Origin of the sequence: Tardiphaga robiniae, assembly GCF_013359755.1 — a bacterium.
Lineage (GTDB): Bacteria > Pseudomonadota > Alphaproteobacteria > Rhizobiales > Xanthobacteraceae > Tardiphaga > Tardiphaga robiniae.
The window spans coordinates 230,687-285,224 of sequence record NZ_JABMCJ010000077.1 but is presented as its reverse complement, the minus strand read 5'-3'; the positions used below and the strand labels follow the sequence as shown (position 1 = coordinate 285,224).

At 62.8% G+C, this 54,538-nt stretch carries 65 protein-coding genes and 1 tRNA gene (2 of these 66 cut by a window edge); 53 read left to right on the top strand and 13 right to left on the bottom strand.

The genetic code is table 11. The annotated features are described in order from the left end of the window. Window positions 1–291 carry the end of a sulfatase-like hydrolase/transferase gene (locus tag HP556_RS09910; RefSeq protein WP_175366865.1) on the top strand. The gene continues 1,416 nt to the left of window position 1, outside the view, so 291 of the gene's 1,707 nt are visible here — the last part of the coding sequence; the start codon falls outside the window, past its left edge; the stop codon is at window positions 289–291. Between the two features lie 91 nt (window positions 292–382). Here HP556_RS09910 and HP556_RS09905 read toward each other — a convergent pair whose 3' ends face one another. Both HP556_RS09905 and HP556_RS09900 read right to left on the bottom strand, forming a co-directional pair. Next, window positions 383–1,939 (bottom strand): ABC transporter permease/substrate-binding protein, encoded by a 1,557-nt coding sequence (locus HP556_RS09905; RefSeq protein ID WP_175366849.1) that lies wholly within the window; start codon window positions 1,937–1,939, stop codon window positions 383–385. Beyond that, window positions 1,936–2,739: an ATP-binding cassette domain-containing protein gene (locus tag HP556_RS09900; RefSeq protein ID WP_175366848.1), complete on the bottom strand. Its 804-nt coding sequence runs from the start codon at window positions 2,737–2,739 to the stop codon at window positions 1,936–1,938. Before HP556_RS09900 ends, HP556_RS09905 begins: the two co-directional genes overlap by 4 nt. A gap of 277 nt (window positions 2,740–3,016) precedes the next feature. On the opposite strand from HP556_RS09900, the gene HP556_RS09895 reads away from it, so the two are divergent. Together HP556_RS09895 and HP556_RS09890 are read left to right on the top strand one after the other, a co-directional pair. Further along, window positions 3,017–3,823: an ABC transporter ATP-binding protein gene (locus HP556_RS09895; protein ID WP_175366864.1), complete on the top strand. Its 807-nt coding sequence runs from the start codon at window positions 3,017–3,019 to the stop codon at window positions 3,821–3,823. After that, a complete protein-coding gene (locus HP556_RS09890) occupies window positions 3,820–4,608 on the top strand; it encodes an ABC transporter permease (RefSeq protein WP_175366847.1) in 789 nt (262 codons plus the stop codon). The genes HP556_RS09895 and HP556_RS09890 overlap by 4 nt, the downstream gene beginning before the upstream one ends. Before the next feature lie 119 nt (window positions 4,609–4,727). Here the strand turns inward: HP556_RS09890 and HP556_RS09885 are convergent, their stop codons facing one another. Next, a complete protein-coding gene (locus HP556_RS09885; RefSeq protein WP_175366846.1) occupies window positions 4,728–5,189 on the bottom strand; it encodes a cupin domain-containing protein in 462 nt (153 codons plus the stop codon). 130 nt (window positions 5,190–5,319) lie between these two features. On the opposite strand from HP556_RS09885, the gene HP556_RS09880 reads away from it, so the two are divergent. From HP556_RS09880 to HP556_RS09870, 3 genes are all read left to right on the top strand, one after another. Next, the gene (locus HP556_RS09880) at window positions 5,320–6,375 is read left to right on the top strand and encodes an ABC transporter substrate-binding protein (protein ID WP_175366845.1); all 1,056 of its coding nucleotides are present in this window, start codon (window positions 5,320–5,322) and stop codon (window positions 6,373–6,375) included. Between the two features lie 9 nt (window positions 6,376–6,384). Further along, window positions 6,385–7,092: an NUDIX hydrolase gene (locus HP556_RS09875; RefSeq protein WP_175366844.1), complete on the top strand. Its 708-nt coding sequence runs from the start codon at window positions 6,385–6,387 to the stop codon at window positions 7,090–7,092. A 66-nt stretch (window positions 7,093–7,158) separates the two neighbouring features. Further along, window positions 7,159–8,133: a polyphosphate kinase 2 family protein gene (locus tag HP556_RS09870; RefSeq protein ID WP_175366843.1), complete on the top strand. Its 975-nt coding sequence runs from the start codon at window positions 7,159–7,161 to the stop codon at window positions 8,131–8,133. 151 nt (window positions 8,134–8,284) lie between these two features. On the opposite strand, the gene HP556_RS09865 is transcribed toward HP556_RS09870, so the two are convergent. Continuing rightward, on the bottom strand, window positions 8,285–9,178 hold the full coding sequence (locus tag HP556_RS09865; RefSeq protein WP_175366842.1) for a dihydrodipicolinate synthase family protein: 894 nt from the start codon (window positions 9,176–9,178) through the stop codon (window positions 8,285–8,287). A gap of 500 nt (window positions 9,179–9,678) precedes the next feature. On the opposite strand from HP556_RS09865, the gene HP556_RS09860 reads away from it, so the two are divergent. The 7 genes from HP556_RS09860 to HP556_RS09830 all read left to right on the top strand — a co-directional run bounded on the left by HP556_RS09860 (window position 9,679) and on the right by HP556_RS09830 (window position 15,941). Further along, complete coding sequence (locus HP556_RS09860) at window positions 9,679–11,247, top strand: 2-isopropylmalate synthase (protein ID WP_175366841.1); 1,569 nt, start codon at window positions 9,679–9,681, stop codon at window positions 11,245–11,247. 187 nt (window positions 11,248–11,434) lie between these two features. Beyond that, entirely contained in the window at window positions 11,435–12,436 is a 1,002-nt protein-coding gene (locus tag HP556_RS09855; protein WP_068738418.1) for a TRAP transporter substrate-binding protein, read from the top strand. A gap of 144 nt (window positions 12,437–12,580) precedes the next feature. Beyond that, entirely contained in the window at window positions 12,581–13,156 is a 576-nt protein-coding gene (locus HP556_RS09850) for a TRAP transporter small permease (RefSeq protein WP_068738416.1), read from the top strand. Further along, the gene (locus HP556_RS09845) at window positions 13,153–14,478 is read left to right on the top strand and encodes a TRAP transporter large permease (RefSeq protein ID WP_175366840.1); all 1,326 of its coding nucleotides are present in this window, start codon (window positions 13,153–13,155) and stop codon (window positions 14,476–14,478) included. The genes HP556_RS09850 and HP556_RS09845 overlap by 4 nt, the downstream gene beginning before the upstream one ends. 138 nt (window positions 14,479–14,616) lie before the next feature. Further along, window positions 14,617–15,270: a Spy/CpxP family protein refolding chaperone gene (locus HP556_RS09840; protein ID WP_175366839.1), complete on the top strand. Its 654-nt coding sequence runs from the start codon at window positions 14,617–14,619 to the stop codon at window positions 15,268–15,270. Between the two features lie 173 nt (window positions 15,271–15,443). Next, window positions 15,444–15,519: transfer RNA gene (locus HP556_RS09835), tRNA-Lys, on the top strand. A 158-nt stretch (window positions 15,520–15,677) separates the two neighbouring features. Beyond that, entirely contained in the window at window positions 15,678–15,941 is a 264-nt protein-coding gene (locus HP556_RS09830) for a hypothetical protein (RefSeq protein WP_175366838.1), read from the top strand. An 18-nt stretch (window positions 15,942–15,959) separates the two neighbouring features. On the opposite strand, the gene HP556_RS09825 is transcribed toward HP556_RS09830, so the two are convergent. The 8 genes from HP556_RS09825 to HP556_RS09790 all read right to left on the bottom strand — a co-directional run bounded on the left by HP556_RS09825 (window position 15,960) and on the right by HP556_RS09790 (window position 19,520). Next, the gene (locus HP556_RS09825) at window positions 15,960–16,172 is read right to left on the bottom strand and encodes a hyaluronate lyase N-terminal domain-containing protein (RefSeq protein WP_175366837.1); all 213 of its coding nucleotides are present in this window, start codon (window positions 16,170–16,172) and stop codon (window positions 15,960–15,962) included. Continuing rightward, window positions 16,169–17,491 (bottom strand): site-specific integrase, encoded by a 1,323-nt coding sequence (locus HP556_RS09820; RefSeq protein WP_175366836.1) that lies wholly within the window; start codon window positions 17,489–17,491, stop codon window positions 16,169–16,171. The genes HP556_RS09825 and HP556_RS09820 overlap by 4 nt, the downstream gene beginning before the upstream one ends. A gap of 35 nt (window positions 17,492–17,526) precedes the next feature. Further along, complete coding sequence (locus HP556_RS09815) at window positions 17,527–17,856, bottom strand: hypothetical protein (RefSeq protein WP_175366835.1); 330 nt, start codon at window positions 17,854–17,856, stop codon at window positions 17,527–17,529. A gap of 4 nt (window positions 17,857–17,860) precedes the next feature. Then, entirely contained in the window at window positions 17,861–17,950 is a 90-nt protein-coding gene (locus HP556_RS09810; RefSeq protein ID WP_175366834.1) for an LPXTG cell wall anchor domain-containing protein, read from the bottom strand. 4 nt (window positions 17,951–17,954) lie between these two features. Continuing rightward, complete coding sequence (locus tag HP556_RS09805; protein WP_175366833.1) at window positions 17,955–18,185, bottom strand: hypothetical protein; 231 nt, start codon at window positions 18,183–18,185, stop codon at window positions 17,955–17,957. Continuing rightward, window positions 18,185–18,502, bottom strand: a complete 318-nt coding sequence (locus HP556_RS09800; RefSeq protein WP_175366832.1) for a DUF6874 family protein — start codon at window positions 18,500–18,502, stop codon at window positions 18,185–18,187. Before HP556_RS09800 ends, HP556_RS09805 begins: the two co-directional genes overlap by 1 nt. Continuing rightward, a complete protein-coding gene (locus HP556_RS09795) occupies window positions 18,499–18,780 on the bottom strand; it encodes a hypothetical protein (protein ID WP_175366831.1) in 282 nt (93 codons plus the stop codon). The genes HP556_RS09800 and HP556_RS09795 overlap by 4 nt, the downstream gene beginning before the upstream one ends. An 86-nt stretch (window positions 18,781–18,866) precedes the next feature. Continuing rightward, window positions 18,867–19,520, bottom strand: coding sequence for a helix-turn-helix domain-containing protein (locus HP556_RS09790; RefSeq protein WP_175366830.1), 654 nt, complete (start codon window positions 19,518–19,520; stop codon window positions 18,867–18,869). 85 nt (window positions 19,521–19,605) lie between these two features. Here HP556_RS09790 and HP556_RS09785 point away from each other — a divergent pair, with 85 nt between their 5' ends. The 20 genes from HP556_RS09785 to HP556_RS09690 all read left to right on the top strand — a co-directional run bounded on the left by HP556_RS09785 (window position 19,606) and on the right by HP556_RS09690 (window position 29,767). Beyond that, on the top strand, window positions 19,606–19,857 hold the full coding sequence (locus HP556_RS09785; protein ID WP_175366829.1) for a transcriptional regulator: 252 nt from the start codon (window positions 19,606–19,608) through the stop codon (window positions 19,855–19,857). 218 nt (window positions 19,858–20,075) lie between these two features. Then, entirely contained in the window at window positions 20,076–20,261 is a 186-nt protein-coding gene (locus tag HP556_RS09780) for a hypothetical protein (RefSeq protein ID WP_175366828.1), read from the top strand. Further along, window positions 20,251–20,403, top strand: a complete 153-nt coding sequence (locus HP556_RS09775) for a hypothetical protein (protein ID WP_175366827.1) — start codon at window positions 20,251–20,253, stop codon at window positions 20,401–20,403. The genes HP556_RS09780 and HP556_RS09775 overlap by 11 nt, the downstream gene beginning before the upstream one ends. Further along, window positions 20,400–20,747, top strand: a complete 348-nt coding sequence (locus HP556_RS09770; protein WP_175366826.1) for a hypothetical protein — start codon at window positions 20,400–20,402, stop codon at window positions 20,745–20,747. The genes HP556_RS09775 and HP556_RS09770 overlap by 4 nt, the downstream gene beginning before the upstream one ends. Continuing rightward, window positions 20,744–20,911, top strand: a complete 168-nt coding sequence (locus tag HP556_RS09765) for a hypothetical protein (RefSeq protein WP_175366825.1) — start codon at window positions 20,744–20,746, stop codon at window positions 20,909–20,911. Before HP556_RS09770 ends, HP556_RS09765 begins: the two co-directional genes overlap by 4 nt. Beyond that, complete coding sequence (locus HP556_RS09760) at window positions 20,908–21,237, top strand: hypothetical protein (protein WP_175366824.1); 330 nt, start codon at window positions 20,908–20,910, stop codon at window positions 21,235–21,237. Before HP556_RS09765 ends, HP556_RS09760 begins: the two co-directional genes overlap by 4 nt. Continuing rightward, a complete protein-coding gene (locus HP556_RS09755) occupies window positions 21,234–21,536 on the top strand; it encodes a hypothetical protein (protein WP_175366823.1) in 303 nt (100 codons plus the stop codon). Before HP556_RS09760 ends, HP556_RS09755 begins: the two co-directional genes overlap by 4 nt. Then, window positions 21,533–21,811: a hypothetical protein gene (locus HP556_RS09750; protein ID WP_175366822.1), complete on the top strand. Its 279-nt coding sequence runs from the start codon at window positions 21,533–21,535 to the stop codon at window positions 21,809–21,811. Before HP556_RS09755 ends, HP556_RS09750 begins: the two co-directional genes overlap by 4 nt. Further along, entirely contained in the window at window positions 21,808–22,677 is an 870-nt protein-coding gene (locus tag HP556_RS09745; protein WP_175366821.1) for an HNH endonuclease family protein, read from the top strand. Before HP556_RS09750 ends, HP556_RS09745 begins: the two co-directional genes overlap by 4 nt. Then, window positions 22,667–23,044, top strand: a complete 378-nt coding sequence (locus tag HP556_RS09740) for a hypothetical protein (protein ID WP_175366820.1) — start codon at window positions 22,667–22,669, stop codon at window positions 23,042–23,044. The genes HP556_RS09745 and HP556_RS09740 overlap by 11 nt, the downstream gene beginning before the upstream one ends. Further along, window positions 23,044–23,328: a hypothetical protein gene (locus HP556_RS09735; protein WP_175366819.1), complete on the top strand. Its 285-nt coding sequence runs from the start codon at window positions 23,044–23,046 to the stop codon at window positions 23,326–23,328. The genes HP556_RS09740 and HP556_RS09735 overlap by 1 nt, the downstream gene beginning before the upstream one ends. Window positions 23,329–23,337: 9 nt before the next feature. Further along, window positions 23,338–23,862, top strand: coding sequence for a hypothetical protein (locus tag HP556_RS09730; RefSeq protein WP_210269133.1), 525 nt, complete (start codon window positions 23,338–23,340; stop codon window positions 23,860–23,862). Then, entirely contained in the window at window positions 23,862–24,146 is a 285-nt protein-coding gene (locus tag HP556_RS09725) for a hypothetical protein (protein WP_175366818.1), read from the top strand. The genes HP556_RS09730 and HP556_RS09725 overlap by 1 nt, the downstream gene beginning before the upstream one ends. 12 nt (window positions 24,147–24,158) lie before the next feature. Beyond that, window positions 24,159–24,569, top strand: a complete 411-nt coding sequence (locus HP556_RS09720; RefSeq protein WP_175366817.1) for a hypothetical protein — start codon at window positions 24,159–24,161, stop codon at window positions 24,567–24,569. Further along, entirely contained in the window at window positions 24,542–25,039 is a 498-nt protein-coding gene (locus HP556_RS09715; protein ID WP_175366816.1) for an HNH endonuclease, read from the top strand. The genes HP556_RS09720 and HP556_RS09715 overlap by 28 nt, the downstream gene beginning before the upstream one ends. Window positions 25,040–25,071: 32 nt before the next feature. After that, on the top strand, window positions 25,072–25,506 hold the full coding sequence (locus tag HP556_RS09710; RefSeq protein ID WP_175366815.1) for a hypothetical protein: 435 nt from the start codon (window positions 25,072–25,074) through the stop codon (window positions 25,504–25,506). Next, entirely contained in the window at window positions 25,506–26,177 is a 672-nt protein-coding gene (locus tag HP556_RS09705) for a helix-turn-helix domain-containing protein (protein ID WP_175366814.1), read from the top strand. Before HP556_RS09710 ends, HP556_RS09705 begins: the two co-directional genes overlap by 1 nt. After that, the gene (locus HP556_RS09700; protein ID WP_175366813.1) at window positions 26,174–27,349 is read left to right on the top strand and encodes a DUF7146 domain-containing protein; all 1,176 of its coding nucleotides are present in this window, start codon (window positions 26,174–26,176) and stop codon (window positions 27,347–27,349) included. The genes HP556_RS09705 and HP556_RS09700 overlap by 4 nt, the downstream gene beginning before the upstream one ends. Next, entirely contained in the window at window positions 27,349–27,624 is a 276-nt protein-coding gene (locus HP556_RS09695) for a DUF2312 domain-containing protein (RefSeq protein WP_175366812.1), read from the top strand. The genes HP556_RS09700 and HP556_RS09695 overlap by 1 nt, the downstream gene beginning before the upstream one ends. A 145-nt stretch (window positions 27,625–27,769) precedes the next feature. Continuing rightward, window positions 27,770–29,767, top strand: a complete 1,998-nt coding sequence (locus HP556_RS09690; RefSeq protein WP_175366811.1) for a hypothetical protein — start codon at window positions 27,770–27,772, stop codon at window positions 29,765–29,767. Window positions 29,768–29,770: 3 nt separating this feature from the next. Here HP556_RS09690 and HP556_RS09685 read toward each other — a convergent pair whose 3' ends face one another. After that, window positions 29,771–30,103 (bottom strand): hypothetical protein, encoded by a 333-nt coding sequence (locus HP556_RS09685; protein ID WP_175366810.1) that lies wholly within the window; start codon window positions 30,101–30,103, stop codon window positions 29,771–29,773. Between the two features lie 683 nt (window positions 30,104–30,786). Between HP556_RS09685 and HP556_RS09680 the strand changes: the two genes are divergently transcribed. The 20 genes from HP556_RS09680 to HP556_RS09585 form a co-directional block, all read left to right on the top strand. Then, window positions 30,787–31,347, top strand: a complete 561-nt coding sequence (locus HP556_RS09680) for a hypothetical protein (RefSeq protein WP_175366809.1) — start codon at window positions 30,787–30,789, stop codon at window positions 31,345–31,347. 60 nt (window positions 31,348–31,407) lie between these two features. Continuing rightward, complete coding sequence (locus tag HP556_RS09675) at window positions 31,408–33,312, top strand: hypothetical protein (protein ID WP_175366808.1); 1,905 nt, start codon at window positions 31,408–31,410, stop codon at window positions 33,310–33,312. Window positions 33,313–33,372: 60 nt separating this feature from the next. Further along, window positions 33,373–33,744: a hypothetical protein gene (locus tag HP556_RS09670; protein ID WP_175366807.1), complete on the top strand. Its 372-nt coding sequence runs from the start codon at window positions 33,373–33,375 to the stop codon at window positions 33,742–33,744. Between the two features lie 3 nt (window positions 33,745–33,747). Continuing rightward, the gene (locus HP556_RS09665; protein WP_175366806.1) at window positions 33,748–35,361 is read left to right on the top strand and encodes a portal protein; all 1,614 of its coding nucleotides are present in this window, start codon (window positions 33,748–33,750) and stop codon (window positions 35,359–35,361) included. Then, on the top strand, window positions 35,361–35,660 hold the full coding sequence (locus HP556_RS09660) for a hypothetical protein (RefSeq protein ID WP_175366805.1): 300 nt from the start codon (window positions 35,361–35,363) through the stop codon (window positions 35,658–35,660). Before HP556_RS09665 ends, HP556_RS09660 begins: the two co-directional genes overlap by 1 nt. Continuing rightward, window positions 35,660–36,637, top strand: a complete 978-nt coding sequence (locus HP556_RS09655) for a hypothetical protein (protein WP_175366804.1) — start codon at window positions 35,660–35,662, stop codon at window positions 36,635–36,637. The genes HP556_RS09660 and HP556_RS09655 overlap by 1 nt, the downstream gene beginning before the upstream one ends. Window positions 36,638–36,681: 44 nt before the next feature. Then, window positions 36,682–37,341 (top strand): hypothetical protein, encoded by a 660-nt coding sequence (locus tag HP556_RS09650; RefSeq protein WP_175366803.1) that lies wholly within the window; start codon window positions 36,682–36,684, stop codon window positions 37,339–37,341. 277 nt (window positions 37,342–37,618) lie between these two features. Continuing rightward, window positions 37,619–38,509, top strand: a complete 891-nt coding sequence (locus HP556_RS09645; protein ID WP_175366802.1) for a phage capsid protein — start codon at window positions 37,619–37,621, stop codon at window positions 38,507–38,509. Between the two features lie 84 nt (window positions 38,510–38,593). After that, a complete protein-coding gene (locus HP556_RS09640; RefSeq protein WP_175366801.1) occupies window positions 38,594–39,076 on the top strand; it encodes a hypothetical protein in 483 nt (160 codons plus the stop codon). Between the two features lie 18 nt (window positions 39,077–39,094). Continuing rightward, window positions 39,095–39,727: a phage connector family protein gene (locus tag HP556_RS09635; RefSeq protein ID WP_175366800.1), complete on the top strand. Its 633-nt coding sequence runs from the start codon at window positions 39,095–39,097 to the stop codon at window positions 39,725–39,727. Window positions 39,728–39,736: 9 nt separating this feature from the next. Next, entirely contained in the window at window positions 39,737–41,974 is a 2,238-nt protein-coding gene (locus HP556_RS09630; protein WP_175366799.1) for a phage tail protein, read from the top strand. Then, window positions 41,974–42,654, top strand: a complete 681-nt coding sequence (locus HP556_RS09625) for a hypothetical protein (RefSeq protein ID WP_175366798.1) — start codon at window positions 41,974–41,976, stop codon at window positions 42,652–42,654. The genes HP556_RS09630 and HP556_RS09625 overlap by 1 nt, the downstream gene beginning before the upstream one ends. A 2-nt stretch (window positions 42,655–42,656) precedes the next feature. After that, complete coding sequence (locus tag HP556_RS09620; RefSeq protein ID WP_175366797.1) at window positions 42,657–45,407, top strand: transglycosylase SLT domain-containing protein; 2,751 nt, start codon at window positions 42,657–42,659, stop codon at window positions 45,405–45,407. Then, window positions 45,404–47,935 carry a hypothetical protein gene (locus HP556_RS09615; RefSeq protein WP_175366796.1) on the top strand — a complete coding sequence of 844 codons (2,532 nt, stop codon included), beginning with the start codon at window positions 45,404–45,406 and terminating at the stop codon, window positions 47,933–47,935. Before HP556_RS09620 ends, HP556_RS09615 begins: the two co-directional genes overlap by 4 nt. After that, entirely contained in the window at window positions 47,932–50,535 is a 2,604-nt protein-coding gene (locus tag HP556_RS09610; protein ID WP_175366795.1) for a hypothetical protein, read from the top strand. Before HP556_RS09615 ends, HP556_RS09610 begins: the two co-directional genes overlap by 4 nt. A 55-nt stretch (window positions 50,536–50,590) precedes the next feature. Beyond that, on the top strand, window positions 50,591–51,376 hold the full coding sequence (locus HP556_RS09605) for a hypothetical protein (protein ID WP_175366794.1): 786 nt from the start codon (window positions 50,591–50,593) through the stop codon (window positions 51,374–51,376). Beyond that, entirely contained in the window at window positions 51,373–53,184 is a 1,812-nt protein-coding gene (locus HP556_RS09600; protein ID WP_175366793.1) for a hypothetical protein, read from the top strand. The genes HP556_RS09605 and HP556_RS09600 overlap by 4 nt, the downstream gene beginning before the upstream one ends. Further along, window positions 53,181–53,423: a hypothetical protein gene (locus tag HP556_RS09595; protein WP_175366792.1), complete on the top strand. Its 243-nt coding sequence runs from the start codon at window positions 53,181–53,183 to the stop codon at window positions 53,421–53,423. Before HP556_RS09600 ends, HP556_RS09595 begins: the two co-directional genes overlap by 4 nt. A gap of 62 nt (window positions 53,424–53,485) precedes the next feature. After that, window positions 53,486–53,848: a septal ring lytic transglycosylase RlpA family protein gene (locus HP556_RS09590; protein WP_175366791.1), complete on the top strand. Its 363-nt coding sequence runs from the start codon at window positions 53,486–53,488 to the stop codon at window positions 53,846–53,848. Further along, a protein-coding gene (locus tag HP556_RS09585) for an N-acetylmuramoyl-L-alanine amidase (protein ID WP_175366790.1) crosses the window boundary here: on the top strand, window positions 53,845–54,538 show its 5' portion. Its footprint extends 257 nt past the window's final position; 694 of the gene's 951 nt are visible here — the first part of the coding sequence; its start codon is at window positions 53,845–53,847; its stop codon lies beyond the right edge, outside the window. The genes HP556_RS09590 and HP556_RS09585 overlap by 4 nt, the downstream gene beginning before the upstream one ends.

Genomic DNA, 54,538 nt, shown 5'->3' with positions numbered 1-54,538 from the left:
CTCGGCAAGAAGCTGCAGAGTTACGACCCGCGCTACTACGCGACCTATTACGCCATCGACGCGATCAATTTCGAACCGGTGAAGAGCGCGACGGTGATGGACACGATCGACGGGCCGTATCTGCCGCTGGTCATCCAGGAAGCTGCAGGCATTCCGCTGGACCCGTCCTTCGAGGAGCAGAAGAAGATCATGCTTCGCTGCAAGGGACTGTTTTACGCCTGCAAGGACGGCGCGGAAGCGCGACGATTCAATCGCCTGTTGATCGATGCGGGGATGATCAAGAATTTGTAACGCCGGAGTTCGTAGGATGGGTAGAGCGCAGCGAAACCCATCGCTTTCGTGGCTCGCCATTGATGGGTTTCGCGAAGACGCTCTACCCATCCTACTTTTTCATCCTGTCCCACATCCACCAGGCCACACTCTCCGGCGAGCTCGTCGCATCATTCCCTGCGGCGCGGAGATTAGCTTCGCGCATCAGCGGCAGATCGATCTTGCCGAGCAGCGGCTGCAACGCACTGCGTAGCCTCTCGTCATCCGCGCGTTTCGGCGCCAGCAGCATGATCGCGTCATAGGGCGGGATCGCGTGTTTGGGATCATCCAGCACCATGAGATCGTATTTCGCGATCAGCCCATCGCTGGTGTAGCCGGCGATGACATCGACCTCGCCGGAGGCGACGGCGGCATACATGAAATCCGGCTGCATGGTGCGCTGGGTCTTGAATGACAGGCCGTAGGCTGCCTTCAGCCCCGCCCATTCCGGCCGCGAAAAGAATTCGTAATCGCCGGCGATGGTCATATTGCCGCTCAGCGCCGCGAGATCGGTGGCGGTCCTGATGCCCAGCGCTTGGGCCTTCATGCGCGGCATCACCAGCGCATAGGCATTGGCGAAACCGAGCTCGCCGAATAGCGTGATGCCCTGCTTGGCAAGCGCCGTCTTCAGCTCGGTGAGTAGTTGTTCGCGAGGCAGGATCTCGCTGCGGTGAAACTGGTTGGCCCAGAGCGTTCCGGAATAATCGATATAGACGTCGATATCGCCGGAGGTCAGTGCATCGTAGATCACGCTGGAGCCGAGACCCTGCCGCGTCGTGGCGGGCAGGCTGGCCGCCTGCAGACGCTGCGACATCAGCGCGGCCAGCACATATTGTTCGGTGAAGGTCTTGGCGCCGACCACGATGCGCGTGCCGGAACGGGCGAATGACGGTGCGAGTGTGACGATCACCAGCGCCGCGATACCGAGCGCACCGATGGTCGTGTGGATGCGGCTGCGCAGGCGGATGCCCGTTTCGATCAGCGCCAGCAATTGATCGACTGCCAGCGCAAGAATTGCCGCGGCGACGCAGCCGAAGATCACCAGCACCCAGTTCTGCGTCTGCAGTCCCGCGAAGATGTAGTTGCCGAGTGAGGTCTGGCCGATCGGCGTCGACAGCGTCGCGGTGCCGATGACCCACACCGCGGAGGTGCGGATGCCGGCCATGATGACGGGCAATGCCAGCGGCAGTTCGACCATGGCGAGCGATTGCCGCGGCGTCATGCCGACGCCTTGCGCGGCCTCGGTCAATGCGGGATCGACGCCGTTCAATCCGGTGATGGTGTTGCGCAGCACCGGCAGCATCGAATACAGGGCCAACGCCAGCACGGCCGGCAGGAATCCGAAGGCCGAGAAGCTGACGCCGAGATATTGCAGCGACAGCGCCGCAAGCGCGAGCAATAGGGGATAGAACAAAGCCAGCAGTGCCAGGCCCGGCACTGTCTGCACGATGCTGGCCACACCGAGCAGCGCGCTGCGCATCACCGGCCGGTGCCGCGCGATGATGGCCAGCGGCAGGCTGATGACGAGGCCAAGCGCCAGCGCGGCGAGACTGACGCGCACGTGGCTGCCGAGATAATCCGGCAGATGCCCGAGCGCGTCGCTCCAGCGCGGATCGGTGAACAGGCTCATGTCGCGCCGCCTTGGGGCGCCGCGCCATCCTTCGGCAGCAGCATCTGAAGTCGTTCCGCTTGCCGGCGCGGTGTGCCCAGCAACTCACCGACATAGGGATCGGTGCTTTCGGATAACTGAGTGGGCGTGCCTTCCGCGAGCAGTTTGCCTGAGCGCATCACCGCAACACGATCGGCGAGCAGGATCGCTTCCGTCATGTCGTGGGTGATCATGATGGTGGTGAGGCCGAGCTTGTGATGCAGCGCGCGGTAGTCGTCGCCCAGCGCATCGCGGGTCAGCGGATCGAGCGCGCCGAACGGTTCATCCATCAGCACGATGCGTGGTTTTGCGGCGAGGGCGCGTGCAACGCCGACGCGCTGGCGCTGGCCGCCGGAGAGTTCGTGCGGGAAGCGGTCGCGATGCTGTGTGCGGTCGAGGCGCACGAGATCGAGCAATTCATCGACGCGCCCGGCGATCTCCTTAGGGGGGGTGCCAAGCAACTTGGGCGTGATGCCGATATTGTCTTTGATGCTCATATGCGGAAACAACCCGCCGCTCTGGAACACATAGCCGATGCGCCGGCGCAGTTCGATGGGATCAACCTGCGCCACGTCCTCGCCGGCGATGGTGATGTGTCCCGCGTCCGGCGCGATCAACCGGTTGGCCAGCCGCATCAGCGTGGTCTTGCCAGAGCCGGAGCCGCCGACCACCGCGAGGAACTCACCCTCCGCGACAGCGAGCGAAACGTCATCGACGGCTTTGATGGCCTCGCCGTCGAAGCTCTTGCTGACATGGGAGAAGCGGATGAGGGGCTGCGTCATACTTAATTGTCATCCCCGCGAAGGCGGGGATCCATAACCTCCAGAGAAGAAGGCAAGGCCCGGTCGATCCCACAGCGCAAACTTAGGTCTCCTGAGGCTATGGGTCCCCGCCTTCGCGGGGACGACAAATGATGGGGCGCCGATGAAAGCTATCATGCAGCATCTGCATCACCAACCCGCCCCAGACGTTGAATTCCCAGCCCTGCGGCGCTAAGCCAGTCCCGGAACAAAAACACTCTGGGGAACGCGCGTGCAGGCAGGTGGGGCCGCGGCATCGATGGCGGTGGCGCTTGATGACGCGACAGTGGCGTTCGGTATTGCCGATAATCGCATCTATACGGCGGTGGAGAAGGCGACACTCCGGGTCGCGGATGGCGAGTTCGTTGCCATCGTCGGGCCGACCGGCTGTGGCAAATCTACACTGCTCAATGTCGCTGCCGGGCTGCTGGCGCCAGCCTCCGGTGCGGTCCGGATCTTCGGTCAGCCGCTGGGCGGACTGAACGCGCAGGCGGGCTACCTGTTTCAGGCCGACGCGCTGTTTCCCTGGAAGACCGCGCTCGATAATGTTGCCATTGGGCTGGAGATCGCGGGCATAGCGCGCGACGCGGCGCTGGCGCGGGCGCAGGACTGGTTGACCTCGGTGGGTCTCGGCGCCTTCGCTGGGCGCTATCCGCATATGCTGTCGGGCGGCCAGCGCAAGCGCGTCGGTCTTGCGCAGGTGCTGATCCGTAATCCGAAAATCCTGCTGATGGATGAGCCGTTCGGGCCGCTTGACGCACAGACCCGGCAGGTGATGGGCAACCTGCTGCTGGATTTGTGGAGCAGGGATCGCAAAGCGGTGCTGTTCGTCACGCACGATCTCGAAGAGGCAATCGCGCTGGCCGACCGTGTCGTCATCATGTCGGCGGGGCCTGGCTCGCGCATCATCGGCGACTGGAAAGTGCCGTTGCCGCGGCCGCGCGATATTTTCGAAGTGCGGCTCGACAAGGAATTTCACGCGCTTCACCGCGAGATCTGGAGCGTGCTGAAGGACGAAGTGATGAAGGGCTATGCGCAGTCCGCTGGTATGGGAGCCGCGTCATGACGCGTCCTGTATTGCTGCTGTGTCAGGTACTCGTCGCCGTGGTCGTCATCGGGCTGTGGCACCTGCTCACCACCGTGCCGGTGTTCGGCCGCATCCTGCTGCCGCCGTTCTTCTTCTCTAACCCCTGGGATGTCGGCAGCCAGATCTATAGCTGGTTTGCCAGTGGCATTATCTGGAAGCATCTCGGCATCACACTGCTGGAATCCGTGCTGGCCTTCGTGATCGGCTCGACACTGGGCGTGCTGATCGGCTTCTGGTTCGCGCGTCAGCCGCGCCTCGCCGCGATCTTCGATCCCTATGTGAAGATGGCCAATGCGCTGCCGCGCGTGGTGCTGGCGCCGATCTTCGCGCTGTGGCTCGGGCTCGGCATCTGGTCGAAAGTGGCGCTCGGCGTCACGCTGGTGTTCTTCATCGTGTTCTTCAACGTCTATCAGGGCGTCAAGGAAGTCTCACCGACAGTGCTCGCCAATGGTCGCATGCTGGGCATGAGCGAGCGGCAGCTGATGCGCCATGTGTTCTGGCCATCGGCTCTGTCATGGATGTTCTCGTCGCTGCACACCGCGGTGGGCTTTGCCGTCGTCGGCGCCGTGGTCGGCGAATATCTGGGATCGGCGGCCGGGCTCGGTTACGTCATCCAGCAGGCGGAAGGCACGTTCGACGTCGCCGGCGTCTTTGCAGGGATGTTCGTGCTGTCGGCCTTCGTAATCGCGATCGATATTCTCGTGACGATGGTCGAGAAGCGGTTGCTGGTGTGGAAGCCGGTGGCGAGCGAAGGGCGGAGCTGAGACGGGTGAGGGGGGAGCTAGCGAGTGAAACACTGGCTCCCCCTCACCCGGATCACACGCTGTCGCTTGTGATCCGACCTCTCCCCGCAAGCGGGGCGAGGTTAAGCAGAGCCCGTGGCTTACGGCAGCGGCTTGGTGTCGTCCGGCGCCTGCGGCGGGGTCTTGATGGCGATGGCGCGGAACGGCTTGCCGTCGGGCTTGGTGCCGCCATGGGGCGTGCCCTTCGGGATGATGATGAGGTCGCCGGCCTTGACCTGAACTTCCTTGTCGCCGAGCCACACAGTGCCGGTGCCTTCGAGGATGTACTGGATCTCGTTGGTGTTGGGATGCATGTGCTTCACCACATTGCCGTCCTGCACCGAGATGGTCGCGCCGTCGGCCTGCATGAACATCTTGGAGCGGAAGCCGGTGGGTGAGGCCGGGCCGAGTGCGTCGCCGACGAGTTCGGGAACGTGGATGACCTGCGCGGTGATGTTTTCCGCGGCATGTGCCGGCGTGATGCCCTCGGGCACGAGATGCGTGATGAGACAACCGGCGGCGAAGGCTGCGGTGATCGAGAGTGTCGCAGTGATGCGCTTCATGAACGTTCCCCCTGGATGACAATGATTTGCCGCGCGGATGCTATGTCGCGGGACGTGGGTTGACCAGTGCCGGCTTTCCAACCGGCGGAGGCTCCTCTATCCTCCGCGCCTGATAGCAGCGGAGGAAACAATGACAACAAACATAAAAACCGGCTTGAGCCGTTTATTCCCCACACGTCTTTTCCTTGCGAGCCTTTTGTCGCTGTTTCTCGTTCATCCCGCTGCAGCGCAAACCAACGTGACCATCGCCATCGGCGGCGGGGCGTGCCTGTGCTATCTGCCGACCGTGCTGGCCAAGCAGCTCGGCGAATACGAGAAGGCGGGTCTCGCCGTCGAGCTGGTCGATCTCAAGGGCGGCTCCGATGCGTTGAAAGCCGTGCTCGGCGGCAGCGCCGATGTGGTTTCCGGCTATTTCGATCATTGCGTCAATCTCGCCGCCAAGAAGCAGGAGCTGCAGAGCTTCGTGGTCTATGACCGCTATCCCGGTCTCGTGCTGGTGGTGTCGCCGAAGCACACCGGCAAGATCACGTCGATCAAGGATCTCGCCGGCAAGAAAGTCGGCGTCAGCGCGCCGGGCTCGTCGACGGACTTCTTCCTGAAGTATCAGCTCAAGAAGAACGGTCTCGATCCGGCCGGTACTGCTGTGATCGGCGTCGGCCTCGGCGCGACCGCGGTGGCGGCGATGGAGCAGGGGCAGATCGAAGCCGCGGTGATGCTCGATCCTGCCGTCACCGTGCTGCAGGGCAGCCACAAAGACCTCACGATTCTCAGCGATACCCGCACACAGAAGGACACGCTGGCGGTGTTCTCCGGCGAATATCCCGGTGGCGCGCTGTATTCGACGACGGCCTGGGTCAAGGGACACGAGAAAGAAGTGCAGGGTCTGACCAACGCGATCATGAACACGCTGAAATGGATCCACAGTCATACGCCGGAAGAGATCATGGCGAAGATGCCCGAAGGCATTGTCGGCAAGGACAAGGAGCTCTATCTCGCCGCGCTCAAGAACACGCTCCCGATGTATTCGGAGACCGGCTTGATGGATCCGAAGGGCGCCGCTGCCGTGCTCGCCGTGTTCAGTGAAGGCTCGCCTGAGGTGGCCAAGGCCAATATCGACGTCAGCAAGACCTACACCAATAAATATGTCGAGCAGTTCGCAAAGACGACGGGGACGAATGCGAAGTAGGTTCTGCGTATGATGACGCCGGTCATTCACCGCGTCACGCAACTCGACCTCACACGCAGCGATTGGCTGTGGCCGTTCGCGCGTGAGCGGCGGGAGGAGATCGACGCTCACTTCGCAAGCAAGCGCGCCGAGAAGCCGCAACTGTTCAATGGGCGCGTGTTGCTGGCGCGCAATGCGCAGTTCACCGGCGAGCGGTTTCGCGCGGACTATTTCGAGACCGATTTTGCGAGCTTTCTGGCGTGGCGGGATTGGCGCTGTCCCGATCCGGATGTGTTCAACGGATTTGGCATGGGCGCGCTGCGTGCCAGCGACGGCGCCTTCGTGCTCGGCGAGATGGGGCAGCATACATCCAATGCCGGACGCATCTATTTTGCGGCGGGCACGCCCGATCTGGACGACCTGCGCGGCGATGTGGTCGATATCGCGGGCAGTGTGACGCGTGAAGTCGAGGAAGAGCTCGGTCTGACGGAAGCCGATTACCGGGCCGACGCTGCCTGGTCATGCGTCGTGACGGATTTCTCGGTAGCGATGATGCGTCTTCTCGATGCGGATCAGCCGGGTGAGACGCTGCGCAGCACCATCGAAGCCAATCTTGCCGGTCAGGCGTCGCCTGAGCTGAGCGGAATTCATCTGGTGCGCAGCGAAGCCGACTTCACCCCGACGATGCCGCTGTTTGTGACAGCGTTTATGACAGCGCAACTGACGCCAGCGGCGTGATCTGCTGGTATTGCCGGGATCGGCGCGCTACGCTTGCAATCCCCGTGTCCCGGAGTTGCCGATCTCATGTCTGCCAAGCCAGTTGTGTCCGCGTTGAAGTCCTATATCGAACCGTATCGGGTCGACGGTTCGAAAGCTTTCCACCTCAAGGCGCATGACACCAATGGCAGCGGCGGGCTGCACAAGGAAACCGGCAAGAAGATCATCGAGGCCAACCGTCGCCGGCTGCAGGAGCTGCAGGAGAAGCTCTATGCGCAGGATCGCTGGTCGCTGCTGCTGATCTTCCAGGGCATGGACGCCGCCGGCAAGGACAGCGCCATCGAGAGCGTGTTCGACGGCATCAATCCGCAGGGCTGCGAGGTGCATTCGTTCAAGACGCCGTCGTCGAACGAGCTCGATCATGATTTCATGTGGCGCCATACCATAGCGCTGCCGCAGCGCGGACGTATCGGCATCTTCAATCGCTCTTATTACGAGGAATGTCTTGTCGTCCGTGTGCATCCGGAGATTCTCGCCAAGCAGAAAATTCCGGCGGAGCTGGTGACAAAAGATATCTGGCGCGAGCGCTTCGAGGACATCACCGCCTTCGAGAAATATCTCGCGCGCAACGGCACCGTGGTGCTGAAATTCTTTCTCAACGTCTCCAAGGAAGAGCAGCGCGAGCGCTTCCTCGATCGTCTCGAGCAGCCGGCGAAGAACTGGAAGTTCTCATCGGCCGATATCGCCGAGCGCGCGTTGTGGGACAAGTATCAGGAGGCCTATGAGGACCTGATCAAGCGTACCTCCTGCGAGGAAGCGCCATGGCACGTGGTGCCGGCGGATCGCAAATGGTTCTCACGCGTGGTGATCGGCTCGGCCATCGTCAACGCGCTGGAGAAGCTGGACCTGCACTTCCCCACCGTGGACGGCGAGGCGAAGAAGGACTTTACGCTGATCCGCGAGGCGCTGGAGAAAGAAGGGCCGCCAAGGGAAGGCAAGCCTGTGGTGAAGAAGGTCGCGAAGAAGAAGGTGGCCAAGAAGAAAGCGGCGAAGAAAACGTGATATTTTCTGGCTGTCATCCCCGCGAAGGCGGGGATCCATACACGCCGAAGAGGCCGTTCGTACGTTGTCGTTGCGACTTTGCCGTTTTGATTAGTTCGACCGTGGCTATGGGTCCCCGCCTTCGCGGGGACGACAGCTACGGCGGGCTAGTTTAATTCAACTTCAATTCCTTCAACACCGCGGCGACCTTGTCCTGCGCCGCGTCATTCAATGGCAGCACCGGGCGCGGTGGCTTCGCATCCGTCAGCCCCATCTGCTCCGCAGCCGCATACATCACGCGCAGGCTGGAAAATTGCTTGAACAGATCCCACAGCGGCTGCATCGCGCCGTTGAGGCGGCGCGCTTCGTCGGCATTTCCGGCTTGCGCTGCGCGGGTGATGGCCAGGCAACTCTTTGGAAACAGGCCCGCCGCCACGCAATACCAGGCGTCGCCGCCGGCCAGCAGCGTCTCCATGGAATTCCAGTCCCCGGCATAGCCGACCGAAAAGCCTGATGGCACGGCGGCACGCATCTGCTTCAGGTGATCTGCCGCGAGGCTGGCTTCGGGGGAGGTGCCTTTCACGGCGACGACGCCGGGAATACGTGCGATTCGGCCGACCAGGTCGGGCGTGAACTTGAAATGCGTGGTGGCGAAATTGTCGTAGATCACGATCGGCAGTTTGCTCTCGCCGGCAACCACCTTGAAGTGCTCGAACACTTCATCCTCGGTCAGCGGTGTGTAGGACACCGGCGCCAGCAGGCCGGCGGCGGCGCCGGCCGCCTTGGCATCGCGGGCGAGTTCGATCGTCTCGTCGGTGCGCAGCGCGCCGATCCCGACCAGCACGGGGACGCGGCCGTTGACCTCCGCAATGGCGGCTTCAGTGGCGCGCCGGCGCTCATCACGGCTGAGAAACGGATACGATCCGGTGCTGCCCAGGAGGCCAATGGAATCGACCTTGGCCGCCGCCAGCGGTGCCACCAGCCGCCGCAGCGCGGGCGTATCGACCCTGCCATTCGTATTCATCGGCGTGATCGGGAAAGCGGATAATCCCTTGGCGAAAGTCATCGTCCTGTCCTCGCAATTGCCGTTCGGTCTTAGGGCAAAAGGATTGCTGCGAAAACGTCCAGTTGGCGATGTTCTGGCTAGGCCAGTCGGCCACGCACCTCAGCTTCTCCCAGGAGGATTTAGGTCAGCATTCCTGACCCTCTTAGCCGTTGCAGCCTCCCGCAATTGTCGTCTAGAACGACCGCAGGCCCTCGTCGGCAACGAACCATCAAGGGTTTTCCTTGAGACTGGTTTTGGCCGAGGATGTGGGCCTGAAGGTGTGGCAATGCTGATTCGCAGCGACATGGTTGGAGTTTCCGGGGGAGTGGCTGTTGCCGCTGGTTCCGACGCGATTCCGGCTGCGCTGCGCTCCAACCTCCTTCTCGGCGGGCTGCTTCTGCTTATCTGCCCCTGAGCGCCGTCTGGGCCGTTTGGCCTGGGTACTCAGGGGATCATGACATCCAGAACCATCAGCTCCCTCTGGCGCCCAGACATTAGCGCCTCGACCTAAGGAATATTCCATGACCACGACTCAGAAGTCCGACAAGGACCGCGTCTTCATTTTCGACACCACCTTGCGTGATGGCGAGCAGTGCCCCGGCGCCACCATGACCTTCGAGGAGAAGCTCGAAATCGCCGAGATGCTCGACGATATGGGCGTCGATATCATCGAGGCCGGTTTCCCAATCTCGTCGGAAGGTGATTTCGAGGCGGTGCACGAGATTGCCAAGCGCTCGAAGAACTCGGTTATCGCCGGTCTCGGCCGCGTCAATCCGAAGGACATCGACCGCTGCGCTGAAGCGGTGAAGCCCGCCGGTGATCGTGCTCGCGTTCACATGGTGATCGCGACCTCGCCGTTGCATATGCGCGTCAAGCTGAACATGACCCCGGAACAGGTGATCGACGCCTCGGTGGCTGGCGTCACCCGTGCCCGCAACATGGTCAACAATGTCGAATGGTCGGCGGAAGACGCCACCCGCAGCGACATCGACTTCCTGTGCCGCATCACCGAGGCCGTCATCAAGGCCGGCGCCACCACGGTGAACATTCCCGACACAGTCGGTTACACCACGCCGGAAGAATACACCCGCATCATCCGCACCCTGCGCGAGCGCGTGCCGAATTCCGATCAGGCGATCTTCTCCGTCCATTGCCACAACGATCTCGGCATGGCGGTGGCGAATACGCTGGCCGGTATCGACGGCGGCGCGCGTCAGGTCGAGTGCACCATTAACGGCATCGGCGAGCGCGCGGGCAATGCGGCGCTGGAAGAAGTCGTGATGGCCATCAATGTGCGGAACGACAAATTCCCGTACTGGAACAGGATCGACCCGACGATGCTCACCCGCGCGTCGAAGGTGGTCTCGGCGGCGACCTCGTTCCCGGTGCAGTACAACAAGGCGATCGTCGGCCGTAATGCCTTCGCGCATGAGAGCGGCATCCATCAGGATGGCGTGCTGAAGGACGCATCGACCTACGAAATCATGACGCCGGCCTCGGTGGGCCTGAAGCAGTCGTCGATCGTGCTCGGCAAGCATTCCGGCCGTCACGCCTTCATCCATCGTCTGGAAGAGCTGGGCTACAAGCTGGGCAAGAACCAGATCGAGGACGCCTTCATCCGCATGAAGGCCTTGGCGGATCGCAAGAAGGATATCTACGACGAGGATATCGAGGCGCTTGTCGATCAGGAGATCGTGCAGGCCCATGACCGCATCAAGCTGGTGTCGCTGACGGTGATCGCCGGCACCCATGGCCCGCAGCGCGCCACCATGAAGCTGAATGTCGAAGGCGTGCTGAAGATCGAGGAGGCCGAGGGCAATGGTCCGGTCGATGCGGTGTTCAACTGCATCAAGGCGCTGGTGCCGCATGAGGCCAAGCTGGAACTGTATCAGGTCCACGCCGTGACCGAAGGCACCGACGCGCAGGCGGAAGTATCGGTGCGGCTGGCCCATGAAGGCCGATCGATGACCTCGCGCGCCGCCGATCCGGATACGCTGGTGGCCTCGGCAAAGGCCTATCTCGGCGCCTTGAACAAGATCGTCATGAAACGCGAGCGCGATATGCCGGCGCCGGTTGCTGCCGCGAGCTGATCTTGCTCTGAAACTTTGACGCGTAATCAACGCGGAGCTTCGGCTCCGCGTTTTGCGTTGCAGCATCGATTTCATGTTGTACCCCTGCGAAGGGGCAATGGCGTTTGCGCATTGATCTCTATATTGCTGCAACTGGCATACAAGCGGGAGCCGCTCAATGAGCTCCCACGTCATACGGGAGAAACACATGCGCAAATTGATTTTCGCAGCAGCATCGGTCGCCGCGCTTGCATTGATAGGACCGGCCGCCGCGCAGGCGCCTATCATCATCAAATTCAGCCATGTCGTCGCGCCGAACACGCCGAAGGGCCTCGCTGCGGAGAAGTTCAAGGAACTCGCCGAGAAATACACCGACGGCAAGGTCAAGGTCGAAGTCTATCCGAACTCGCAGCTCTACAAGGACAAGGAAGAGCTGGAAGCCTTGCAGCTCGGCGCGGTGCAAATGCTGGCGCCGTCGAACTCGAAGTTCGGGCCGATCGGCGTCAAGGAGTTCGAGGTTTTCGATCTTCCCTACATCCTTCCGGACCTCGCCACCCTGCGCAAGGTGACTGACGGCCCGCTTGGCGCGCGGCTGCTCAAGCTGCTGGATTCCAAAGGCATGACCGGCCTTGCCTATTGGGACAACGGCTTCAAGCAGATGACCGCGAACAAGAAGTTGCTCACTCCCGCGGACTACAAAGGCATGAAATTCCGCATTCAGTCGTCAAAGGTGCTGGAAGCTCAATTCCGCACGCTTGGCGCGATTCCGCAGGTGATGGCGTTCTCGGAAGTGTACCAGGCGCTGCAGACGGGCGTGGTCGATGGTCAGGAGAATACGCCGTCGAACATCTACACCCAGAAAATGCATGAGGTGCAGAAGTACACTACGCTGACCAACCACGGTTATATCGGTTACGTTGTGGTGGTGAACAAGAAATTCTGGGATGGCATTCCGGCGGATACACGCGGCCTTCTGGAAAAGGCCATGAAGGAAGCCACCGCCTATGGCAACGGCCAGTCGGCGAAGGAAAACGACGACGCACTCGCCGAGATGAAGAAGAGCGGCAAGACCGAATTTGTTACACTGACGCCGGAGCAGGATGCGGGCATGCGCAAGGCGGTGGAGTCGGTTTATACCGATGTGGCAGGCCGGGTAGGCAAGCCACTGATCGACGAATTTCTCAAGGAAACGCGCGGCGCCACCAACTAGGATTGACGATGTGAGCTTCCGCGCCCTCGGGTGCGGAAGCCACTGACGCCCCGGGGGCCGCAGTTGCCTGACTGCGGAATGGGGTTAGCGCAAGGTCACGCCGCGATCAGATCAATTGCCGGTTGACCCGCACTGGGGGACTAAATGTTTCTTCGCATCCTCGATCGGCTTGAGGAACTGCTGATCATGACATTGATCGCGGCCGCGACCGTGATCATTTTCATTGCAGTGGCACATCGCTACCTCGTCGGCATCCCGTTCTTCTATCCGTTTTTGTTTCCGATCCACCTGTCGTGGGCGCAGGAGCTGTGCATCTTGATGTTCGTGTGGATGGCGAAGTTCGGCGCCGCCTACGGCGTGCGGACCGGCATCCATGTCGGCGTCGATGTGCTGGTGAACCAACTCGACCCGCCCTGGCGCAAGACGGTGGTGATGTTCGGTCTGCTCTGCGGCGCGCTCTTCACCTTTGTGGTCGGGAGCATGGGCGCGAAATTCGTCTACGGGCTGATGTACACCGATCAGGTGACGCCCGATCTCGAACTGCCGAGCTGGATCATCTATCTCTGTGTTCCGCTCGGCTCCTATCTGATGTGCTTCCGCTTCCTGCAGGTTGCTCGCAAGTTCTGGCGCACCGGCGAACTCCCACATCATGACGAGACCGACGTGGAGGGGATCGATCCCGAAGCCGCCGCCGCCAGCGCCGCGAGGATCATCCGATGATCGCTGCCATTATTTTCGGACTGCTTGTTGTGCTGATGCTGACGGGCATGCCGATCTCGATCGCGCTCGGTCTCACGGTGCTGACGTTCCTGTTTTTCATGACCAACGTGCCGATCGAATCCGTCGCGCTGAAGCTGTTTACCGGCATCGAGAAGTTCGAGATCATGGCGATCCCGTTCTTCATCCTCGCCGGAAACTTCCTTACGCATGGCGGCGTCGCGCGGCGAATGATCGAATTCGCGCGGACGATGATCGGCCATTGGGCCGGCGGACTGGGCATTGCAGCCACGATGGCCGCCGCGCTGTTTTCAGCGGTGTCGGGGTCTTCGCCGGCGACTGTGGTGGCGATCGGCTCGATCATGCTGCCGGCCATGCTTTCGGTCGGTTACCCGAAGCGCTTTGCTGCCGGCATCATCGTTACCGGCGGCGCGCTCGGCAACCTGATTCCGCCTTCGATCATCATGGTGATCTACGCAGTATCGACCAGCGGTGCGGTTTACTTCGGTCCCGCCGGCGAGAAGGTCTCTTCCGCCTCGGTCGGACAATTGTTCATGGCCGGAATGATACCGGGTGTGATCCTGGCCGTCATGCTCTCCGCCACGACCTGGTATCGCGCGTGGAAGAACAACTATCCGCGCATACCCAAGGCAACCTGGGCCGAGAGCTGGCACGCCTTTCGGGAATCAGCTTGGGGCATTTCGCTGATCGTTATCGTGCTGGGAGGCATCTATCTCGGCTGGTTCACGCCGACGGAAGCCGCCGCCATGAGCGCCGTCTACGCCTTCCTGATCGAGATGTTCATCTACAAGGACATGAAGTGGAAGGACGTGCCCAAGGTTCTTCTGATCTCGGCCAGCATGAGCGCGATGATCCTCTACATCGTCACCAACGCGGTGCTGTTCTCGTTCCTGATGACCAGCGAGCAGATCCCGCAGGCGATGTCGAACTGGATCACGAACAGCGGCATCAACTGGATCACCTTCCTGCTGGTGGTGAACCTGCTGCTGCTGCTCGCGGGCAATGTGATGGAGCCGTCCTCGATCGTTCTGATCATGGCGCCGATCCTTTATCCGATCGCCGTCAAGCTCGGCATTCATCCGGTGCACTTCGGCATCATCATCGTGGTCAATATGGAAATCGGCATGTGTCATCCGCCGGTGGGACTCAATCTCTACGTCGCCTCCGGTATCGCGAAGATGGGGATCACCGAACTCTCCATTGCCGTGCTGCCGTGGCTGATCACGCTGCTGATTTTCCTCGGCCTCATCACCTACATTCCGGAACTCTCGCTGTGGCTGCCGCGATTGCTCGGGATGCTGTGACAAAAGAATTCTGAAGTGTGTTCCATCGTGAATGCATATTCAGAAGACGAACACATCCGGAAAACATATGGCCAAAGCGTAAGTTGAAGCCGCGGCAGCGCAGGATCATCTTCAGGTGACTTTCCAAAGGAGGTTGCCATGAAGAAGATCTTGCTCGCCGGTGCCGCTGTCGCCGTGATCGCCGGTTCCACCGCGGTCTATGCCCAGCACCGTCCATGGATGCATCATCACGCCCGGATGAATCCGGAAGACCGCGCTGCGTTCGCCGATGCGCGGATCGCCGCGGTCAAGGCCGGGCTCAAGCTGACGCCGGACCAGGAGAAGATGTGGCCGGCGGTAGAGAGCGCAGTGCGCGATTTCGCCAAGCTGCGCATCGACCGCGCCAATGCGCGCATGGAAGAGCGCAAGAACCGCGACGACGACGCGAAGCGGACCGACACGCCGGACAATCCGGTCGTCCGCCTGCAGCAGCGCGCCGGCGACATGGCCACCACGGCCGCCGCGCTGAAGAAAATCGCCGATGCCGCCGACCCGCTCTACAAGACCCTCGATGACGGGCAGAAGCGGCGACTGGCAGTGCTGACCCATATGGACCGCGGCCTCGGCGGCGGGGAGGGCGGCTGGCGTCATCGCGGCCCGCGGCCGGGCTATGAGCGCGGCAGCTTCGAAGGCGAGGGATTCGGCCCTCCCGGCTTCGATCGCCCGCGTTTCGGCGATGACGACGATCGCGGTCCCGGTGGCCCCGGCGACAGATTCGACCACGACGCCGCACCGGGCGCCGAACGGCTCTGATCCGGAGCAGTTTTCCACCGCCGCAATGACGAAGAAGCCGCTGAAATCCAGCGGCTTTTTCGCATTTTTGCGATTGCGAAAAACGGTGCAATTTTTGTGACAGCGTCGCTGGACATCCCCGGATCGCTTTGCTAAACGACGCCGTCCCCACGGGGATATCCGGATCTGGATCCGGGCGCATAGCTCAGTTGGTAGAGCAGGTGACTCTTAATCACCGGGTCCTAGGTTCGAGCCCTAGTGCGCCCACCACTAAAACCCCCGACATAACAACATCTTATTAAACAGACGCTCTGCCCAAAGCGTGAACGTGCGACACCGTGCGACACGGTTTTGTCGCACGCCGTGCGACATTTGACGGATGTTCTTGATGCGTTCTAGGTGTCGGCCGATGCTTGCCGAGGTGCCGAATGCCGACCGATTTCCCGCTGATCCTGACCGAAGGCCCGCCCGATTTCTGGGTCGAGATCTGGAACGATGACAGCAGCCATTTCATCCGGCTGCACGCCTATGGCCGGTTCGATCCGGCGCTGGCGAAGTGGCGCGATCTGGTGAAGGATGAGCCGGCGATGCGGGTCGTGATGCGGCACCGGGCGCATGTCTATCGCAACTACATCCCGAAGCGGCTGCACAACAGCTACGATCGAAGTCGAGAATATCCGAGCGGGGATTAGGTCTTCAACTCGCTGATGTCAGGTTTCGGACAGACGGAAGTGGAGGCGTCCGCCAGGTGTTTTCCCGTCATGCACGTGCAGCGCCATATCGTCCTTTGTGAAAGTGACTTCTTTGTCGCGCCCAACATAGGTCGCGTTCTCGGCCGCTAGCCCGCGCTTGAGGCCGAGCTTCTTGTCTGTCCCGAGCGGCGGAAACACAATGTGGCCATCGAATACAAAATCGTCGCTCATCCCGTCATCCCTTCTTTCGACATGAACGCCACCAGGCGGTCGATCGCAACGTCGGCGCGCTCGGCGTTGCGGGCGCGATAGTTCTTCATGATGGTCTGCGCCGACTGATAGCTATGGCCGGTGACGTCGCAGATCGACAGCAGGTCGTTGCCGGCGCGATCGAGCAGGATCACGCAGGTGTCGCGAAGATCCTGATCGTGTTTGAAGTCTGGCGCGCCGGAATTCGGATTGATGAAAGCAAGCGATGGGCAGGGCTGCAGGCCGCGGGCTTCGTCGCCCTTGATGGCCAGCGTGCGGATCTCGGCGAACAGATGGCGATAGGTGTGCTCGTTGTATTGCCGGCCAGTCGTCTCATCGACCACAATGGTCTCCGGCATGTCGCGCAGGCCGAGCTTCATCTTTAGGGCCGCGACGCGTACCTTGGCGGCGGCCAGGCGGGCTGTCAGATGCGGAGCTTCTTTCAATCCGACAATCATGCCGGTCTTGCTCTGTTTAAGCTGACGGCGTCCATCGACCAGCCCTTCATCCTTGAGCGCCAAGCGATCGTTTTGCCGCTGGCCGGTGAACAGTCCGAGAAAGATGGCATCGCCGATCGATGCGCGACCGATGGCGTCGGCGGCTGCCACAAGCGCCTTGAACTCCTCGAAGGTGATCAGAACCACGCGGCCGTCTGGGCGATCAAACTGCATATCCATGCGCGGATTGCGAGCCAGTCGCCACTTCGTGCTCTCACGACCCCATGTCATGGCGGCCGACAGCGCCGAGATCGCGGCCAGTGCCATGTGATGCCCTCGCGCGCCTTTCAGATAGTTGAAGAAGTCGCGCAACTCCGGCGCGCCGATCGACGATGGCGGCGCCGAGGCGATGGGCTCGCGTTCGCGCTCCGGAATGGCCACGCCCAGCACTGCGGCGGCGCGTTCGCGCGTGCGGCGGTCTTTGGCTTCTGTCCGGCTCTCCGGCCGATAGATGACCGCCCGCGTCGCCTTGCGATAGGAGCTGATCGAGCTCGATGACAGTGCCTGCACCTCAACCGAATTCATCCAGTCATCCATCAGATCTTCGAGCGTAGGCGGCCGCAGTGGTTTGGCGGCCTTCGGCTTAGCGCCCTCGGCGCGTGCTGCCAGGATCTTCTGGTGATGTTGTTCGGAGGCTTCGCGCGCCTCCTCATAGGTGAACCAAGCGCCTAGCGGACGGCCCTTGGAATCATAAGGCGCGTGGCGAAGGTCGGCGTCAGCGAAGCCGAGGGCGCGTTCTCGCGTGCCGTTGGTCAGGCGCGGGCGCCCGTCGCGCCATTTGATCCAGGGTAGTTTCACGGTCATGGCAAAGGCTCCGGTGCGGACGGAGGGAAGGGACGTCAGCCTCCGGCCTGTCGGCGGCGGATGTCAAGGGCGGCAGCGGGCCTTTGCGGTGCATAGGCACGCGCCAGGCGGATACGGTGTTCCTCGTCGGTCGAGGGCTCCGGCGCCGGCAGCGGGTCGTTTGCGGGCGCTGGCGGACGCATTGGGTGATCACGGGTGAACCACGCTTCCATGCTGGCCCGATCATAGGCGGCTTTGCCGCGCTCGTTCAGCGGCCGCGGCATCTTGTCGACCTGATGCAGTCGGCCGCGGCTCTTGTAGAAATTGTCCAGCGACATGCCGAGCCGCTGGGCGATCTCGGCGCAGGTCATCGGTTTCTGGATCATGGCGTCACCGCTTCAAAAAGTAGAGACCGAGCGATCCCAGCATCAGCACGATGGCGATGATCAGCATCAGGTCATTGAACTGCGCGTCGGTCATGGGGTCACCGGAAACTGCTGCCGGCGTGAAACACGCGGACATGTCGATAGGTCAGGCGGTGGCCCTCGGCTGCGACGAACAGGTAGACGTCGCCATCGAGCGTCACCGCGGGTGGGAAATCCTCGTCGGCGATGGAGATGAGGCCGCAGGCCACACGCTGGCCCGCGGCATCGATCAGGAGCGCTTCGCGCGCTGACAGACGCGGCCGCTCAATGGTGGCCGCGCGGGCGGCCATTACGCCGCGGCCCGGCGAGAGGAAGGCACCGAAAAGCGGGGATGAAAATGGTTCATCAGCTTGCCGGTGTCGCGGTCGAGATGACGCGCAACGCCGCCGACGTCGTGAGCGAAGTTGAACTTGTCGGCTTTCAGCAGATCCTCGAGCCGGAGCGGATTGCCGTTCCGGTGCGTCGCCGTGATGTCCATCTGCGTGTCGAGCAGGTTGTAAGCAAAGGCGCGATGGGCGCGCAGGGCGATCCTACGAATAATCGCCGCCTCGTCGTCACTGACGTCGAATGAGATGCGGCTCGCCTGCCTGGGTGTGCGCTGGCTCATGACAGCGCCGCCAGCTGATCGGCGAGCGCGCGGGCGGGCTTTACCAGCGTGGCGATCTGGTCGTCGCTGTACCCGAGCAGCTGCAGTCCGGTTTCGGTGAGGCCTCCTTCACGATACGCGGCCTCACGCATGTCGGATGCCATCTGCCGCGTGGCAGTCGCCTTATCCATGGTCGACCGTGGTGCCACCACGCAGGTGTCGATCAGGGGCGAAATGCGGATGCTGGAGAGGGTGGAAGTGACGCCGGGCAGCCGGCGAGGACGTCGAGCAGATGGCATAAGACTGTCTCCCGTGAGCTATTTCACGTGAAACAGTTTGTAACAGGCAAAACTGTTAAGTCAACACTTCAACAGGATGGCCTGTATCAGTTTGGCTCCTGGCGGCCGACGATGCGGTGCGCCACGGCCCACAATTTCCTTGGAAGCTCGAAGTCGCTCTTCTGGCCTCGGGGAGGGTTGTGTTGCGTAACGTGCCACGTGTCATGGGTGGCCCTTCTCAGCCGCTTGATGGTGGCCCTGGCCTGGCCGTCGTTGTCTTCGGAGTAGAAAATGTAGGTCTTTTCGCCGATGTGAGGCAGGTTGGGATTGACGACGGCGACGTGCCCCGGCTCGAAAGCCGGAACCATTGACGTTCCAACCACATACATGCCGTAAGTGCCTTTGACGTGCTGCACTTCGACCGGCCTTGGCCACCAGTCGACAGGGTCTGTTGATCGTATGATCTCTCCGGGTCCACCCTCGGCCGCCGTGTAGATCGGAAAGTCGCGGGCAGCATAGGGAGAGCCGACCGCCGCCATACCAGGTGGTTGCGGAGCTTCAGATGGAAGCCCTACGGACTGGGGCGATATGTCCAGTTCCTTGACGATTTCAGGAAGGAATTTGCTGCGTTGCGTTTCGCCGCGCTCGATGGCGTCGAGCGATTGCTGCTTCACGCCAATAAGGCGCCCGAGCTGAGCCTGCGAAAGGTTCTTAGCCTCACGCGCCGCTCGAACGACCTGACCTATCTCTTTGGGATCCATGGGGAAAGACTACAGGTTTACTTGTCAACAGAAATGACAAAAGAAACTGTTGCGAATCAACAAGTACGCCTGTTACGGCTAGTGCATGATTCGAGAACTGATCCAAGAAGCTGTTCGGATACTCGGCTCTCAGGCCAAGCTCGGTGCTGCCTGCGGCGTCACCCAGGCGTCCATCTGGCAGGCCATGGAAGTTCAGCGCTGCTCTGCTGAACTCGCGATGGCGATCGAGCAAGCCACGAACGGGCAGGTGAGAGCAGCCGCCCTTCGCCCCGACCTTCCATGGCCCGCGCAAATTGACCAGGTCGAAGCCTCTGCGATTTCTGAGGTAACATCATGATCCGACAGGTAGCGGGTAGCCGCGCTGGCGGCAAAAACGGTCATTGCCGGAACCGGCAATCAAAACCTCGCATCCGGCAATCGATTTCGCCGGTCATGCAAAAGGTGAGGGACTTGCTGCCGACAACTAAGCCCGCGGCTGCGCTCCACATTCTGTCAGACCTGCCGGTCTCCACTTGCGAAAAAATGCTGTGTGGACAGCGCCCTGAAAACATCGAGTTGCTGACGGCGCTGCTGCGTTCCGATCACGGGCGCGAAGTGCTGTTCGCCATCATGGGCGACGCCAAACCGCGCTGGTTTGTTCGCTATCGCAAGGCGCTCGATGCGAATGCGCTCGAACGCCAGATGGCCGACACCAAGCGAATGATCAACCAACTGCGAGAGGAGAGCAGCGATGAAGCCTGACCGCGTGCCATCTTTCAACCTGTCTGCCGACGACCGCATCGACGTCAGTAAGGTGTTTGCCTTGATAGGTGCCGTGCTGCTGCTCGGCATCATGGCCAACATCGTCAACGCCGCCAGCCTGGCGCTGTCGGTGGCGCCATGACGTCCGCCCAACCAAAGACAACCGACACGCCACACACGCTGCTGACCGACGATCTGCGCCAGCAGCGCGGCGACATCAAACGCGCCGCCGGCATCAATTTCGACGGCTGCAACGTCTCGACAGTGGTGCTGGCGCTCAACGAATACGACCTGCGCCTGTTCGACGACGGCAAGGTCAGCCATTCGATCGAGACATGGCCGATCGAGGTCAAGGCGAAGCTGCGCACCGAGATCGACAGTTTCAGCGAGCGCAACGGCGGCGCCAAGATCGCCGCTGTGACGATGGCGATCGGCGGCGAGCCGCGCGCCTTCGTGCTGGCCGTGCATTGGAGGCCGCGCACATGAGCGAGGTCACGCGCGAGCAGCTGCGCAAATATCGTGACGTCATCAGCATGTGGCTGTCGCGCTTCGATACGCAATCGATCGCCCAGCATCTGGATCTGCCGGAGCACCTGGTGGTGCGCTGGACCGCGAATTTTCAGGATCTGAAGAACGCGAGGGCGGCATGAGTGCCCTCGACCACAGCCATCTGCTGACGCGCCTGATCATGACCGGCGAGGCGGTGCTGCAGATGCGGCATTCGTCCGATCACGAGATCATCATCGACCTGGCAGCCGCGATCGAGGCCGAGGCGCGCCGGCCGGCGGACATTGAGCGGGTGATCGACGCCGGCACAGTGATGTGCGCCCAGGCCGTGATGCAGGCCGACAAGTTGTTGCAGAGCGTCGATCGGCACAAGGCGGTGCGCTTCATCCGGGTTGTCGGCGTGCTGCTGCCGGAGGTCCGCGATGCGCTCGGGCTCGCGATCGAGCAGCGCCGGAGGCCGACAGCATGACAGATGAAATCAGGCCGCCCGCCGAGCCGGGCCGATACTACTTTGCCAAGCGCGTCGGCTGGCATTGGGAAGTTTGGCACCGAAGGATCGACGAGAGCGCGGACCCTGCGAGCGGCGCAACCGAATGGCGGACTTCTTACGTGAAGTTCTGGCGCTGGATCAACGCTGAGCGCGTCGCTTCAGCCTGCTGGAGCTCCTTTAACGACGGCTACTGGATCGCAGATCGCGATCACATTGCAGCCAGCGAATGGGCAGCTGAGCAGCTGACCAGCACTCAACGGCCGGAGGAAACAAAGTGAAAAACAAATTTGACGACCTCAAGGACCACCTGTTTGCGCAGCTAGAGCGCCTGTCAGACGAAACGCTGACCGCCGAGCAGATCGACGTTGAAGCTAAACGGGGCGGTGCGATTGTGGCGATCGCCGACCGGATATTGGAACAGGCGTCGCTGCAGGTCCAGGCGGCAAAGGTGGCTGCGGAGTTCGGCGCCGATCCCGAGAAACGATTGCCTGCGCTTTCGTCAGAGCCCATGAAGGCGACCCCGCCAAGGTTGGTCGGTGGGAGCAAGTCATGACCCGCTGCGCGCGGATATCGTACAGCGCAGCGGAAATGCGGTGGCTGTCCGACAATCGCACGATGATCATCAGCGACTATCATCGCGCGTTCTGCGCGGCGTTCGATCGTGCCGACGTGACAGCGGCGCAGCTTCATGGGCTCCGGAAACGCCAGGGCTGGAAGGTCGGCCCGCGCGATCCGGGCCACTATGCCGGCCGATACACCCTGTTCTCGGCGCCGGAGATGGAATGGCTGCAGGCGAACAGCACGCTGGAAATCGGAGAGTATCACGTGGCGTTTTGCGCGGCGTTCTCTAAGACCGATGTCAGCAAGCAGCAGCTCCATGCGGCGAGAAAGCGATACGGCTGGAAGGTCGGACGCACCGGCCGCTTCGAAAAAGGATCGGTGCCTGCGAACAAGGGCAAGCCGGCGCCGTACCACCCGAACAGCGCTGCGACCCGCTTCAAGCCTGGGCAGCGCCCTGTCAACACGAAGTATGCCGGTCACGAGCGTGTCGGATCGCAGGGCTACGTCGAGATCAGCATCGATGAGACCAATCCGCACACCGGCGCCGATCGGCGCTACGTCCATAAGCATCGATGGCTGTGGGAAAAGCTAAACGGGCCGGTGCCGGCCGACATGGTGCTGAAGTGCAAGGGCGAGAAGGCCAACCCGGATCCATCGAATTGGGAGATGGTGCCGCGTGGCCTGCTACCGCGTCTGAATTGCAAGTCCGGCCGCAACTATGATGCGGCGCCGGCCGAGCTAAAGCCGATGATCATGGCCGTCGCGAAGATCGAGCACCAGGTGCGCGAGCGAACCGGCAAGCGCGATCGGCAGCTAGGCGACTGTCAGCGGCCGGAGGGCACCAGCAATGGGAATTAAGGAAATCATCGACGGCGTCGCACGCGCGGTCGGCGCCACGCCTGCTGTAGACCGCACAGAGCAGACGCTGACCGATGGATCGCCGGTCACGCCGGATCATCGTGAATTGAAGCCAAACGGGCAGCAGAAAGACTACGTCGTTCTTAGCGATGCCGAGCGTGCACGCGGCTTTGTCCGCCCGGTTCGCCGGACCTATGTCCACGAGAAATGCGGCGTGGCCACCACGATGGGCCAGGCGCTCGCCGAAACCTACGCACGCGACCCGAAATTCTACAGCGGCACCTTCTGCGTCGGCTGCGGTGCGCATTTCCCTGTTGGTGTAGAGGGCCAGTTCGTTTGGGACGACGGCAGCAAGGTAGGAACCTGATGCGCATTCGAAACACCCGCGGCGTCGTCGTCAAAGCCGACGAGAAAATGGAAGCGTTCTACGCGGATTGCCTCAACGCGATAGCCAAAATTGCGCGCGAGAAATACGGCGACCAGCCGAAGGTGCTGCACATGATCGCCGCGCTAAGCCGTGCGACCGGCATGATGCTCTGCTCCTGCTTTCCTAACGAGCGCGAGCAAGCCCGCGACGTCGCCGATGCCAACGTCGATTACGCACTTGAACATTTCGCCAGCGGCACCCCGTCGCCCATGACCAAGCAGTGAGAAGCACCAATGAACCAGCCTATGCCAGTCATTCAGGAATGGATTCACGCCCTGCCGCTGATGCAGCAGACAGTGCTGCTGACCGCTATCCGCGGGCCGGATGGCATCGGCAAATATCATCCGGTCAAGTATCTGCTGCGCTGGTTTCGTCGTTGCACGCTCTATTCGGCGATGGATCGTCGCATCCTGAAAACGCCGTTCGAGGACGGCGGCGGCAGCTTCACCGGGCCGAGCTTCGACATCAGCCGGCACGGCCGCGTCAACGTGACGACCTGGATGGATGAGCTGGCCGGCGAGTACCTGCGCTCGCTCGACGAACTGCCGCATCATTTCCAGATGCACTTCATGCACGCGGCGGAGATCCTCGGCTACAAGCACCCCGACGCCGCGGTGCGGGCTTGGTGGGAGAAAACCTATCTGCGGCTGGTGCACGATCTGCACCTATGGCCGGAAACCGTCGAGCAGCTCGATCGGCGCCTCGGCGACAATCGCTCGCAATGGCTTGAGCGCAACGATCCAGCGACGGTCGCGTGATGACCGGCGAAACCCGACAATCACCGACGAAAGCCGTGTCGCACGAGTACCAGGTTGGCGACCTGCTCCGCGACACATACTACGACAATGCGGACGGCTCTCGTTCCGAAAGGTCTGGCCGGACGATCCGCATTATGAAGGTCGGAGAGGCGCGCGCAACTGCCAAAACGATCATCGACGGGCTTGGGCGCGAAGTCGACGGACGAACGACCACGATCTCGTTCAAGACGCTGCGCACCGGCTACGAGCCGCTAACCAGCTCTCAACGGCCGAGCACAAAGTAACAGGGGGAAACGATGAGAAAAAATCAATCGGGCGAGTTCACAGAAGCGGGGCGTATCAGCGTCAGCCTAGGCCTGCGCGGCAGCGCGAGCGGCGTTAAATCCACCTTCTTATGCCTAACGCTCCGTGACAGGCATGGAAGCAGGATTGGTCAATTCACACTCTCGACCGACATAGCAGCGGCGCTGTCGGCGGATCTGAGCGCGTCACTTCTCTCGGCCCGGCGCGGCGATGTAGTGCGAAAGGTTGTGACCGCATCATTCGATGGCGAGCCCGGGTCAGGCAAGTCGCTACTGATGTCGCTGCTGCGGCAAGACCTCGACGACATGGGTATCCCGCATCGCCAGTCCGATGAGGAGTGCGTCGAGATAGGCCCCCTTACAGACGCGCAAAAGGAATGGATAGCCAAGGAAGTGGCATCCTGATGGGCAAGCCGCGACGCAAACAGCCGGACACGATCGAGGATTTACTCGCGCCTGATCGCGTGTGGGTGACGCCGTGCGGCTGCTGGCTGTGGCTCGGCGGCGACGACGGCTATGGCGATGCGTTCGGCCTCGGAGCCTACGGGCGCATCCTGCGGCCTGGCACCCGCACTGTCGAACCCGTGCACCGCTATGTGTTCCGGACCTTCAAGGGGCCGATCCCTGAAGGCTACGACGTCGACCACATGTGCGCGAAGTGGGCGCCGGATCCGCGCGTCGTCCGCAAATGCGTCAACCTCGACCATCTGCAGGCGATCCCGCCGCTGCTCAATCAGCAGCTGAAGCTGTTTCGCCGCAAGGGCTGGGGCACCTTCGATCTGAACTTCGACAATGAAGGTGACCCGCGCGAAATGCCGCCGGTGCCGTCGCCGATCCTCGCGCCAGGCGAAAGGGAGAACGAGATATGTCTGTGAAGCGCGAATACACCGAGGCGGAAAAGGCGCGCATGGCGATCATCGATCAGTACGTGCGCCCAGGTGATACCCTCACATTCACGCGATGCATGGGCAGCCTTGCTGAAGCTGTTTTCACGCGCCGTTTCGGCCACTGGCTCTATGGCACGCCGACATTCGACACGGTCAATCACGATCAGTTGGAGTACGACGAGGACGAGCACTGCTATCCGGAGTTCACGGATATCTCGCCTCTGAACGTCACGCACATCAATCGCGATGCCGTTGATGCGATCCCCACGCTTGTCGAGATTGATCCGAAGTGGAAGGCCCGCGACATCCTCTGCCGCGCCGAGCAGCTAGCCGTCGATCACCGGCCTGTCGTCACGTCGGACAATTTCGAGCAGGTCGTCAGTGACGCGCTCAACGCCATGGGCATCGAAGATCCGAAGCCCGCGATTTCAACTCAAGAGGATGACAGCTTCTGATGAACGCGCAGCTCGACATCATCGTGGATACGGATCTCGCGAAGGACCCGCGCTGGTGCGCGCCCTCTGCTTCGTCAAGCGTGGTGTCGCCCTCTGCTTCGTCAAGCCTGAAAGAAATTCGCAAGATCGTCGCCGCACCCTCTGCTTCGTCAAGCGTCACCGATCCACGCATCGTCGCGATCAATCGCCGGCGCGAAGCGGCTGGACTGCCGCACGATGCTTTCGCTCGGCTCGCTGGCGTCAGCATCTGGACTTGGCGAGATCTTCGGCGGGGTGCCCGGGCTCCGATGTCATCGACCCTGACCAAGCTAAACGCCGCGCTCGATGCGCCGCGATCGACGAAGCCGCCGCAGGTGGTCGCGGCGTTTCATCGCCTGGTGATGCAGTTCCTGGCGATGCACCTCAAATTCGACATCGCCACCTTGCTTGCCACTGACTTCAAGGTGCAGCGCCCGTCGAACCCGCTCTGGCTGCAGGCGGCACGGATCCGGCAGATGGCGATCTACATCACAGCCGTCGAGCTGCAGGTGGGAAATGCAGATCTCGGCCGCGCGCTTGGCGACACCCGCGCCAATATCAAATTCGCGCGCGACCAGGTCGAGGAGCGCCGCGAGGACGGCAACGAGGTTGACCAGGCATTGACCGCCGTTCTGCTGCAGGTGCAGGCGTGAGCATCGATCTGCGTACCGGCCAGGGCTGGCAGGATCTAAAAAACATTCTCGACGGGCGACCGGAGGACGTGCTGGATCTCTGTCGTATCAAGCTGCCGTCGAAAAAGGGCGGCACGATCTTGATCGACGATCCGCGCGGGCAGGGCAGCCAAAACTTCGCGATCTGGATCAAAGGCGACGGACTGTCGTGGAAGAACTACACCGACAGTAGCTATCGCGGCCGATCGCTGGAGCTGATCGCCTATTGCAACGGCTGGTTCCAGCTGAAGAACCGCGGCGCCGACGAGGCCGCGCGCTATGCGATGGACCGCCTCGGCCTCGACAGCACGATCAGCAAGGAACAATTGGAGAAGGATCGCGCCAACGCCCAGGCGGCGCGCGAGAAGCACAAGACCGACGCCGATGCCGAACTGAAGCGGCAGCAGCAATGGGCATTCCAGCTGTTCGTCAAGACTGCCGTGCCTATCCTCGGCACGCTCGGTGAGGTTTATCTGCGCGAAGCCCGCGCCGTGGATCTGCGCAAAGCGCCGTTCATTGGCCCGCGCGGGGGAAACCTGGCGCCGGCAGCGCTGCGATTTATCCCGCGGCATAAATACGTCCAGCGCGACAAGGGCGGCAACAAGATTGGCGAGAGCTTCCATCCCTGCATGATCGCCTGCTGCGTCGATGCCGACATGCGGATCGTCGCGGTGCATCAGACATGGCTGACCGATGACGGCAGCGACAAATTGAACCTGCCACCCGCGCCCGACGGCACGGCGCAGAAGGCGCGCAAAGTATTTCCGTCCTCGGCCGGCGCCGTCATCCCGCTATGGCGCGGCGAAGGGCACCGCAGCGTGCCGGAAGCGGCCGAGATGTACACGCAGCACGGCCTGGTCGAGACGATGGTGCACACCGAGGGCAACGAAGACGGGCTGTCCGCTGTCCTGGCCGCGCCGCAATACCGGACTTGGCCGATGATCTCGCTGTCGAACATGGAGCACGTCGCCGGCCGGCTGCCGGGCTTCGTCGACAGCGTCATCGTGCATCAACAAAACGATTGGCTGAAACCTGCTGCGATCGCGCAATTTGAGCGCGGCATGGCAGCGATGCGGGCGACCGGGCGGATGGTCGCAACAGTCGCCGCCTATGGCGGCAAGGATCTGAACGACACATTGAGGGGTGAAACCTGATGGCGACATCGGCAGCGGCAGTATTGGACGACCAGGCCACGCATTCATTTGCAAAGGAGCAGCTGAAAGCGATCATCGAACGGATCGAGCGGCTGGAGGAGGAAAAAAAGACGATCAGCGATGATATCAACGACGTCTACGGCGAGGCCAAGGGCAACGGCTATGACGTCAAAGCGCTGCGCACTGTTATCCGCATGCGCAAGCAGGACGCCAACGAGCGCGCCGAGCAGGAAACGATCCTCGAAACCTATCTGCAAGCCATAGGCATGCTGTAGCCAGTGGCCAAGCACAAATCCGGAAAAGAGCGGCGCAAGCGCAAACTAACACAGCAGCGCCGTGAATACCGCGCCCGCAAGAGGGCGCGCGAGCGTACAGGCGAGACGAGCGGCGATGGCGCTGCTCAAAAGTGAAACGGCGGGAATGTCCGATACCACCAAGACCACTGCCGGCCAGCGGGCCAATGTCGTTGCCTTCGGCGCAGCTGCTCGCGAGATCGAGCGGCTGCGCGCCCAGCAGCATCGCGACCCGCTGCCGTTTCTGCCGCGTGGCGGCGTCAAAGCCGGCGAATGGCAGCCAGATCTCTACGGCATGCCGAAGGATCCGGGCGTCGAAAGCCCGGTTGAGCCGATCGGCTACGAGGGCGACGTCTATTACTTCATCGACAGCCGGGGCCAGTTCCGCGCGCTGAAGGCGGAAAAGCTCAACCAGGTCGGCATACAGGACCTGTTTTCAGCGACGCCGAATTATCCGAAGTTCATCCATCCGCGCCGGTCGAAGGAAATCAGGAATCCGAAGACGCAGGAGATCATCAAGGAAAGCGAAATCGTCTCGTTCGAAGCTGATGACATCAAGGAAATGCTGTTCCTCGCCTGCTCGCGCAAGGGCTTCTTCTCCCCTGAGAACAAGATGCGCGGTCGCGGCAGCTGGACGTTCAAGTCCGGCAATCTCGTCTATCACGCCGGCGACTGCCTTTGGAAATGCGAGCGCGGCAAATTCGTCGAGATGCCGACAGGTGTGCACGAAGGCAATCTCTACCCTCATCTGTCGGCGCTGCCCGCGCCCTGGACTGAAGAACTGACAGCGGAGGACAATCCGGCCAAGGCGCTGTTGGCAGGCTTCCGCAAGAGCAAGTGGCTGCGGCCCGACGTTGACCCGGTGCTGCTGCTCGGCTGGATCGGTGGCGCCTATCTCGGCGGCGCGCTCGACTGGCGCCCCTCGGCACTGCTGCTCGGCGACAAGGGCACCGGCAAATCGACGCTGCAGAACACGCTCAAGGTGTTGTTCGGCGATGCACTGTTCCATTCAAGCGACAGCACGGCCGCCGGCATCTATCAGGCCATGGGCCACGACAGCCGCGCCGTCGCGCTCGACGAAATGGAGCCGGGTATGGATGCCCGCAAGGCCTCGAACATCGCGGATCTGATGCGCTCCTCGGCATCGGGCGCGATCGGACGGCGCGGATCCTCGGACGGCACTGCGAACGCCTACCAGATGCGCTCGGCATTTCTGTTCTCGGCGATCAACAACCCGCTGCACACCGCGGCGGATCTATCGCGCGTCGCGGTGCTCCGCATGCTGCCCTTCGACAAGGACAGCGAGAAGCCGGAGTCGATCAACGCCGACACGGCCGGCCCGAAGGTGCTGGCGCAGATGATGCGCGCTTGGGGCGACAACGGGCAGGGCTTCAAATACCAGTATGAGCGCTTCGCGGAGGCGCTGAAGCAAGGCGGCCACGACAAGCGCGGCCAGGACACCTATGGCACACTGCTGGCCTGCGCCGCGATGATGCTGGGCGACGAGCTCGCCGGCGAGATGGGCGTCAAGGTCGGCCCGGAGGAGGAGCGGTGGTGGACGGAGCACTTGTCGATCGACAGCCTGCCGGAAGTCGAAGATGCGACGCCGAACTACCGTCAGTGCCTGGATCGCATCCTAACGACGACGGTGAAGGAATGGCGAAATTCGAGCCACAACACCATTGGCCAGGTGCTGCAGGAGTTGCGGACAGTCGACGCTGATGGCATGGCCGCATCCGATGAAGCCCGCGTCTCGCGCGACAAGGCGAAGCAGGAGATCAATATCGCGGGCTTCGGCCTGCTCAATACACGGGAGGTGGTCGCGACGGTGATCCGCGCAGCGGCGCAGAAGGGCATCCAGATCAAGCAGGAGGCGGCGCTGCAGGAGTTCGGTCTGCCGGAGGCGGGCTGGGTGCTGGCGGTGCCGAACAAGTCCAACAAGGTGTCAAAGCACCTTGAGGGCAGCGATTGGCAGCTCGGCGGCTGGAAGGACGCACTGAGACAGTGCCCGATCGCCGGCGTCATGATCGGCCGCAGCGAGATCAACCGGGTGGTGATCGACGGTGTCCAGCAGCGCTGCACGCTCGTGGTGCTTGATCGCTACCACCAGGCGCCGGAGAAGTGAGGATCAGCCTTTCGGCTTGGTCGTCATCCGCAACAATATGAGCGTAGACGCGCGCGGCAGTCGCTCGTCGGGGAATGCTTTGCAATAGGCCCACAGATCGTTGAGAAAAGCGCCGCGATCGAGGTGATCCGGAAGCTTATAGCCGCGCGTCACGGCCGCCGCGTCGAAGAAACCGCCTAGCCAATAACTGTAGGCGGCCTGCTGGGTGTCGTCGACGCCGAGGTCGTCGATCTTGTCTTTCCCATACGTCCATTGTCGGCAGGCGCCCTCGCCAGGATAGACCGACGCAGGTGCCGCGCCCACGCCCGTTACGCTCGCCGCCAGCAGCGCAGCCATCACCATTCCTGTTCGCATCTTCGCCTCCGCCCACGCCCATTGCGGGGTGATTCTCTCACGCTCGGAAATTCGCAGAATACGCCTGTAGCACAAGGGTAAATGGGTGATTTCCCCGCGCCCGCGCCCGCGCCCGCGCCCGAAGGCTGTAAAGAATGACTGCGCGAAATGCGCGTTTGCATAGCTCGCGAATGCCGCGCTTTCCGCGCCACGCGCATCGCGCAGGCTCTTTTCTAGAAGCAGGCAAAAATCACAGCACGCTTGACGGCATCGGATGCGTGCCAGCGTCCTCCAGCGTTCGTTGCGAGGGCGATGGGCGCGGGTGTTAGACACCTCTCCGGCGCGGTGTCTATTCAGGTGTCTAGGCGCAAGAGCCTGAACTATCAAAGCAATCTCCGATATCAGACACTTAGACACTTAGACACCGTTAGCCCTCGCATATGCGCGCTCGCGCGCGCGCATATGGGGATGTTGGTGTCTAAGTGTCTAGTTGTCTAGAAATAGAGAAAGGGAAGGTGGTGCAAAGGCTTGAGCGTAGACACTCAAATAGACACCCGTAGACACTTGGCTGATGCCCTGCGTTGCTCGCATGACGACGGCTTCGACCAGAATAAAATATTGATCTAAATTCAGGAGCTTCGACGCGAATGGCGAAAAGTGGCGCTTCGGACGCAGTGATTTCGGCGGTGGCGCGCGCGGAGGCGCGATCGGCCGGCGGCAAGGTCGAGGAGCAGATCGAGATGCTGCCGCCCTCGCGCTTCAACAAGGTCGACGACGCAGGCCGTCATCACCGCATGACTGAGGCGATCAGGCGCGATCGCGCGGGCCGTCCGCCTGGCGCGAAGAACAAAACCACGCGCCAGATGCTCGATTTCATCCGCGACACCATAGGCGATCCGATGCTGGAGAGCGCGCGCATGGCGATGCACACGCCTGCCACGCTCGCCGCCGATCTCAAATGCACCATGCTGGAGGCTGCGCAGCTGCTGGAGAAGATCCGCAGCGACCTGCGGCCGTATTTCTACGCGAAGCAGGCTCCTGTCGACGACACCGGCAAGGCGGTGCCTGGCTTGACGGTCGAGTTTCACGGGCATGGTGGCGCTCGCGTTGGGATGGATGGCCACGAGCTGCCGCCCTGGCTGCGCAGCGAGGGCGATCCGACACAGCATGAAAAAGATCAACGAAATCAACGGATGCTGGACGTCACGCCGCGCGTGTCGCACAGCGACGTGTCGCACGACGAATGATAGCTCAACTACATCAGCGGCTTGGCGTCGTCAGGCCGCTGATCCCAAATCACCGGCCTGTTGCTCAAGGGGCAGGTCGGCGATCGCCGCGCGGGGTCGGATCCGCCGCGGCTCAGTGCGCCGGCCGGTGCGGTCTCGCCTGGCCGGCGCGCTCGAATTCGCGACCCTACCCCCCGGGGTCGCCCGGGCGGGGCACCCCCAAAATCCCGACGCGCGGTCTCCCCGCGGTGCTCTCCTGAGATTTTTTCGAGCCCTCGACCAACTCCCGCCTTTGTCGGTGACAGGGTTCAAAAAAAATCGCGTCAGTTGTGTTCTTCGCCCGGGGCGTGGGGGCGCGGGCTCATGACCACGCCGATCCCTTTAAGCGATACGTCGCTCGCTGATGCGCTCGGCAATGCCGACCCGTACAAAAATCAGATGAGCTATCTCGAAGCCGACGACGAGTTTCGAAAACAGAACCCGGAAGTCGTCGCGGAAATTCACAAGGGTGAGCGCACGGGAAAGATCAACCTGCTGCGTAGCGCCGGCCCGGTGAGCGACGCCTACATTCTCTCGACGAACGCGATCAGTGTCATCTGCGGCCCTGTAGGCAGCGGAAAGACTATCGCCAGCGAGAAAAAAGGATTGGTCGAAGCTCAAAGGATCTATCCCGGGTCGGACGGGGTGCGCCGATATGTGCTCGGCAACTTCCGACAAAAGTACGACGCGTTGTGGAAAGCCGCAATCCCCTCCCACTGGAAATTATTTCCGAAGGACTTTGCTGGCTCGAAGTGGTCGGGCGCCAGTCCGCGCGCGGCGCGGCACGATCTGTTCTTCGACGACAAGTTCGGGCGCATCCACATGACGACGCAGTTCCTCGCGCACGGCGAGGATGCGGACCCGGAGGATTTGCGCGGCCTGGAATTCACGGATGTGCAGCTCGGCGAGATCGACACGCTGCCGCATGAACTGCTGATCGGCCTATCGCGTGCTGTCGGCCGCGAACCTCCGCGCGAAGTCATCAAGCGCACCGGGCGGATCTTCGGCGATCTCAACGCGCCGGATGTGGAAAACTGGACCTATCCGATCTTCTGGGAAAAGCTCGAACCGCCCTACATGTTGTTCAAGCAGCCCGGCGGCATGGACGAAGGCGCGGAAAATCTGCAGGCGCATGGCGGCGATCGGTCGTATTACGAGCAGATCATCGCGATGAACCGAGCCAATCCCTGGTACATCCGCCGCATGGTGCACGCCAAGCCAGGCATCACGCGGGCTGCCGATCTGGTCTATGATAAATTCGACGAAGATCTGCATCTGTCGAAGGTCACGCTGAAGCCGGAGCCGGCCTTGCCAGTCGTCATCGGCTGCGACGGCGGACTGACGCCGGCGGCGGTCTACGGCCAGGAGATGCCCGACGGGCAATGGCGCAGTCTGCGCGAGATCGCGCTCGAGCGCGGTGGGATCGAGGAACTGGCGGCGGCGATGCTGGCGCTGGAGGCGCGGGACTTCCGCGGCTGCGATTTCCACACCGTCTGCGATCCGGCGATGGTCGCCGGCGAGGATAAGGACACCGAGATCCAGAGCGAGCAGCGTGTCTCGAAGGGGTCCGACCGTCAGCGCCTGGCCGACAAGCTCGGCCGTAAGGTTGAATTGGCGGTATCGAACCAGACCGGCCGTCGCTGGGATGCGGTGCGCGACAAGATCGGTCCGCCTGGCCGCAACTACCTGCTCGATCCCTCCTGCAAGGGCCTGATCCGCGGCAAGCGACAGACCTATCAATTCCGCAAGCTGCAGGGATCGAACGATATTTCGTCGGTCAAACCCAGCTTCGACACCCACGTCGCCGATGCCGAGCAATACGCGATGATGGAATGTGGCACCGATGCCGCCCGTAAGCGCAAGACCGACATGCGGGAAGCTCGCACCAAGGTGCGCGAGAAAAACCGCACCGCGAAGCGTTACAATCCGGTGCGCCGTGCCCGCTGACCACGCTTGACGACCGCCCTCCGGGTCTAGCTTCCGCCTCCTGATCTCGCGGAGCGACCCATGGGCTTCTTCAGTTGGCTAGTTGACGACGTGCTCGGCATCGATCTGCCGGACCCGCACGCCAATGACGTCGCTGCGGCGAACGCGGCGGCGTCGGCGGCTTCCACTCAGCTCGCCCTGACTGAGCAAACCAATGCGCTCAAGGCGTCGAATGCGATAGCCCAGAAGGCAGCGGATGATGCGCTCGCATCGCAGAAGGCCGCCATCGCCAAAAGCGAAGCGGCCCTCTTGAGTCCACTCGACAGCGAGAGCGCCCGTGTCGCCGGGGAAAACCGGCAGCGCAAACTACAATCCACATCGCCATTCGGCATCGGCCTATCGAAAAAGTTGGGTGCGGCGCCGACTGGCTTTCGCGTCTTGTCGGGCCAGTAGCGCATGTCCGCATGGAACGACTTCGAGCCCGAACACCAGCAGATGCGCAACGAGCGCCAGCAGGAGGAACCGCGCTGGCGTGATCTCGCGCGCTTCCTGCGGCCCGACAATCAGAGCTTCAACGCTACCGAGAAGCGCGACCGCGACAACGGCGACGATCCGTTCGACAGCACGCCGCTCTATGCGTCTGATGATTTCGCCGGCGGTATGTTCGTCAAGGCGATCAACCCGGCGGAGCGCTGGTGCTGGATCGGGATCGAGGACGACGATCTTGCCAAGTTCAAGCCGGTCAAGTCATGGCTGTGGAACTACAGTTCGGCGATCCTGACATCGCTCAATCCAGCTTACGACAACTTCTATCTGTCGGCGCCAGCATGGTTCGGCGACATGTCGGCCTTCGGCAACGGTCATCTCTGGCAGGAAGAGATGGTCGGTCAGCGCAAGATCATGTCGAATGCGCGGCCGATCGGCGAAATCTATAAACTGGTGGATGCAAACGGCGATACCTTTGCGCTCAACCGCGAATTTCGCCTGACCGCGCGACAGGCCCATTTCGAGTTCAACGGCAACGGGCCGCGGATGCGCGACGGTGAGGAAGCCGTCTTCATCCACGTCATCGCCCGCAACGAGCACTATGTGCCGGGCGCACTCGGTCCGCGCGGTAAGATCTGGCGCTCCTGCGTCGTATCGCCGGACAAGCGCGACTTCTATCAGGAGCGCGCCGGCTACAACGAATTGCCGTGCCATGAGCTGACCTGGAATATGCGCAGCGGCCGCAGCTGGGCAACCGGGCCGGGGGATAACGCGCTCTCGGATATGCGCGGTCTCGATGAGGCTGCGCGATCCACAATCATCGGCCTGCAGTTCGAGGCCGAGCCGATGATGTGGGCCGCCGACGAAGACATCATGAGCGTGGCCGACATGATCCCGGGCAACACCATCTACGGTGCGGCGTTGCAAGGCGGGCGCCCGCCGGTCGCGCCGATCAAGCGCGGCGAAAATCCGGTGCTGGCGCTGCAGTACATTCAGGACCTGCGCATGCAGGTCAAGAAGGCGTTCCGCTTCGGGCTGACCGATGTGCTGCAGGCACGCCCACAGATGACCGCCGCTGAAGTCGACAGCTACAAGGTCGACGAGTTGAAGATGCTGGCGCCGAACCTGACCCGTGTCTATCGCGGCGTCGGCGGTTTCATCGCGCGGCGCGCCAACATTCTTGCCCGCATGGGCATGATAGCGCCGCCGCCGCCGGAACTGGAAGGGCAGCAGCTCTCGCCGAAATTTATTTCGCCCTTCACCAAGGCGCAGCAGGCCGAGCGTGCGCAGGGCGTGATGAGCTGGGTGAATGTCAAGGTTGGCATCGCCGAGCGCACGCAGGATCCGAGCTGGCTGGACGACATCGACAGCGACGGCGTGTCCGACGTGTTGCATGAGGCGATGACGGGTGAGCCGAATGTGAAGCTGGACCCGCGTGTGGTCGCACAGAAGCGCCAGCAGCGTGCGGCTGCACAGCAGCAGCAGATCGAACTGGCGAACCAGGCGCAATCATCCGAGATCGCCGCGACCAATGCACATGCTGCGCAGGCACAGACGCTGGCGCGCGGCAGAAAGGCGTCGTGATGATCCGCCGCCTGTACGATCTTGCGCCGAACTGGTTTCGCCAGATGTGGCCCGACGTGGTGCGCCGCCGCGTCGTGCTCGAACAGTATCGCAGTCTGAGCACCAAGCCGGAGTTGCTGGCCGACATCGCGCTACGCGCAAACCTGTTCGTACCAATCCGCGCCGAGAACGATCGACAGGCGTGGATCGAGGAAGGCCGGCGGCAGCTGGCCATTGAAATTTTCAAGATGGCGCGAGCCGACATCGACCTGCTGTGGCAGCAGATCGAGAAGCGACCATCCAACCCAGGAGAGAAGTGATGCCTGATTTCGTTCGGCAATACATGATGGGCGCTGCAATGCTGCGCAACGTTGATGGCGGCGCGGGTGGCGGCGGCGGTGACGGCGGCTCGGGTGGGCAGGGCAATGGCGGGCAGGGAGGCGGAGGACAGAACAACGGCGGCGGCCAAGGTGGCGGCGGCCAGCAGCAGAGCGGTCCATGGTATTCCTCGCACAACTTCGACGCCGACACTGTCGCATGGATCGAGGAGCGCAAGTTTCCGGATCTCGGCGAAACTCTTAAAGCAGGTCGCGAGGGCTCGAAGCTCGCGCGCGATCGCAACGTGTTGCCCAAGCCAGACCCGAAGAACGTAAAGGGCTGGGAGGGCTTCACCGAACTCGGCTGGAATCCTGACCGCGAAAAGTACGCGATCACCAAGCCACAGGTCGGGGAGGGCGAGAGCTTCGACGAAGCGGCCTTCAGCGAATTCGTCACCGCTGCGCATGCGGCGAAGGTGCCGGCGTTTCAGGCCGAAGCGCTGTTCAATGCGATGCACGAAATGGAGCGCAAGCAGCACAAGGATGCCGCGACGCGCGGCGCCGCAGCAAAGCGAGATCTCGATAACAAGCTGCGGCAGGATTGGGGCGCGGACTACAACACGAATATCGAACTGGCGAAGCGTGCCTTTGCGTCGTTCGGCGGCGAAGACTTCAAGCCGGAGGAGGTCGCGGCCGCGATCGGTTCGCCGCGCACGGCCAAGTTGTTCGCCAACATCGGCAAGCTGATCGGCGAGGACAAGTTGCCCGGCGCAGGTGGTGGCGGCGGAGGCGGCTTCCAGACCGAAACCGTTGCGGGCCTGTCCGCCGAACTCAACCGGTTGAACTCCGATCCAGAATTCAGGAAGGCGCGGGATAATCCGCAGCATCCGCGCCACAAGGATGTGATCGCGCAGCGTGAAACGCTGATGCAGCGCAAGGCCGAACTCGAATTGAAGGCCCGCGGCGGCAAGGCCGCGTAACGCCATCAGGCATCTGAAAATTGGGGCATCACCAGGAGACGACCATGAACGCGACCACATCCACCACTCAGCAGTCCACGACGCAGCAGCAGACGGCGCCGGAAAAGTCCGCACGCCGGGTCGAGCTCGAAAAGATGTCTGACGACGATCTGCTGAAATATACCATCGACAAAAACATCGACCTCGGACCGGCGAAGAGCCGAGACGATGCGATCGCGCTGATCGAGAAGCATGATGCCGCGTCGGATGATCCGAAGCCGCCGTCTGCGGACCTGTCGGCCACTGCCAAGCGTCCGGTCCGCGCGGGTGCCAGCACGAAATCGAAAAAGAAGGCCGAGGGAGGGGAGCTGTCGGCCACTGCCAAGCGTCCGGTCCGCGCGGGTGCCAGCACGAAATCGAAAAAGAAGGCCGAGGGAGGGGAGCTGTCCGACGATCAGATCGAGGCCATTCAAAAGGTCTGGATCGAATTCTCCCGCGGCATTCCGCAGTCGACCCTGTCGTCCGGCGTGTTCGAGCTGGAGAAGGACAAGCGCAGGGCGGCGAAGGATCACGATGTGCCGGATGGCGATTACCGCGTCATCGGCGCCGACTGGATCCTTTCCTTCGACAACGGGCGCTTCGTCGAGGCGCAGCGCGGCGGCCCAGATACGCCAGCCGACAGCTACGCAAGCGTGCCGGCCATCGAGCATCGGCTCGGTCGCTGACGCTTGACGGCGGTTCGGCCCGCCTATGTTTGCGACGTGCGGTAGCGCCTGGCGCTCTCGCTGCCCTCCTTGGGCGTTTCCTCCCTAGACTTGGGCCGCTGGCAACGGCGGCCCGATTTTAGGAGCCCGCAACCCGGCGCAAGCCGGACCCGGCTGACCCGCGCGAAAGCCGCGCCGCTGACCCGAAGCGTTACTCGGCAGGACGGACCCGCGGGCACCCGCTCGCCGCAACCCGACCGAAGCAACCCTCATTCTTTTGTTTCGATCGGAGGCGACCATGGGTCCCGTCACAGACGTCCATCGTATTATGTACCGCGACAACGTCGTTCTGGCGTTGCAGGAGAAGCGCCGGCAATTCGACGACTTTTTCACCTATCTCGACAATCTCAGCGGCAAGCAGGTGATGGTGACCGATATCATCGGCACCTCGGAAGCGCGTCTCGATGCACCGGAAGGTGGCGACACGCCTGACATCGACAGCAACCACGAGCCGGTCTGGGTCAAGCCCACGCGTATCGACTGGGGCAAGATCATCAAGAAGGAAGATCAGATCAAGGCGCTGACCGACTTCAAGTCGGAATATGTGCAGGGCGGCGTCAATGCGTTCGTGCGCAAGCACAACCGCATTCTCGGCGGGGCTTTGTTCGGCCCGCGCCTGATCGGCAATGAGGTGCCGGTATCCACGCCGTGGGCTGGCCGCACCGTTCCTGTGGATCTCGGCTCGACCGGCACGCCGAACGGCATGTCGGTCAAGAAGATCCTCAACGCGTTGCGTTTGATGGAAACCGACGAAATCGAAGTCGAGGACGAGGATCTGGCGCTCGCGCTCGATCCGCTGGAAGTCGAGCAGCTCTGGAACGATATCACCTTCGTCTCGAAGGATTATCGCAAGGATGCGCAGCTCGACGACATGGCCAAGCGCGTGCAGTCGATTTTCGGCATTCCGATCGTCTCGACCAAACTGCTGACCGACTATGACGGCTCGACGTCGACGGCGGCACTGTGGGCCAAGAGCGGCATGCATTGGGGTCCGTTTATGCCGATGGACATCAAGTCCCAGCAGAACCCCGCGAAGCAGTACCGCGAACATCCCTATATCGAAGGTTGGGAAGGTGCGACCCGCTCGGAAGACGCGAAGGTCGTCAAGATCCTCAACAAGAACTCGTAACAGCGGCGCGGGCGGCGAAAGCCGCCCGCGATCACCAGCGTCTGCGTTCACCGAATTTCCGCTGATCAAATCAAGGAGGCCACGATGGCCGTCGTTACCAAATATGCTGCCGGCTTCAAGGATCCGTCCATCAACAGTCTGCCTGCTGCAGTGCTGGCCGAAGGTCGGATGCGCGCGATCAACGTCCCCGCCGTCACCGTCACCAATGGCGACAACGCCAACTCCAAATTCTATCTCGGCAAGATGTCGTCGAGTGCGATCCCGATCACCGGCCTGTCGACATTGAAGCATGGCGCCATCACCGGCGCAGCGGACGTCGATATCGGTCTCTACAAGGATGGCGTCGTTGTCGACATCGACATCTTCGCGGACGGTCTGACGCTCGCCTCGGCCGGCACCAAGGATCCTTACGCAGCGATCCCTGTTGCCGACGCGGGCAAGCAGCTCTGGCAGCTGCTCGGTTTGGCGAACGATCCCGGCGTTGAATACGACGTGGTTCTCACCACCAAAGCGGACGCGTCGGCGACGGCGGCGTTCAGCGGGCATTTGCTCTACAGCAAGAAGTAAACCCGATCGGGGCGTCGCATGACCGCTACCGGCGGGACGGAAGAATACGCTGCCAATCTCGCGATGGGCCATCTCGGTCAGCGCGAGATTGCGACGTTGTCGGACAACAACACACGCACGCGCGCGGTCCGGCAATTCTTCGCCATGGCGCGTGATGCGACGCTTCGCCTGAAATGGTGGAATTTTGCCACGGCCTGGGCGACGCCGGCGGCGGATGTGACAGCCAGTAACGGCACGCTCAAGATCCGCTACCCGATGCCGCCGGATTGCATCCGCGTCCGCTTCATTGAGGGCGCCGATGACGACAGCTGGGCGATCGAGAACGCCGTCGTCAGTATCGGCGGTGTGGCCGTCGAGGCAACTATCCTTGTCAGCTCGATCACGGCGCCGAACGTCTGCTATACGCGCCGCGTCGAGCAGGTCCGGCTCTGGGATACGCTGTTCATCGAACAGTTCGGGTACGAGCTGGCGGCGCTGTGCGCTCGCAAATGCGGCAAGTCGACCAGCTATGCCGACAGCCTGCGTGCGACGGCGCAGCAGAAACTGAGCGTCGCTGGCGGCATCGACAGCAAGGAAAAGGCGCGCGCGCCGTCGCGTCCCGACACTGGCTGGGTCGCAGCCCGTCGCGGTCGCTCGCGCCGTTTCCGATAGGGGCGCTGCATGGGCGCCCGTGGACTGATCGACCGGATTTCATTTGCAGGCGGCGAGTTCGGGGAAAAACTCTTCGGCCGCGCGGACACTGCCAAGTATCAGATCGCTTTCGAAAAGCAGGAAAATTTCGTCACGCTGGTCGAGGGCGTCGTCACGCGCGCGCCTGGCACGCGGTTTGTACTGGAAGTCAAAGACAGTCTGCAGCGCGGCCGGCTGCTGCCATTCCGGGTCGCCTCAAACGACTATTACACGCTTGTCGTCAACGGTGGTGTTACGCGCCTGGTGCGCGAGGGCGGCTTTGTCCAGAACCCGAACACATCGATCTTCGAATTCAATGTTCCATGGGTTGAGGCTGATATGGCGAGCCTGCGATCGGCGCCGGCCGGCAATCAGCTCTACGTGACGTCGCTGAAGCAGCCGCAGCGGCTGACGCGCAACGATCACACCAACTGGGCCGTCGATGTCTACTCGCCCGACAATGGCCCGGTCGATGCGCAAAACCTTGACGTTGCGCGGACCATCCAGACCAGTGCCTCGACCGGAAACATTACGCTGACTGGGATGGGCTCTCCGTTCAATACCGGCATGGTCGGCGGCGTCATCCGCATCGACGACCGCGACCTTTCGCTGACGCCGCAATGGAGTGCGCTGGAGGCGACGGTCGCTCTGAGCGCGCAGCGTCGCTGGAACGGCAATGTGTATCAGGCGATGCAGTCGGGCAAGGACAGCGGTCCGAATGCGCCGGTGCATACCGAGGGCGACGTCACTGCCGGCAATAATTACCAGACGTGGCGCTATCTGCATTCCGGGTACGGTTATGTTCGCATCACCGCTGTGAGTAATACCAACAGCGCGACCGGGACGGTGATCGGTCGAATGCCGGATTCGCTGATGGGCGCCGGCAGCTTTCGCTGGTATCCGCCGGCCTGGACGTCGACGGCGGGCTGGCCGGAAGTGGTGGCCTTCGTCAAATCACGTCTTGGCTTCTTCCGCGGCGACAAGGGGTGGCTCTCCGCCGTCGATGATCCATCCGACCACGATCTTGGGCTGGCTGATGACGACGACGCGATCGCGATCCGTCTGCGTGCGCCCGATGCATCGCTCGTCGAGATCAAATGGGCGCTGCCGTCGGGGGCGCTCATTCTGGGAACGGCGGACGGTGAGTGGGTTTTGCGCGGTCCGAATGTGTTCGATCCGCTGACACCCAAGACCATCGACGCATTTCCGGAGACGTCGGAAGGTTCTGAACCGCATGTCCCTGTCCGCGTCGATGGCGGCGCCATGTTCATCGGCAGAACCGGCAAGCGCATGCATTACGGCAAGTATGACCGCCAGAAGCAGCTGCTGGAGACGCAGGAGCTGTCGGTCACCGCGCGCAGCATCTTCGGCCGCGGTGTCGCTGAAATGGCATGGCAGCGCGATCCGCATCGCGTGTTGTGGATGGCGATGGATGACGGCACGCTCGCCTCCGCGACCTTCATGCCGGAGCAGGAAATCATCGCCTTCGCGCGACATCCCCGCGTCAATTGCTTCGTCGAGAATGTCGCGGCGATTCCAGGCGTCGCCAGTGGCGTCGACGAAGTCTATTTCATCATCCGTCGTACCATCGGCGGCGTCACCAAGCGCTATGTCGAGCAGCTTGCCGATTATTTTGAGCCGCAGAATCCAGACGCCCCGACCGCACAAGGCGCTTGGTTTGTCGACTGCGGGCTGCGGGTGACCGGCACCAACATTACGCAGATCACCCAGCTCGGCCATCTCGAAGGCCAGGAGGTCGCGGTATTCGCTGACGGCGCGATGCAGAGCCGCAAGACGGTTGCGTCCGGTACGATCCAGCTTGATCGCCCGTCGAACGACATCACGGTGGGCTTGCCGGTGCGCGGCTATCTGCGCGATCTGCCGCGCAACCTGCAGGGCACCACGGCGAAGCAGAAGCGCGTGGCCGAGGTCGATGTGCACTTGCTGCATACCGGCGGCGGCAAGATCCGCGCCTATGATCCGGAGGAAACCCTACCTGACGACGCAACGGCTGCGCAGATCAATGCCGATGCGCAGAGCTGGGAAGATCTCGTCGAGACCGGCGCAAACGATTACGACGACGCGCCGCCCCTGATCTCAGGCCAGTTCCGTATGAACATCGAGGGCAATGTGCGCGACGAAGCGCAGATCGAGCTCGTCTGCGACGACGCAATGCCGCTGACCCTGCTTGGCATGTCGCCGGTCATCGAAGTCGAGGAGGATGACTGATGAACCCGTTCACGATCGGGGTGGCGATGGCGGGCACGGCGATGTCGGCCTACGGCAAGCTGACCGCTGGCGCTTCGCAGGCCTGGGCAGACAAGGCCGATGCCGAGTTACTGCTGCAGCAGGCCGATCTCTATGGCCTCAATGCCGAGACTGCGCAGACAAGCGGCCGCCTGCTGACGACACAGGCCGAGATAGCCGGCATGGGCGAGGATTTCGCGTTCGCGAAGGCGCGTCTGCAAAAAAGCCGCATCAGCGAGACGGGCCGCGTCACGCTCGCCGCGCAGCGGTCTGAATTCGCCAGCCGCAATATCGATCCGACCTTCGGGTCGCCGCTGCTGATGCAGGCGATCACGGCCGGCCGTATCGCGCAGGATCTCGATATCACCGACGCCAATGCCGCTGTGGAAGCGGCCGATGCTCGTTCTCGCAAGGCCGGCATTCTCGGCCAGGCCGCAGGCGCGCAAGGGCAGGTGGTCTCATCGCTCGGCCAGAAGATGACGGCGCAGCTCAAGGCGCGGTCGCTGTTCACGAAGTCCAATGACGACGGCACCGCGGCCGGCATCGGTGCGTTGTCGTCGCTGCTGACCGGTGCGGCGTCGATGGGCAAGGGCATGGGCGGTTTCTCGATGCCGTCAATTTCGGTTCCGGGATTTGATCCCATTGCAGGCATTGCGGGCTGACCATGGCAGGCGAACTCCCAGACTATCAATCGCGCGTGTCGCCCGGCAACGGGCCGATCCCGGCCGTTACGGCCACGCCGCTGATTTCGGTCCCGAACCTGTCGGGCGGACCTGCGTCGACGGCCGTCGGTGCGGCGACCAGCGCGCTTGGCAACGAGCTGGCCACGGTAGCCGCGAAGCTGAACGAAGGCATCCAGCACACCAAGGCGACAGAGGCGCTGTCGGGGTTCCTCGACGACAACGACAAGCTGACCCAGAAATATCTCAACGATCCTGACTATGCGACGTCGGAGGAACGGTTTCGCGGCGAGCTGGACGCTCAGAAGTCGCTGCGCCTCGAAGGCATCGACGATCCTCAGTTGCGCTCACGGACCGCGCTGCAGATGCAGCGGACATCAATCGAGAGCGCGGGCACGGTACGGGCGTCGTCGTTCACCAAGCAGCGCGATATTAACGTGTCGTCGCTGGATACGTTCGAAGGCAACGCGCTGCGCCGCGCGGTGACCGCACCATCTGACGTCGCCAAGGTTGCGGTGATCGACGAATATGCCGGAGAAGTAAGCCGGCTCTATGGTGCGGGCTGGATCGATGCCAAGACCGCGACCGCGCGGGGTCTGAAGTTCAAGCAGCAGCTCGACAATGCCGACGCCATGTCGGTCGTTCAGTCGGACCCGGCCACGGCGCTGCGGCGGCTGAACGATCCGAAAGCGTTTCCGTCGCTCGATCCGGTCACGCGCCAGGCCTACATCCAGCAGGCGATCGGCCGCGCGGATGACAATCAACTGACCACATGGGTGCCGCGCGCGTCCTTCGATCCGGTCGGGACCGCGCTGGCTGTCGGCCGGGTGTCGACACCTGATCAGCTCGATAAGATCTTCGACACCGGGATCCGCAAGCTGGAGAACGACACAGGGCAGCCGGATCTGGTGTCCAGCAAGGGCGCGATTGGTTTGGCGCAGATCCTGCCCGGCACAGCGCGCGATGTAGCGAGGTCGCTCGGCAAGACCGAGATTGCCGCATTGTCCGATGCCGATCTCGAAGCACGCTTGAAGTCCGATCCCGGCCTCAATCTGCAACTCGGCCGAACCTATTTCCGGCAAATGGGCGTGCGCTATGAAGGCAATATCGGCCTTGCCGCGGCCGCCTACAACGCCGGGCCCGCAAATGCCGACCGCTGGAAGGCGGCGGCGGAAGCGCAGTTCGGTGTGACCTTCACGCCCGCGCAACTCGCCAGCGTCATCGATTTCAAGGAAACAAGGAACTACGTCAACAATCTTTACAAGAATTCCGGCGCGCCGATGGATGTGGCGTTTTCGTCGCCGGCGTCGCTCGGCCGCGCCGTCAACGGCATCGGCGCCGTCATCACGCAGCAGCAGGCGCAGGAAGCGCGCAATTTGGCAGTACAGGCGTCGTCGATCGCGGCGACCGATGAGCTGCCGAACATCCTGCAGCAAGGGCTTAATGCCGATCCTGCGCGCATTGCCGGCTGGCGTGCGGTCCAGCAGGCCAGTGCCGACAAGGGCGACCGCGCCGCGGCCGAGAACATCCGCGCGCTCGACCAGGCGCTGCAGATGCATCCCTATATTCAGCAGGCCTGGAAGACGGCGCCGGCGATGCTCGATGGCATGGTGTCGCAGCTGGAGAGCGCGGTCGCGTCGTCGCCGAACGTGACGACGGCGATGACGCAGCAGCTCAAGGCGTTCAAGGCGGTTCGCGATGAAGTCGCAAAACGCCGCGACACCGATCCGATCTCGCTGGGTGAGCGCGGCGGCTATTATCAGCCGGTTGCGATCGACCCGACGGCCAATCCGGACAGCCCGCAATTCCGCGAGACGCTGGCAGTGCGCGGGCAGCAGGCGGCGACGTCGGCGAAGATCTATCTCGGCTCGGCCGCGGCGCTGAAGCCGGAGGAGGCGACCGCACTCAAGGAACGGTACGACAGCGCCGGCGCCGACGACAAATTCCGCATCGTGCAGTCGCTTGCGGTGTCGTTGCCGGAGAACGTCTATCGCGACACACTGAAGCAGATCGCCGGCACCGATGGCGGTACGCAGTTTGTCGGCCAGATTGCCCGCACCCGGCCGGAGCTGGCGCGCGAGATCTTCCGCGGCCAGCAGCTGGCGCAGACCGAGGGCGTCAAGAACAAGACGGGCGACGTCCGCACCGCGCTGTCAAACAAGCTCGGCGGACAGATCTATGTGTCGCCGGATCAGCAGGGCTCGGTGATCGACGCGGCGCTCTCGCTCTACGTCGCCCGCCGTGGCAGTGCGCTTTATGACGCGACCGACAGCGGCGCGATCGAGAAGGCCATCGAGGACGTGGCCGGGCCGATCGTCAAGCGCAACGGCGTCAAGACCGCGGCACCTCCCGGCATGACCGCTGGGCAGTTCACCGGCGCGCTCGATGCGCTCACTGACACGTCGTTAGATCAGTTCGGCGGCGCCTACGATCGGAGCGGCAAGCCTTACAGCGGATCGTTCCTGTCGTCGCGCGCGGTGCTGAAGCAGCTGGAGCCCGGCGGTTCGCGCTATGTCGTGGTGCTGCCGCAAGGCGCCGGCGGCAAGGAAGTGCCGGTCTGGCAGGCGCCGGATCCGAACGTGCCAAATCGCCCGCTGGTGATCGACATGTCGATGCTGAAGAACACGGCGCCCGGGCAGCTATCTGCCTATCAGCGAGGACGCGCCGCCACCCGCGCCGAGATCAATGACCGGATCCAGCAGACCCGGCTCGACACTGACGGTGTAGCGCCATGAGTTGGGAAAACGACGCATCCAGCTATCTCGCCGAATTGTCGCGCTCGCCTGGTGGTCAGCAGCCGGCGACGCTCGGCCAGGTGTGGGACAGCGAGTGGAAGCGGACTTCGCTCGATACTATCGCCGGCGTCGGTCAGCCGTTCGGCGACGCGCGCGCGGATCTCGTCACCGCCATCGAAACCGCATCGGGCCGCCCGATCGCGGACTATGCCGCACAGATGGGCGTCAAGCTTGGCGCCGGTGTCACCCAGGCCGAGGATATCCGGCTGCTCGGCTCACTCGCCGATACGCTGCCGGAGGACAAGCGCAAGACGATCGAGCCGCTGAAGGACATCCGGCTCAACGCCGCGAAGAAGGCGCAGAAGATCGAGGCGGATGCCGACGACATCGGTAACGCCACCTATGGTCTGTCAGCCCATGCCACGGCTTTCATCGCCGGCGTCGCGCGCCAGGCGGCGGACCCCGTCAACGTCGCCGCCATGGTCGCGACCGCACCGCTCGGTGCCGCGCGCGGTGCCTCGCTGCTCGCCACCATCGGCCGCGAGGCCGGCGCCAATGCTGCCGCACAGGCGATCGTCGAGCCCGTCATCGAGCCGCAGCGCGAGCGATTGGGCGTCGACAGCGGTTTCGGCCGGGCCGCGGGCAATATCTTCGAAGCCGGCGTCGGCGGCGCCGCTTTGTCGGGCCTATTCCATGTCGCCGGCCGCGGGCTTCGCGCCTTGCGCGGGGAACGGCCTGCGGAGGCCGTACAACCATCCGCGCCGGCCGAGGGCGTCATCGTGCCCCCGGCGGCCGAAACACGCATCGGTGAGTCCGGCACGGCGCCCGCGGCATCTCCTGATCCGGCTCCGGCCGGTGCATTGACGCCGCAGCGGTCGGTCGAGCAGTTTGCGCCGGACGATTTCCACGCCGCCGGAGATCTTGCCGAGCGCGACCACGTCGTCGACGTCATGTCGCCGGTCGATACGGCGGAGGGTCGGCTCGATCACGCGGTCAAGGTGGACGACGCGGCAGACCGGATCGAATTGGCCGGATCACCTAGCAAGATGGCCGGCCCTTCCGACGCCGACGTGCTGGCCGAGGTCAGTAAATGGGCGTCAGGTGCCGACGCCGGCGCTAACCTCTCGCTGCTGCCAGAAGCGGTGTATCGCTTCGGTCAGCCGCTGCAGGCCGAAACCACATTCTATCGTGGTGAGTGGCCCGGGGCACCGGATCTGCAAAGAAAGCTACAGGCGACCTCCGTTTCAGATCGGCTCGGGGCACAGTCATTTGCAACATCGCGAAATGACGTCGAGCTAGAAAGGATGCCCCAGGACGGAGGCGGTCCGCCACGCTTGCCATTGAGTGAAATCATCGTTCCCGCGAACACAAAAGTATTTGATGCTGGCCCGCACGCTGGAGCGAACGCTGGTGAGCTGGAGCGGATGCTGCCTCCGGGCGAATTCAAACTGGTGCGGACGCGGACTGAGCCTTGGACGTTTGCAGGTAATCCCGCCGAATATGTCATCAAGACATATAGGTTTATTCCGGATGCCGATGGTCGGGTGACCGAGCTAAAATCAAAAGCTCCCCGCGGTCGCGCCGCAGCGGACCCCGAAACCTTCTCGCTCAATGAGTTCATCGTCAGCCAGGGCGGCTTGAAGCCTGATCCCGAACTGGCAGCGATCTACGGCACCGCGCGCGGGCCATTCGTGCCGGGCTTCGGCCCGCTGATCCGCAAGGGTGGAAAGTCGCTCGATGACGCGCTGCGCGCGGCAAAAGATGCGGGCTATCTGGTCGATCCGCGCGACATGGACGGACCGGACAACGGCACGCTTGGGCTCGCCGGGCGCCGCGATCTCGGCCTGACGCCGAACGATCTGCTGGATCGGCTCGACGCTGAGAACCGCGGGCAAAAGCTCTACAAGCCCGGCCAGGCCCGGGAAGCCGCCATCGACGACGGGCAGGAAGCGCATGCCATCGTCGGCGCGCTGGAAAAGGAACTATACGACACCGGCGCCGGCGACACCCGCATCGACCAGGCCATTGCCGATCGGGTGGTACAAATCGTCCGCCAGGAAAAAGAAACCGATCTGTTGTCCGCCTATGAACGTGCTATCATGGAGGACGCGGAACGCTACGAGGGACTGGCTGCGGCCAGACAAGCAGATGCCGAACTCGGAAAAATCGCAGGCTGGGACGCTGATGAACTCGGCACAGCATCGCGCGATGGCACGCCTGATCCGCAGCAACGCCGGCAAGCCGAACGCGCCGGACAAGGCGACAGCGGAAAAGATGGCGCAGCGTCACGAGACGCTGGCGATGGCGCTGGAACGCCGCGCCAGCTAGGCGACCCGGCCCTTGCGGCCGATGCCGCCCGCGCGCTCGAAGATGCCGGCGGCGATCTCGAAATTACTCTCATCAATCCGGACGGCACCATGCGCACGCTGAAAGCCAGCGACGCGCTTCGCGAGGTCGAGGAAGACGCGCGCGCCGCCGATGAACTCAACGCCTGCATCGTCGGCGCTGCAGAGGAGGCACCGTTTTGACCGCTCGCAAATGTTTCGTGCGCAAGATCTCCGCCGGCAAGGTATCGTCGCGATCCGGCCGCCAGATCCTCGACATGATGAACGCCTTCGAAGCGGAGCATCAGGCGACGCTCGGCGACGCCGCAGGTGCCCGGCAGGCGGCGCTCGATGCCGCGGAGATCGCAACGGCAGAAGCTGCCCGCAAGGCGGATCTCACGCGCGGCAGCATCGTTGCGCAATCCAGCGTCATGCGCGCCGCGGCCGCCTATGAGGCGAAGGTGGTTGAATTGCGCGCCACGCCTGGCGATCTCGGTTTCGGCAACAAGGCGCCGCCGACGCTCGGCAAGGATCAGACCACACTCGGCTTTGCCGTGCGCTCGCTGCTGGCCCGCGACCCGTTCGAGATCTCCGGCTGGAACAACGTCCATTATCTTGCGCGCAACATCCGCGGCGTCGCGCATGCGGCCTTCGCCGATGCGATGGAATATCTGCGGCCGAAGAAACTTGGCTTCGCGCCGGAGGCGACGCGCGAGCTGGACGTGCTGCGCGCGCTCTATGGCGAAGGTGCCGAGGGCGAAGCGGCGACAGCGGCAAAGGCATGGGGCGACGTCGCCAAGAGCCTTGCGGATCAGTATAGCGCCGCCGGCGGCGCGTTGGGTGAACGGGAGACGTGGCGGCTGCCGAACCCGTCGATCGACGCCAACAAGGCGCGCGCGCTCGGCGCCGATCGCTTCAAGCAATTGGTGCGGGACAATATCGACCGTCGCGACATGCTGGACTGGGCAACTGGCGAGCCGATGGGCGATGCGCGGTTTGCCCAGCTTCTCGACAGCGTTACGGCCGATATCATCGACGGACCGCAGGGCGCGGTGACGGCCGCGCGGTCGGGTCGGCCGATGCTGGCCAATCAGCGCGACATGGCACGCTTCTTTGCATGGAAGGATGCCGAAAGCTGGCTGGCCGTGGCGGAGGCCGTCGGCACGCACCAGAGCGTGTTCGATACCATGACCGGACACATCAAGGGCATGGCCGATGACATCGCGGCGCTGCGGGTGCTTGGCCCGAACCCGGACGCAACGAAGCAGTTTATCCACAACCTTCTTGATCGCGAGGCCGCGCGTCTGTCGGTCAAGGCCGGCGACAAAGCGACGGCGAAAGAGATCGCGGCGACCGTCAAGGCTAATCGCGGCATTGAAAGCCGGGTGAAGCTCGAAAAGCGCCTGTTCGATGATCTCTATGCCGAGGTGACCGGCACCAATCAGACGCCGGTCAACACGACGTTCGCGACCGCGATGGCCGATGCCCGGCACTGGTTGTCCGCCACCCAGCTCGGCAGCGCGATCATTTCGTCATTCACGGATCCCGGCTCGCTTGCGATGGTCGCTCGCTTCAACGGCCTGCCGGTCATGAACACGATCAATCGCGCCGTCTCGATGATGACCGAGAAGGGCAGCGAGGTCTTTATTGCGCAGCAAGGATTGGTATTCGACAGCCTGGCGCATGCTGCCGGGCAGAGCGATCGCATCATGGGCGAAGAGATCCGCACGGGGCTGGCGCAGAAACTCTCCAGTGCCAACATCCGTGCATCGGGCCTGCGCAAATGGACCGCGATGCTGCGCGGCGCCTTCGGGCTGGAGATGATGGCGCATGTGGCGCGCGAGCGCGGTACCGACTTCGCCGGCCTGTCCGATGAATTCCGCGGCGCACTGTCGCGCTACGGCATAGCCGATGCTGACTGGAACCTGATCCGCAGCACAGAGCCGCATGCACCTCGTCCCGATGCCGTCCTGTTGCGGCCGGTTGATATCCGCGAAGGGGGCACGCAGGCGCATATTGCTGCGGCCGATAAATTCCAGCGCATGATCGACACCGAAATGGACTACGCCGTGATCGAAGGCGATCCGGTGACGCGCGCGATGATGATCGGCGACAGCAAACCGGGCTCGCTCGGCGGCGAAACGCGCCGCGCCGTGTCGATGTATCGCTCGTTCCCGGCGACCTTCGTCATGATGCATTTCTCGCGCGCGGCCGCCCGCGGTTGGGACGGCACCCGGCTCGGCCATTCTGCGCTCGCCTTCGCCGCCATGACGGCGCTGGGCGTCGTCTCGATGCAGACCAAGGAGATCGCCAGCGGCCGCGATCCGCTGTCGCTGGATCCGACCACGGGCAACGGGCTGCGCGCCTGGGGCAAGGCGACGCTGCAGGGCGGCGGCTTCGGCGTGTTCGGCGACATCCTGTTTCTGGATCAGACCAAGCAGGGCAACAGCTGGGCGGCGACCATGGCCGGGCCATTGGCGGCGTCGGCGGAAAGCATCCTTGGCGATTTCGTCATCAAGAACATCCAGCAGGCGGGGAAGGGCAACGAGACGCACTTCGCAGGCGATGCCTTGTATGCCCTCGGCCGGCATATCCCGGGCTCGTCGCTATGGTTCACGCGCCTGGCGTTCCAGCGCGGCGTGATGGATCAACTGGCGCTGATGGCGGATCCGCGCGCGCGCGAGCGCTTCAGCCGGATCGAGGCACAGGCGAAGAAAGACTGGGGTCAGACCTACTGGCTGCCGCCGGGCCAGACGGAAGCGCGCCGGGCGCCGGACTTCGGGGCGGTGCTCTCGGGCCGATAGGCCCGGCGCGTCCTGACCACGCTTGACGACGCCCGTGCGCCGCTAGGTTGGCGTCATGACTGTGCCAACCGAAGCCGCATATGCCGAACTGCTCTGGTCCGGGGGCGAGACGGCCTTTACCCCGGGCTTTACGGCCGAGCACATCGACGACGTCGAGGTCAGCTATCTCGACGCCGACGGCTTGCCGGTCCCTCTGACGCGCGGCGTGCACTTCAACGTCTCGCTCGACAGCGCACTGAACGTCTCGGTAACCCCGATCGCTTTGCCGGTTGCACCGAAGACGATGACGTTCGAGCGCAATACGGACGCCGTCCAGGGCACCAATTTCGAGAACCTGCATCGCTACAATGCGACTGTACACGGCGTTCTGTTCGATCGCGCATTCCGGCTGCTCGGCGAGTTGAAGTCCAGGGTAGTCCGCTCTGTCGGTCCCTTCTTCACGTCCGACGACGTGGTCGATTTCCGCCCGCGGCGGATCAAGGCGGCCGATCCGATCGATGATAGCGATCTGGCAACCAAGTTCTATGTGCTGACCGTCACCGGCATTCTCAATCTGCAGAACTACGTAATTCAGTGCGCGGCATCCGCAGCTGCAGCGGCTGCATCGGCCATGGAAGCGCTCGGATACAAAACCGGCGCGGAAGCGGCGCGTGACAAGGCGCAGGCATGGTCGGACACCGCCGAGAACACGCCTGTGCAGGGCGCTGAATATTCCTCCTATCACTGGTCGCGTAAATCTCAGGCGGCGGCCGCGCTCGTTCTCGCAGCACTTGCCGTGACCGACTATGGCTTCGTCGCCGATGCCCCAACCGAAACCCGTGACTATGGGACCGTTACATGAGCATCATCGTCCAGCGTCGCCGCGACACGCGCACCAACTGTCAGGCTGGAACGCCCGCCGACGGTGAGTTGTGGTGGGATCAGACCCTCAAAGCTCTGCGCATGGGCGACGGCGCTACACTTGGCGGCTACCTGCATAAGCGTTGGGGCTATAGCTACCCGCTCATCCCAGCGCAGATCACGGCCAACCAGAACGACTACAATCCAACAGATCTATCCATCGCGGAAACCATTTTGCTGAATTCGGACGCGGCGCGTACGATCACCGGCATCGCCGGCGGCGCGTTCGGGCGCAACATCAAACTGATCAATCGCGGATCGTTCGAGATCACGCTCGCGAACAGCTCGGCATCGTCGACGGCGGCCAATCGGTTTCTGTTCGAGGCCGACATTGTCATGCGGCCGAACGCTGCGGTCGAGATCCAGTATTCGACGACCGACAGCCGTTGGATGCGGACCTCCGGCGGTGTCAAGTTCGCCACCATCCCGCAAGAGCTGTTGTTGACGGGCGTCATATCGCCTGCGCAGATCACGGCGAACACGAACGATTATGCGCCGACCAGCGTTGCGCTCGCGACCACGCTGCGCCTGTCCACGGATGCCTCGCGCAATCTCACGGGTCTTGTCGATCCGCGCGACGGCGCGATGAAGATGATCATCAATGTCGGCAGTAATCCGCTCGTGCTCAAAAATGCCGATGCCGGATCGACGGCCGCCAATCGCTTTGATTTCGGCAACGATGTCACCCTTGCCGGCAAGCAGGCTGCGCTGTTGCGATATGACGGGACTGACGCGCGCTGGAAGCTCGTGTCGTCAACGGCGGGTGCCGCGGTCGCTGCCGGCGCAGTGACCGCGCAGACGCTTGCACCTTCGGCGCTGGGGGCGCGCGTCGGCATGATCAACGGCACGTTCGTCGAAAGCCGCGTTGGCGGTGCCGCGACATATGCCGTCAAGACGCTCGCAGGAACCGACCCGACCTCTGCGGATCCCGTGTTCTTCGTATTCAACACCGGTGGCGGCGGCTACGTCATCCGCGCCGTGACCGCCGCTCTTTCAATCGTTATATCGTCGGGGTCGTCTGCGGGCGCTATCAACAGTGTGGCGTTTCATCTGTGGCTCGTTGCGTTCGACGACGCCGGCACCGTCCGGCTCGGCTTCAAGAACTGCTGGACCGGCACGGTGCTCTCCGGGCTCAACGAAGCGTTCCCGGCCTCATCCACGGCAGAAGGCGGCGCTGGCGGGGCCGACAATGCCGGCACGTTCTATACCGGCACAGCCGTCGCCTCGAAATATTACTGCATCATCGGCGTCGCTTCCTATGAAGCGGGCCTTGCGGCTGTTGGCACCTGGGGCATCGCACCGTCATGGATGCAGCTTTACGGCCCAGGCGTTCCGAAGCCCGGCGAGCCGGTCGGTGAGGTGACACAGATGCTGACGTCGACGACGACATCGACGACGGCGACCAGTTACCAAAACACCGGTGTGACAGTCTCGCCGACGCTCAAGAGCGCGGCAAATATCGCCAAGGTGAGCTGGTGGGGCGGTTTGAGCGGCGCAAATTCGTCGGCGGCGGTCTATGCCGGGCTGCATCGCGGAGCCACGCAAATAGGTCCCGAATATATCGAATTTCTGAATGTTGCGTCGGCCTCACTGGTCGGTCCCTTGTCCGGCGAATGGCTGGACGCGCCCAACACGACCACGCCGGCCTATATGATCAAGATCAAGGCGCAAGCTACCAACACCACCCGCTTCCCGGAAAACACCTCCGGGGGCAATGGCGGCATGAAGGTCGAGGAGTTGATGTCATGAGCCTTCCTAGCGCGATCGCCAGCCTGTGCCCGGACGCGGAGTGGACGCTGCTCGACAGTGGCGATCTCGCGACGCTCGAATGGCTAAGCGCCGATATCCAGCGGCCAACCGACGCGGCGATCGAGGCTGAAGTCGTACGGATGGCGGCGCTGCCGCCGGCGGAACTGACAGTCGCCGAGCGTCTCGCTGCTGCGGGGTTGACGGTCGACGACCTGAAGGTCGCACTCGGCCTGGCGTGAACTTCCTACGCTTGACACTGCGCATCCGACCGCATTCTCGCGCATAGCGAGAGGCGGACAGGATGCGACTTATCACGTCACGGATTTGTAGCTGGGTCTTTGGTGGACTTCTCCTGTCCGCTCTCTCGCCCCATGCGTTCGCGGGCGATGTTGCCAGCTATTACGGTTCCGAAAGCGGAACGCATACGGCCAACGGCGAGCGCTTCGACCCGCTCGGCCGCACCTGCGCCCATCGCACTTACCCCTTCGGCACACTGCTGCGCGTGACCTATCGCGGCCGCACGGCCGTATGCCGTGTCAACGATCGCGGTCCGTCTCATCGGCTCCAACCGCCGCGCACACTCGATGTCTCTCTCGGCATTGCCCGCTCCCTCGATCTCGTCGCCGCCGGCGTCGGGCCTGTCACCATTGAGGTCGTCCCATGATCGCTATTCAGAACGGCCGCGGCTATCGCAGCGGCGTGCCTTTGCCTTTCAAGGCCAGTCCGAATATCGGCGGCAAGCTCGTCCCCGAATATATCGTGCTGCACGATACGGCGTCGGGCCTCAATGACAGCGGCCCGATTTCCTGGCTGACCGATCCGATCAGCAAGGTGTCGGCGCATGTGGTGATCGGCCGCGACGGCAAGATCACGCAGCTGGTGCCATTCAACGTCAAGGCCTGGCATGCCGGTCAGTCGATCTGGGCCGGGCGTCCGCTGCTCAACGGTTTCTCGATCGGCATCGAGATCGTCAATCCGGGCAAGCTGCAGGTGGTCTCGCCTGGCGTCTACAAGGGCGTCGGCACCTATGACACCAACAAGGATCCGTCGCTGGTCGTGAAGCGCGCCAAGACGGCAGCGCACGGCGACGGCTTCTGGCTCGCCTATACCGATGCGCAGGTCGCAGCGGTGCATGATCTGTGCGAGGGGCTGTGCAAGAGCTACGGCATCAAGGAGATCGTCACCCACTGGCTGATCTCGCCGGGTCGCAAGGTCGACACCAATCCGCTGTTTCCGCTGGAGCAGCTGCGCCGGGATCTCTCGCCGCTGCTGCGCTTCACCAAGCCGGTCACCTTTGCAGAGATCGCAGACGACGCACCGGCGCCGGCGGAGGGCGACGAGAGCGCCGGCGGCG

Excerpts from the sequence above, each read along its gene's own strand:
- HP556_RS09645 (WP_175366802.1), top strand. The coding sequence starts at position 37,619 with ATGGGTCCCGTCACAGACGTCCATCGTATTATGTACCGCGACAACGTC.
- HP556_RS09765 (WP_175366825.1), top strand. The coding sequence starts at position 20,744 with ATGAGCGAGGTCACGCGCGAGCAGCTGCGCAAATATCGTGACGTCATC.
- HP556_RS09795 (WP_175366831.1), bottom strand. The coding sequence starts at position 18,780 with ATGCCATCTGCTCGACGTCCTCGCCGGCTGCCCGGCGTCACTTCCACC.
- HP556_RS09810 (WP_175366834.1), bottom strand. The coding sequence starts at position 17,950 with ATGACCGACGCGCAGTTCAATGACCTGATGCTGATCATCGCCATCGTG.
- HP556_RS09890 (WP_175366847.1), top strand. The coding sequence starts at position 3,820 with ATGACGCGTCCTGTATTGCTGCTGTGTCAGGTACTCGTCGCCGTGGTC.
- HP556_RS09760 (WP_175366824.1), top strand. The coding sequence starts at position 20,908 with ATGAGTGCCCTCGACCACAGCCATCTGCTGACGCGCCTGATCATGACC.
- HP556_RS09790 (WP_175366830.1), bottom strand. The coding sequence starts at position 19,520 with ATGGATCCCAAAGAGATAGGTCAGGTCGTTCGAGCGGCGCGTGAGGCT.
- HP556_RS09815 (WP_175366835.1), bottom strand. The coding sequence starts at position 17,856 with ATGATCCAGAAACCGATGACCTGCGCCGAGATCGCCCAGCGGCTCGGC.
- HP556_RS09855 (WP_068738418.1), top strand. The coding sequence starts at position 11,435 with ATGCGCAAATTGATTTTCGCAGCAGCATCGGTCGCCGCGCTTGCATTG.
- HP556_RS09710 (WP_175366815.1), top strand. The coding sequence starts at position 25,072 with ATGGCGATCATCGATCAGTACGTGCGCCCAGGTGATACCCTCACATTC.
- HP556_RS09840 (WP_175366839.1), top strand. The coding sequence starts at position 14,617 with ATGAAGAAGATCTTGCTCGCCGGTGCCGCTGTCGCCGTGATCGCCGGT.
- HP556_RS09630 (WP_175366799.1), top strand. The coding sequence starts at position 39,737 with ATGGGCGCCCGTGGACTGATCGACCGGATTTCATTTGCAGGCGGCGAG.
- HP556_RS09865 (WP_175366842.1), bottom strand. The coding sequence starts at position 9,178 with ATGACTTTCGCCAAGGGATTATCCGCTTTCCCGATCACGCCGATGAAT.
- HP556_RS09875 (WP_175366844.1), top strand. The coding sequence starts at position 6,385 with ATGATGACGCCGGTCATTCACCGCGTCACGCAACTCGACCTCACACGC.
- HP556_RS09655 (WP_175366804.1), top strand. The coding sequence starts at position 35,660 with ATGCCTGATTTCGTTCGGCAATACATGATGGGCGCTGCAATGCTGCGC.
- HP556_RS09770 (WP_175366826.1), top strand. The coding sequence starts at position 20,400 with ATGACGTCCGCCCAACCAAAGACAACCGACACGCCACACACGCTGCTG.
- HP556_RS09660 (WP_175366805.1), top strand. The coding sequence starts at position 35,361 with ATGATCCGCCGCCTGTACGATCTTGCGCCGAACTGGTTTCGCCAGATG.
- HP556_RS09725 (WP_175366818.1), top strand. The coding sequence starts at position 23,862 with ATGACCGGCGAAACCCGACAATCACCGACGAAAGCCGTGTCGCACGAG.
- HP556_RS09720 (WP_175366817.1), top strand. The coding sequence starts at position 24,159 with ATGAGAAAAAATCAATCGGGCGAGTTCACAGAAGCGGGGCGTATCAGC.
- HP556_RS09640 (WP_175366801.1), top strand. The coding sequence starts at position 38,594 with ATGGCCGTCGTTACCAAATATGCTGCCGGCTTCAAGGATCCGTCCATC.
- HP556_RS09690 (WP_175366811.1), top strand. The coding sequence starts at position 27,770 with ATGTCCGATACCACCAAGACCACTGCCGGCCAGCGGGCCAATGTCGTT.
- HP556_RS09785 (WP_175366829.1), top strand. The coding sequence starts at position 19,606 with ATGATTCGAGAACTGATCCAAGAAGCTGTTCGGATACTCGGCTCTCAG.
- HP556_RS09605 (WP_175366794.1), top strand. The coding sequence starts at position 50,591 with ATGACTGTGCCAACCGAAGCCGCATATGCCGAACTGCTCTGGTCCGGG.
- HP556_RS09730 (WP_210269133.1), top strand. The coding sequence starts at position 23,338 with ATGAACCAGCCTATGCCAGTCATTCAGGAATGGATTCACGCCCTGCCG.
- HP556_RS09595 (WP_175366792.1), top strand. The coding sequence starts at position 53,181 with ATGAGCCTTCCTAGCGCGATCGCCAGCCTGTGCCCGGACGCGGAGTGG.
- HP556_RS09900 (WP_175366848.1), bottom strand. The coding sequence starts at position 2,739 with ATGACGCAGCCCCTCATCCGCTTCTCCCATGTCAGCAAGAGCTTCGAC.
- HP556_RS09805 (WP_175366833.1), bottom strand. The coding sequence starts at position 18,185 with ATGGCCGCCCGCGCGGCCACCATTGAGCGGCCGCGTCTGTCAGCGCGC.
- HP556_RS09850 (WP_068738416.1), top strand. The coding sequence starts at position 12,581 with ATGTTTCTTCGCATCCTCGATCGGCTTGAGGAACTGCTGATCATGACA.
- HP556_RS09695 (WP_175366812.1), top strand. The coding sequence starts at position 27,349 with ATGGCGACATCGGCAGCGGCAGTATTGGACGACCAGGCCACGCATTCA.
- HP556_RS09880 (WP_175366845.1), top strand. The coding sequence starts at position 5,320 with ATGACAACAAACATAAAAACCGGCTTGAGCCGTTTATTCCCCACACGT.
- HP556_RS09740 (WP_175366820.1), top strand. The coding sequence starts at position 22,667 with ATGGGAATTAAGGAAATCATCGACGGCGTCGCACGCGCGGTCGGCGCC.
- HP556_RS09615 (WP_175366796.1), top strand. The coding sequence starts at position 45,404 with ATGAGTTGGGAAAACGACGCATCCAGCTATCTCGCCGAATTGTCGCGC.
- HP556_RS09665 (WP_175366806.1), top strand. The coding sequence starts at position 33,748 with ATGTCCGCATGGAACGACTTCGAGCCCGAACACCAGCAGATGCGCAAC.
- HP556_RS09800 (WP_175366832.1), bottom strand. The coding sequence starts at position 18,502 with ATGAGCCAGCGCACACCCAGGCAGGCGAGCCGCATCTCATTCGACGTC.
- HP556_RS09590 (WP_175366791.1), top strand. The coding sequence starts at position 53,486 with ATGCGACTTATCACGTCACGGATTTGTAGCTGGGTCTTTGGTGGACTT.
- HP556_RS09845 (WP_175366840.1), top strand. The coding sequence starts at position 13,153 with ATGATCGCTGCCATTATTTTCGGACTGCTTGTTGTGCTGATGCTGACG.
- HP556_RS09820 (WP_175366836.1), bottom strand. The coding sequence starts at position 17,491 with ATGACCGTGAAACTACCCTGGATCAAATGGCGCGACGGGCGCCCGCGC.
- HP556_RS09635 (WP_175366800.1), top strand. The coding sequence starts at position 39,095 with ATGACCGCTACCGGCGGGACGGAAGAATACGCTGCCAATCTCGCGATG.
- HP556_RS09830 (WP_175366838.1), top strand. The coding sequence starts at position 15,678 with ATGCCGACCGATTTCCCGCTGATCCTGACCGAAGGCCCGCCCGATTTC.
- HP556_RS09905 (WP_175366849.1), bottom strand. The coding sequence starts at position 1,939 with ATGAGCCTGTTCACCGATCCGCGCTGGAGCGACGCGCTCGGGCATCTG.
- HP556_RS09600 (WP_175366793.1), top strand. The coding sequence starts at position 51,373 with ATGAGCATCATCGTCCAGCGTCGCCGCGACACGCGCACCAACTGTCAG.
- HP556_RS09735 (WP_175366819.1), top strand. The coding sequence starts at position 23,044 with ATGCGCATTCGAAACACCCGCGGCGTCGTCGTCAAAGCCGACGAGAAA.
- HP556_RS09685 (WP_175366810.1), bottom strand. The coding sequence starts at position 30,103 with ATGGCTGCGCTGCTGGCGGCGAGCGTAACGGGCGTGGGCGCGGCACCT.
- HP556_RS09895 (WP_175366864.1), top strand. The coding sequence starts at position 3,017 with ATGGCGGTGGCGCTTGATGACGCGACAGTGGCGTTCGGTATTGCCGAT.
- HP556_RS09620 (WP_175366797.1), top strand. The coding sequence starts at position 42,657 with ATGGCAGGCGAACTCCCAGACTATCAATCGCGCGTGTCGCCCGGCAAC.
- HP556_RS09825 (WP_175366837.1), bottom strand. The coding sequence starts at position 16,172 with ATGAGCGACGATTTTGTATTCGATGGCCACATTGTGTTTCCGCCGCTC.
- HP556_RS09755 (WP_175366823.1), top strand. The coding sequence starts at position 21,234 with ATGACAGATGAAATCAGGCCGCCCGCCGAGCCGGGCCGATACTACTTT.
- HP556_RS09625 (WP_175366798.1), top strand. The coding sequence starts at position 41,974 with ATGAACCCGTTCACGATCGGGGTGGCGATGGCGGGCACGGCGATGTCG.
- HP556_RS09775 (WP_175366827.1), top strand. The coding sequence starts at position 20,251 with ATGAAGCCTGACCGCGTGCCATCTTTCAACCTGTCTGCCGACGACCGC.
- HP556_RS09885 (WP_175366846.1), bottom strand. The coding sequence starts at position 5,189 with ATGAAGCGCATCACTGCGACACTCTCGATCACCGCAGCCTTCGCCGCC.
- HP556_RS09870 (WP_175366843.1), top strand. The coding sequence starts at position 7,159 with ATGTCTGCCAAGCCAGTTGTGTCCGCGTTGAAGTCCTATATCGAACCG.
- HP556_RS09860 (WP_175366841.1), top strand. The coding sequence starts at position 9,679 with ATGACCACGACTCAGAAGTCCGACAAGGACCGCGTCTTCATTTTCGAC.
- HP556_RS09705 (WP_175366814.1), top strand. The coding sequence starts at position 25,506 with ATGAACGCGCAGCTCGACATCATCGTGGATACGGATCTCGCGAAGGAC.
- HP556_RS09745 (WP_175366821.1), top strand. The coding sequence starts at position 21,808 with ATGACCCGCTGCGCGCGGATATCGTACAGCGCAGCGGAAATGCGGTGG.
- HP556_RS09650 (WP_175366803.1), top strand. The coding sequence starts at position 36,682 with ATGAACGCGACCACATCCACCACTCAGCAGTCCACGACGCAGCAGCAG.
- HP556_RS09670 (WP_175366807.1), top strand. The coding sequence starts at position 33,373 with ATGGGCTTCTTCAGTTGGCTAGTTGACGACGTGCTCGGCATCGATCTG.
- HP556_RS09715 (WP_175366816.1), top strand. The coding sequence starts at position 24,542 with ATGGATAGCCAAGGAAGTGGCATCCTGATGGGCAAGCCGCGACGCAAA.